Origin of the sequence: Pseudoalteromonas sp. Bsw20308 (genome assembly GCF_000310105.2) — a bacterium.
Classification (GTDB): domain Bacteria; phylum Pseudomonadota; class Gammaproteobacteria; order Enterobacterales; family Alteromonadaceae; genus Pseudoalteromonas; species Pseudoalteromonas fuliginea.
On record NZ_CP013139.1, the window covers coordinates 173,014 to 230,684 of the forward strand.

A 57,671-nucleotide genomic window follows, 5' to 3' on the forward strand; every position below is an offset into this window, starting at 1 on the left:
GTTATGGTTTAGATAATATAAAACACCAGCAATAAAAGCATCGCCTGCGCTTGTTGTATCAACAGCTGTAATAATTGGTGCCGATTCACTTAGCGTGAACTCATTATGATAAACTGTCGCAGGCTCAGGACCATCTGTTAAAAATACTACGCTAACACCAACATCTAAAAGTGATTGTAAATAATCCTCGGGTAGCTGCTTTGTTTGTTCTGCTAAAAAGTTTAGTTCATCACGAGAGAGTTTAACTATGTCGCAATACTCATAGCAAGCACGTACATTTGCTTCAATATCATCTATGCTTTGCCATAAGCTGTAGCGTAAATTTACATCAAAGCTTACTAATTTATTGTTACTTTTAGCAAGCTGCAAAGCGCTAAATGTAGTTTGCGCAATTGCGTTATTGGTAAGCGTGTTTGAACAAAAGTGTAGGGTACTTAGTTTTTCCCATTGAATTTGCGCCAAGTGATCACTCGTTAAAAGCAAATCGGCCGTATTTTGGCGATAAAAATTAAAACTGCGCTCGCCTGTATCATCAAGGCTAACTATTACCATTGCAGTTTGCGAGCCCATAACTGTAAATAAGTAGTCAGTGCTTACATTGTATTGTGTAAGTGCTTTAGCAAGTTGCTTGGCAAAGTAGTCATCGCCCATACCACCACAAAAAGCAGCTTTACCACCTAACTTTGCATAGCCTACGGCTACATTAGCAGGTGCGCCGCCTGCAATAGGTAAATAAGCACTGTTTTGAGAGTCTTGCGGCAGCATATCAATAAGTAGTTCGCCGAGGCTAAGTAGTTGGGTCATATTGTAAATCCTAAAAAACCTAGCAAGGCTAGGTTAAAGTCAGTGGGAGAATTACTAAATAACCTGAACTCTGGATAATAAATCTATCTCGAGCAGCTATTTTCAGCGCTAACTGCGTTGAATTTATTTGTAATAGGCTAGCTATTGACGCGTAAATTCGCCTTGTTTTCACAGAAAATATCTGGCTAGAGAAAATAAATTTAAATATCACCATGATTCAATACGTTAGTAAATATCTTAACCAGAGTTCAGGTTTAATAAGTTTAGTTAGTTATAAAGCGCTGAAACAAAAAATCGTTTCAGCGCTTACACACTAGAACTCTATTAGTTAAACGCGTATTTAAGCGTTAAAGATGTTGTACGGCCATTAATAGCACGAGCACGGATAATATTGTTTTCAGGTACTGAACCTTCCTCTGCTTCTGTAATACCTACTGTATCGAAGAGGTTATTTACATTAAGGGCAATGTTAAGGTTTTCAGATAAGTCATAACTTACAAAGCCATTTACTTGTGTGTAACCGTCAAGTTTAAGGTCGTTATTATCTTGTGCATATGCATCGGTAGTACCAATAAAGCTAAGGCCAGCAGAGCCTTGCTCATAGTTATAACGTGCCATTAATGAATAAATTAAATCAGCTTGACGACGCGGTGTATTACCTACTACCTCAGGAGCAAGTGCGTCTTTGGCTATTTCTGCGTCGGTCCAGGTTAAATTACCACGGAAATCCCATGCATCAATAAAGTAAGTAGATTCTATTTCGATCCCTTTTGCTTCGTATTCACGGTCAAAAAATGTTTGTGATGTTGCTTCAAAGTTTTGCTCTTCAGTTTCGGCAAAAAACGCAGTAGCAAACACTGATAATGAATCAAAGCGCTTTTTAACACCAAACTCAAATTGGTTCACTTCATCAACTGCGTCTTCTTTTGCAACAGAGCCGTCAGCGCGTACTTTACCAAATAAAAGTCGGTCGGCGTTTGCTCGCCCGCCCTTACTTATACGTGCAAACGTGGCAAGGCTTGGGTCAATTTGGTAATTAGCACCAATTGAATAAGACGAATAGTTCCAGTCATAGTTTACTGGACTTGCGTTTGCAGTATCAATTCCAGCAACATTTTGTTCCGGCACAGAGATCACACCGTCGCGGTTCATATCTACTGTTGAAGTCACTGCACCTGCGTATGTTCCGCGAGCTTCACCGCTATCGTAGCGAGCACTTGCATCAATACTGACATCACCTAGCTTAGTCGAAAATGCTACGTAAGGGGCGCGAGTATCGTATTCTGTATCGTAATCACGTTGACAACAGTTACCAAATGCACTGTAGGCGTATAAACCGTTTTCAGATAACTCAGTGCCATCGGCACCTGTTACATTTAATAATGGAGCATTGTCACCCTTGAGCTCCATTACGTAAGAGTTCCATAACCACGACATAGCAATGTTTTGCGTAGATGCATAGTAACCAAATGTAAGGCTGGTATCATCGTCGAACGATTTAGTTAATTTAAAGTCATTAACTATAGAGCCGAAGTCATTCATTGTGACATCAAATGTCACCATCTTCATTGCTAAACCATCGTTAAACGCTTCACCGGTGTTCGCGTTACTCAAGGTTGCACCTGCGCCACCAATGCTTTCAGCTATTGATGTTGCACTATCGACTTGTTCTGTGAAAGGTGAATTAAAGTTACCGCTAATTGATGACTTACGGAAACGGTTTTCAATACGCCAATCGTTATCTAGATCAAATACAGCTTCAAAACCAACAGAGTCAACCTTTGGATTCATACCATCACGGATATCGCCGCTGCTAATTTGGTTTTCACCATTTAAGCGTACTGTTTTAGTAAATAACGCTGAGTGAGGGGTGTCTGACTGCGCATCAAAGCCAGCAATAGAGTCACCATTTGAGTACATTGGCATAGGAAGGTAGCCAACACTCTTATCGTCTAAGTGTTTGTAATAAAGGCGAACGTAGCCATTTTCAAAATCTTTTGTAAGGTTAGCTTTAATTTGGCCACCTTTATTAGACGTGTAACCTGTTTCGCGCGGGCCTTCGCCTTGTCGAACAAAACCACCAACATGAAAACGCACGCTATCGGTTAAGTAAGTGCCGTATTCAAAGTCTGTACGAACGCTGTCGTAATCTAAGCCTAGTGTTGTAGACACACTGCCAGATTCGTTTTCGCCATTTTTAGAGATAAAGTTAATAATGCCACCAGGTGCATTACTTGCTGCAGTAGATGCTGAGCCACCACGAATCGATTCAATTGTTTGCACCGTATTATCTAATCGCATAAAAATATCAGAATTACCAAAAGCGATGTCACCGTATTGCATTACAGGTAACCCATCTTCTTGTAATTGTAGAAATTTAGCACCGCCTGATGCTACAGGTAAACCACGAACAGCAATATTTGCATTACCTTCACCACCGGTAGATTCTGCACGAATACCCGGAATAATTCTAAACGCTTCTGCTGTTGAGCGAGGGGTAGACACTTGAACTTGTTCAAGTGATACGCTACTAACTGATACACTAGAAGCCATGATTGTTGTTCGACGTGGTACGCCGGTTACAACAATTGTTTCAAGACCTTTGTTTTGTGACGCTTCTGGTTTTGCTTGATCTGTTTCTTGTGCGTGAACGCCTTGGCTTACGGCAAGTGCTAAAGCACTGATTAAATATAAAGGTGTATTGTGTGTTGTCATGTGAACGCCTCGTTGTGTTGAGCCCGATGGGTTTGTTATTTTTACTTAATCGATTAAGTAAAAATAACAAATATTTTACAATAAGCAAATTATTTTATTATTAATTTGTTATTTATTTACCCATCTGTTGTTTTTTATAGTGTTTTTTATTGTATTAAAATACAAATTTACTCTGTAATTGGGTTACTTTCTGTTAAAGCACTTGCTGATGGGTCACGGCTATAATTAAATAACATAGCTAAAAACAGAATAACTGCAAAGCCTGTTGCTAAGTAAAATCCATAGCGTACATGGCCAAAGTAGTCGCTGATCATACCCATAAACAATGGGGCTAAGGCAGCTGATAAAGCAGTAAAAAAGAGTATAACGCCTGCTACAGCACCGTGTTGCTGCACTGCAAAACACGATATACCTTTGGAATTTAAAGTTGGGTAAACCATTGACATAAATAAACCCGAAAGCGGTAATAACACGACAGCCCAATCAACGCCTCCAAATAACGTACCTACATAGCACAATGCAATGCCAAAGCTTAAATAAGCCATAACACCTTGCCAGCTATAACGGTTTAATAACCATACCGCGATAAAGCGACCTGCTGCACGTAGTACAAAAAATATGGTTAGTGCATAGGTTGCAAGGAGTGGCCAAGAACCAGTGTAGTCTTTTAAAAGCGTAGGCATCCATACGTATATAGCAACTTCAGTAGCTACATAAAGTGCGATAGCTAGCGAAAAACCAAGGGCATACGGGTTTTTAATCATTTTCATGGTGGTTGCCAAAGAGGCTGGCTTTTCAGTTGTTTTAACAACGCTAGGGTAGTCGGCACGCCAAGCTAAAAAAGCAAGGACTAAACACATAACTCCTGCAATAATATACAGGTATGTCCAACTTACGTTTTGCACGAGTAATATTCCAACCAGCGCAGGTCCTACAATGGCACCAATGCCAAAGAAACCCTCAACCTTATTCATTGTTTTAGTGTGGTCCTCGTTACTATGTGAAATATCACCAAGTAAGGCAAGTGCACCAGTTTTAAATAAACCAATCGCTAAGCCTATACAGCAAAGGAGTACTAAAAAGAATGCAAAGCTGGTGCTAAAGGCGAATAAAAAACAACTCGCTGAAAATATTAATAAACCTAGCATAATAGTTTTTTTACGCCCAAGGCTATCGGCTAAAAAGCCTAAAAACAATCCACTAAAGGCAATGAGTGCCATAGGCGCGTAATGAAATGCACTGGCTTGGGTCATACTCAGCCCAAACTCAGTAATGAGTTCAGGGATGATCATACCTACTGCGTCAGAGGTCATGGCAAACATAAAAAACATCATGTATGTAAGCCAACGTATTTGTTGCAACGGATCGTTGCTTACGTGTGTGTGTGATTTTGTCATGTATTTTTCCTCGTTAAATGCTCTGTTAACACCCAGTAAGTCAATCAGTTACTTATTGTAGTATCATGTGAGCCACGATTTTTGTATGTAAAATTTTTAAAAATTACTTGTAAATTCTTACTCGCTAGTTAAAGATATATCTTAATCGATTAAGTTTCAACATGGTATTCACACAATGATGAAGAATAAAGTTCAATTGATCACATACGCTGATCGAATCACTGGCCAAAATATAGGCGCGCTAACCACACTTTTAAACGGCCCTTTAAAAGGCGTATTTGGTGGTGTGCACTTATTGCCATTTTACAACCCTATTGATGGCAGCGATGCTGGCTTTGACCCTATTGATCATAGTGAAGTTGATTCTAGAATAGGCACTTGGGAAGACATACAAGTATTAGGCAAAGATCTCGACTTAATGGCAGACCTAATTGTTAACCATGTATCGGCGCAGTCTTTTCAGTTTCAAGATGTATTAGCGAAAGGTAAGCAGTCAGAATTTTGGGATTTGTTTTTAACCAAAGAAGATGTTTTTCCCGATGGTATGAGCGAAGCTGAGCAAAAAGCAATTTACCGCCCGCGTCCAGGTAGTTGCTTTACCCCAATGAAGTGTGGCGATGGTAAAACGTATGATTTTTGGACCACATTTACCGACAATCAAATCGATATAAATGTAAAAGTAGAAGCGGGTGTTGCGTATTTAAATAACGTACTTACTAAATTTTCGGCTAACAATGTAAATATTATTCGTTTAGATGCGGCGGGTTACGCGATTAAGCAAGCTGGCACTAACTGCTTTATGCTTGATGAAACGTTTGGCTACCTAGATAACTTATCTAAGCAGGCAAACGATTTAGGCATGGAAACCATTGCAGAAATACATAGCCATTATCAAACTCAGGTAGAAGTGGCAAAACGCGTCAATATGGTTTACGACTTTGCGTTACCACCGCTTATTTTACACAGCTTATTTAACAACGATGTAGATGCACTGCTCAAATGGTTACAAATTTCGCCACGTAACTGCTTAACTGTACTTGATACACACGACGGTATTGGCATTATTGACGCAGGTCCAATGGGCGACAAACCAGGGCTATTAAATGCACAGCAGATTGATAACCTAGTCGAAACAATGCACGCCAACAGCAACAATCAAAGCCGCCAAGCTACGGGCGCTGCGGCGAGTAATGTCGACTTATATCAAGTTAACTGTACGTACTACAACGCATTAGGCGCTAAAGACTTTGATTACTTATTGTCGCGTGCAATTCAATTTTTTGCTCCAGGTGTACCACAAGTGTATTACGGCGGCTTATTTGCCTGTGAAAACGACATGGAATTACTGACAAATACAAATGTTGGCCGTGATATTAACCGCCCATATTTAGATGCAAATATAATCGACAAAGCCTTAAATAAGCCTGTAGTAAAAGGTTTAATTGAATTAATTAAAATTCGCAATACACACCCCGCATTTGCAGGTGAGTTTAGTGCGCAAGGTGAAGGCCGTATGTGTTGTTTATCGTGGCAACTAGATGAGCAAACTATTTCACTCACTGTTGATTTTAAATTACGCCATGCACTTATTACACAAGTGAACGGCGATGAAGAAACAACGATTAACTTAAATTCATTTTTAGCTTAATATTATAAAAGTAATTTACAAACGTCATGTAAAGCAAAAGCCAAGCTTAAGTAGCTTGGCTTTTTAACACATAAAACTATTACAAGGTTTGTAAGCTAACTACTCGCACCAATCTCTAATTCGTAACTGACTTCCTGAGTTTTTTCTTCTTTAGAAATAAATAATTCAGCGGCTATAACGCCTTTTTCTTGGCTGTTTTGATGAATAGTGGTGAGGCGAGGTACAAACCGGGCTGCTTCATCAATACCATCAAAGCCCACAATACGCAGTTCTTCACCTATTTTTATGCCTTGTTTTATTGCTTCTCGCATTGTGGCAAGGGCAATTAAATCACTCATACAAATAATAACGTTAGGGCGAGGGGAGGCACTTAAAACCTCCTTAGCAGCAATGCTTGCAAAACGCTCGCTACTTTCAGGAATGTTCCAAATACGATCGTCAGCTACCGTAATATTTGCCTCGTTTAAAGCGCGTTGATAACCACGTAAACGTTGATGCGAAATAGATTGTCCGGTTTCAAATTCGTGATGCTCATACACGCGGCATAATACGTTTTCATCAAGTAATCTAAGCCCTAATATAGCCACTTTATCGTTTTGATTATGTAGTACGTGTTTAGCAATTTCGTAACTTGCTTGCTCGTTATTAATATTTACAGAGGCATTGCGAGCAATATCAAAATCAATAGTCACTACATGTTTAGACACTGTTTTTAACTGCTCAACTAACGCGTTATTACGAGGGCGGCCATAACAAATAAAGCCATCTACAAAGTCGACTACGTTGTTAAGGTTATCGCTATTACCTGAAAACAATAAAACATTAATGCCGTTTTTTTCAAGCACCGAGGTAACACCGCGCATAAAGCTGCTCGCAACGGGGTCAGATACCATGTATTCCACACTATCGGGTAGCACTAAAGCAACAATATTAAATGTGCCATTACGCAACGATTGCGCGGCCTTATTAGGGCCATAATAACCAAGCTCTTTACATGCATTAAGTATGGCTTCACGGCGTTTGGCAGAGAGTTGATCTGGGCGATTAAACGCGTTAGAAACCGTCGCATTAGACACGCCTAATTCTTTAGCGATACTTTTTAGGGTCCAGCGGATTGGTTTGCTCATTAATTACTCTTAGCCATTAAACAGGGTATTAATAAATTAACATATTCAGCGAGTTAGCAAAGTAAAAAATGAGATTTTAGGGCTAATGTCGGCACTCTTTAGGGGCAATGCCAAAGGTTTGTTTAAATAAACGGCTAAAATGACTCGCACTATTAAATCCAACATCAAAACAAACTTTACTAATTGCATGACCTTGTAGCAATTGAGTGCGCGCTTTTTTTAGTCTTAGCTGTTGTTGCCAAAGGGCTGGGCTAGTACCAAATGTGAGTTTAAATTGCTGATAAAACTTACTGCGGCTCATGCAGGCTATTTTGCATAAGGTATTTATGTCGAGCGTTTCATTTAAATGTTCTTCAATATAAAGCAGAGCATCACTAACGTTTGTTTTAAGGTGTGGTTTATCGCAGTTAGCCAGTAATAACTCACGGCTTTGTTGTTGTAATAAACGGGTGATCAATTCATTTAACGACAAGTCAATCAAGTAATGGCGTTGGGCACCTTGTTCGCTAAATAAATGCACCATACGCTCTAATAATTGCTGCGTTTGAATATTGTGTTGGGTGTGCACTAACTGCGGTACATATTCAAACAAGCTATCGTGTGCAAAGTTTTGCTGCATGTTTAGTGCATTAGCCACGCTCGTTATTTTGTCGGTGCTAATTTCAATGGCTAAACAGGTAGTTGGGGCGTGCATTGATGCCTGTGGAAAATCAATTAAAACACCTTGCTCTGGCGCTAATACAAACGACTCGTGTGGTAAAAATGCTTTATGGTATTGGCTGCTTTCTACGTGCATTACCTTTTTGCCGCTAAGCATGGCGCAAAACAGCAGCTCGTTTGAGTGCAGTGCCACCTTTTGCGCGCTTTGATACGTGTCGTAAATACTCAACTCACTGCTATCTGCAGCGAATGTGACTTTATTTTCTATTAATACATCAAGTTGTTGGCGTTTTTTGTTTAACTGAGATGTGTGCATATCAATCCTTTAGGTTTTTATTAGTTTGGACTCACAGACAACTTTTGTGGACAGCTAATCAAGTTTTTAGGTACTTGTTAGTTTAATGTCGATTAAATATAAAGCATTTTGTTTTATATAAATGTTCGACCTTTAGCTAACAACAATAAAGAGATCACACACATGATATATGCAAATCCAGGTAGCGACGGCGCACTCGTAAACTTTAAACAACAATACGGAAACTACATTGGCGGAGAGTGGGTAAAGCCTGTAAATGGCCAATACTTTGATAATATAAGCCCAGTAAACGGTAAGGTATTTTGCCAGATACCGCGTTCAGACAAAGACGACATAGAGCTGGCACTCGACAAAGCACATGCAGTGCGAGCGCAGTGGGGCACAACGTCGGTGAGCGACCGAAGTAACATACTGCTAAAAATAGCCGACCGAATTGAGCAAAACCTAGAGTTACTTGCCGTAGCCGAAACATGGGATAACGGTAAAGCAATTCGTGAAACACTCGCTGCTGACATTCCGCTAGCGGCTGATCACTTTCGCTACTTTGCAGGGTGCCTGCGATCGCAAGACGGCACAATAGGCGAAATAGACGAAACCACCGTTGCATATCATTTTCACGAACCACTCGGTGTTGTGGGACAAATTATTCCGTGGAACTTCCCTATTTTAATGGCTGCCTGGAAACTCGCGCCAGCACTTGCTGCAGGTAACTGCGTAATTTTAAAACCGGCTGAGCAAACCCCAGCTTCTATTTTAGTGTTAATGGAAATTATTGGCGATTTACTCCCCGCAGGCGTACTTAATATTGTAAATGGATTTGGTAAAGAAGCAGGTGAAGCACTGGCAACAAGCAAGCGTATCGCTAAAATTGCATTTACGGGTTCAACGCCTGTGGGCTCACATATTTTGAAATGCGCTGCTGAAAATATTATTCCCTCAACGGTCGAGCTCGGTGGTAAATCACCTAATATATTTTTTAATGATGTAATGGAAAAAGACGACGCGTTTTTATCCAAAGCGATTGAAGGCGCCGTGCTTGCTTACTTTAACCAAGGCGAGGTGTGTACGTGCCCATCAAGGCTGTTTATTCAAGAAGATATTTACGAGCAGTTTATTGAGCGAATACTCGAGCGTACTCAAAAAATTAAGCGCGGTAATCCGCTCGACAGTGAAACAATGGTGGGCGCGCAAGCTTCAAAAGCGCAATTTGATAAAATACTGAGCTACATTGAAATAGGCAAAAAGGAAGGCGCTGAAGTACTCACTGGCGGTAATGTAGAGCAGCTAAGTGATGACTTAAACGGTGGTTACTACATACAACCTACGCTACTTAAAGGCACAAATGACATGCGTGTGTTCCAAGAAGAAATTTTTGGCCCTGTTATTTCTATGTCGACCTTTAAAGATGAAGCCGAAGCACTCGAGCTTGCCAACAGCTCTGAGTTTGGTTTAGGCGCCGGTGTATGGAGCAGAAACATGAACCGTGCTTATCGTATGGGTCGTAAAATAGAAGCAGGGCGAGTGTGGACCAACTGCTATCACATGTACCCAGCACATGCTGCATTCGGTGGTTATAAAAAATCAGGAATAGGGCGCGAAACACACAAACTGGCACTTGATCACTACCAGCAAACTAAAAATTTATTAGTGAGCTACAGCGAAGATCCGCTTGGCTTCTTTTAAAAAATTTTAATACAACAATCACTCAGTAATAAGCGCTGCATATTTGCGGCGCTTTTTCATTTTAAGGGGTCCATTGCACCACTTACTGCTTGTTGTAATACATAAATAGGATACTAATTGAATTAAAATGTTGAAACTTCAGGGCTTTAAATAATTCATTAACTGCGTTAAAAAAGTGATTTAATAATATGAGTTTTATAAAAAGCTGATTCATAGTTAGCTAGTTGTTTACATAAGATTATTTGATGGCTAAGATAAATACATCGTAATTTATGAAACTTTACGGTCTATAAAACGATAAAGGCCTCAGAGAGAGTAACTAACTTTTTGTCAACGATATGGAGATCATTATGTACCCAAAAGAATTTTACATCCTACCCGAAGAGCTTTTCCGCCTCGGAAATGCTTCAAGTCCTCGTCTATCGAATGTTCGAGCTCGTGATGTTGCTGTTACAACCGTAAATGGAATTAAGGTTATTATCGCAAACGGAAAAGGGATCAGCGTTTTCGATATAGAAGGTATCAACAATGCACCAATGACTGGTTGGGTTTGGAGGTTTCCACCGAATACCCAGCCGCCTCATGGATTGAAGATGGTTCAGGATAAGCCACACCATTACTGTATTTCGCCCACTCGGAATATGCCGGTTGACAAGTTCAAGGGACTTCTTGAGGAAATGGCCCTAAAAGCATCTCGAGTATTTAAGAAAGAAGGAAAGATTGTATGAGTCAGTTCAAGCTTGAACTTGCAGGATCAGAGCTAAAATACGTGCTAGAGGGTCTCATAGCACTTGAACAAGAAATGGCAAAAATATGTGAAACGTCAGATGACTCAGATGAGATTGCTGATGTAGGCAATGATTTGATTGAGCTGCGCTTGTTACTAAATCCTTTGAAGGAGAGAGCCATCAGTCAGTTCGGAGATAGTATAACTGATTTTTCGCGGGATGAGTTATAAGTTAAAAAGTAAGTTTGGTGTCAATACCTAATTTTAAACCAATTTAGGGTTCCAGATGACACCATCTCCCACCATTAAATTCATGATCGCTACCAGCTTTCGTATGAACGCAATGATAAATAAATCACAAAGCACAATAAGCAACACACCCACCCTACGCAAAAAGCTGAGCAATGTAGACAAAATGAAAGTAAAAATAGACTGCCCAATAGGGCGACGACAGCTGTTTATTAAAGAATGGCAAGCGATTTTGCTGTATTGAACCGGCTTTTCTTTAGGTTAAAAGTGCAATATTACCGTCAACAAAGGCATGACACAGCCAAGCGAAAGTGAACGCCCAATGGCAACTGTATTGCCTTGTTCATAATATAGAAAAACTGCAAAATACGATGCATTAAGAAGGGAAAGCCCTTTTACTCTAAATAAAAGCCACTCAAACACCCGTAAATCCTTCCAAAACGCCAGTTAAAACAATACCAAACCAGCTTTTATATTCTATGAAAAATACAGTAATCAATTGAATCAAAATAGGAACTCAGCTATGGTTGATTCATCAATAAAAATAAATAAAAAACGAGTTAATCTACAGGCTCGTTATGTGCCAAGGAGTATCATGCTCAAATATTTAATCCTTTCACTGTTATTTATCAGTCAAATGGTTTTTGCTTGTAAGTGCCATCCTCCTTCCGCTGAAATGGTCATGGATGAAGCCGAAGAAATATTTATTGGAAAATTGCTTAAAACAAAAAGTTTTACAGAAACGATTTTTGAAGAACCAGAAGATTTTGTAAAATATACTTTTGAAGTAGAGAAATCTTGGAAATCTAGTCGAGGAAAAGAAATAGAAGTAACTTCATTATCACACTGTTCCAGACTTATTGGTGAAGCAGGTACTCGTTATTTAATCTTTGCGTATAAATATAAAGATACTCTTCAGTTGGCTTGTAGTTCAAAAAATCTAGATAGAAAACCTTTTAGAAAACTAAAAAGAGTCAGTGATAAATATGATGTTAATTTTCAAAAAGAGTTAGATCACATTAGCTCATTGTCTACTCTTCAGTTTAATAAAATTATGTCTGGCGGTATTTCTATTGAAGTTCTAGGTATTGACCAAGAAGAAACAGAAAATACTTCCGTTTACCCAACGACATTTACGTCTGTTTATATCAATCTAGGCTCTAATAATGGATTATATAACGGTATGGATTTCTGTCATGAAAAAGAATTCGAAAATAGTGGGAAATCTTTAACTGTATATAAAGTCCATGAAACATACTCTTTAGCTGTTTTTTCTAAAATCAGATCCGAGCATACTGTTGAAGTAGGCGAAAAGTATAAAAGCTGCGCCTTGATGTATTAGGCACATAACAACACGCCCGGAGGTGGACAGCAAGCACTAAAACTCACTTTCCACCGCAAATTTTAATAGTGGTGAACCCTTGCTTTTCAATACAGTTAAGTAAGTTGATTTATCGTAGGGCGTATGTGTTTTCCAGCACCTAAATAGGATTCGTATCCACTTAAATGCTAATGTTCTGATGATGCTATTATGAGGTTTTCCTTTACTTCTTGCTGCCAACTATAGTGGCCAAGTAACGATGCTTTAGCCCAAAATGAATAGCGCACAGATAATCCTGCCCATTCCACAAACGTTTGTCTTAAAATTTAGAGTTAAGCCCTTTTATCCTAAATAAAAGCCACTCAAACACCGTAATCCCTTCCAAAAAACTAATTAAAACAACACCAAACTCCCACTCTATATTCTGCATAAAATACAGTAATAGATTGAACCAAAATAGGAACTCAGTTATGGTTTGTTCATCAATAAAAACAAATAAAAAACGAGTTAATCTACAGGCTCGTTATATGCCTATAGAGGTTCTTCAAAATCATATGGAAATTCGCAATATTTCCTGGGAGCAAACAATCCCGCTTCGACAAAGTATTCTTTGGCCAAACAAGCCTCCTGAATATTGCCATGTAGATGGTGATCCTGATGCAATTCATTTTGGTACATTTATCAATGACGAACTTGTTTGTGTTGCTTCCGTATACATAAAATCACATAAAGCTCGCCTACGTAAGTTTGCTACTAAAACTGATTATCAAGGGCAAGGCATTGGCTCTCAAATGCTAAAGTTTATTCTTCAATCCCTTAACAATACGGTTGTAAATTTTTTTTGGTGTGATGCTAGGGAATCAGCTTTAAGTTTCTATCAGCGTTTCGGTATGCAGCCATACGGAGAGCGTTTTTATAAAGCTGATGTTTCTTACTTTAAAATGGAAGTTGCTTTATAGTAAGTTTAAAGCGGCATATAACAAACTGTTTAAGGGTGATTCGCAGCAATTACAGCGACACCCATCCTAAATTTCCCTATTTAAATTAAGATGGGTGTCAAGTTTACTCTCAGGCTTTTGCTCCTTCGTCGCTAATTTTGGCCAACAATTTTTTGCCTCTTAACGAGGCGTTTATGTATTTATCGAAAATCTCAAAATCAGGTGAAAAATGAACTTAGTTGAGTCTACTGCTGAAGTAATCGAAAATGCTCGAGAATTTAGTTACATAGTTAAAGGGAATAGCATTGCTTATGACCGTTTTTCCCAGTTCTTCCATTGGTATTATTTCCCAGAGCTCAGCTTATTTGCTCCAAGTAAATTCATCGGGTACAGAAATACAACAGTTTCAAACTACGTTGGTAAAGGAAATGGCGGAGAGACTCAAGCTGTCTTAAATAAGTGGTTTTCCAAGCTAGAGGAGACATCAGAAGAGTACAAATTAGCTTCTGATGAACTACAAAAATTTGCCACTAAAATTGGCAAAAAGTTATCAGCAAAAGTGTTTAATGGAACTGGTGGTATTTATTTACTTTCCAGCCACGTTAATATTTCTTTATATCCAGATGAGACTAACGAACCTGAATACAAAGAGGGTAAGGTAAAGCAAGTTACTGTAAATGCAATCGAACGTAATCCTGAAGCTCGACGAAAGTGCATTGAATATTATGGTGCCGTGTGTAACTCATGTGATTTTGACTTTTCTGAAAAGTACGGAGCTGAGCTAGGTTCAGGATTTATCCATGTTCATCACGTATTGGATATAGCTCTTGTTGGGAAAGAGTACAAAGTTGACCCTATAAATGATCTTCGTCCACTTTGCCCAAATTGCCATGCTATGGTTCATAGAACAAAGCCAGCAATGCACCCAGATCAGTTAAGAGAAATCATCAAAAAAAATACATAACAAAGCATTTAAGAGTGATTCCCAATGCTTGGCATTTTTCATTCCATCGTTGGGTTTTGTGTTTACGGTGGTAAGGTTAGGTTTTGTGCTAGCGTTGCTCACACCTTAATAATGACAAAAATAATAACAAAGACACCCATCCTAAATTTTGCACTCAAAAATAATAACAAAGACACCCATCCTAAATTTTGCACTCAGACACCAGCTATCCCTTCCAAAATACCAATTAAAACAACATTAAACTCTTTTTTATATGCTGAGTAAAAGTACAGCAATAGATTGAACCAAAATAGGAACTCAGCTATGGTTTGTTTATTAATAAAAAATAAAAAACGTGACGTGGTTTAATGGATTCGACTACCCCAGTTAAGAGATAATCAACTTAACTGGAGATCGATAATGACAAAACGTAAAAAGTATTCCAAAGAATTTAAACTTGATGCTATCGCATTAGTTGTTGAGCAAAACTACTCACAAGCAGAAGCCTCTAGAAATTTAGGGGTAAATCCCAACATGCTTGGTCGCTGGATAAAAGAAGCTGAAAATGATGATGGGCATGCTTTTAGAGGGAACGGTAATTTAACCCCTGAGCAAGAAGAGATCAGAGAGCTAAAAGCGCAAGTGAAACGCCTAGAAATGGAGCGTGAAATATTAAAAAAAGCGACGGTCTTCTTTGCCAAAGAAACGAAGTGAAATATTCGTTCATAACCCAATACAAGAAGACCTGGCCTGTGGCGAATACTGGGTGTAAAAAGTAACAATTACTATAGTTATCAAAAGCGATTCTCAACTAAATCAGAGGATCCAACACATCAAGAAATGATTGATTGTGTCAAGGACATAGCGCACTTCAGTGATAATACTTACGGTGAAAGGCGTATTCAGAAAGTCTTAAATGCACTCGGTTTTCCGGTGAGTCGTTACAAAACAGCACAGCTAATGAAAGAGGCAAATGTCTGGGTGCGTTATAAAAAGAGATACAAAGTGACAACGAATAGTGAGCATAATAAGCCTATTTATCCCAATGTACTTGAGCAAAACTTCAACGTTGAAGCAGCTGATCAAGCCTGGGTACAAGATATCACTTATGTTTGGACTGCAGAAGGTTGGTTGTATCTGGCGGTAGTGATTGATTTATATTCGCGCAAAGTCGTTGGTTGGAGCATGGGCTCACGAATGAAAGCGCAGCTTGTCTGTGACGCACTGACTATGGCGATGTGGCAACGCCAACCCAAAACAGGGTTAATTATCCATTCAGATCAAGGGGTTCAATATGCAAGCCACCAATATCGTAAATTGCTCAAGTCAAATGACTTCATTGGTAGCATGAGTAAGAAAGGCTGTTGCTGGGATAATGCTGTTGCAGAAAGCTTCTTCGGTAGTTTGAAGCAAGAGCGCGTGCATTGGAAAAACTACCCAACGCGTTATGAGGCTCAACAGGATGTAATGAATTACATCTGTATGTGGTACAACAGTCGTCGCTTACATTCGTACTGTAGTGGTACAGTGATTTTGGCCACCCATTAAGAAAGAAATGTTATGCTAATAAGCATACAAATTTGGGTGAAAAAATGACGAAATTAAAACGCGCAACATATTCAGCGGCAATTAAATTAGAAACGGCTCAGCTTGTAGTAGACCAAGGTTATACGCAAGAAGACGCAGCAAAAGCGATGGGGGTGGGTAAATCAACCGTAAGTAAATGGGTTACTCAATTAAAGCTAGAACGCAATGGTCAGTCACCATCAGCGTCACCAATGACGCCCGAACAAATTGAAATCCGCGAACTTAAAAAGCAAATCCAACGCATTGAATTAGAAAAGGATATATTAAAAAAGGCTACCGCTCTCTTGATGTCCGACTCCCTGAACAATTCTCGTTAATCGAGAAGTTAAATCAACGAGAGCGTTATCCAATTAATGTGCTATGTCGCGTATTCAATGTGCATCGCAGCAGCTATAAGTACTGGGCCATACGGGATACAACGCCGACACCTGAGCAAGTAAGGTTAGAGGCTGAAGTAAAAGCAATACATGCGATGAGTGGTGGTTCAGCAGGGGCACGGACAATCGCAGCGATAGCAACGAACAATGATTTTGAATTGAGCCGTTATCGTGCAGCTAAGCTAATGGTTAAATTAAAGCTCGAAAGCTGCCAAGTACCTCAACATTCATATAAACGTGGTGGTAATGAACACCTTGAAATCCCAAACCTGCTTGATAGACAGTTTGATGTTGTTGAGCCGGATACCGTGTGGTGCGGTGATGTGACGTATATTTGGACAGGCAATCGCTGGGCTTATTTAGCCGTGGTTATTGATTTATTTGCACGCAAAGTGGTTGGCTGGGCAATGTCGTTGTCACCAGATACTAATTTAACGCTAAAAGCGCTTGAACTCGCATATGAAAGCAGAGGGAAACCGACAGGACTCATGTTCCATTCAGACCAAGGTAGCCATTATACAAGTTTAAAATATCGCCAACGTTTATGGCGCTATAAAATCACACAAAGTATGAGTAGACGTGGAAATTGTTGGGATAATGCGCCAATGGAGCGATTTTTTAGAAGCTTTAAGACGGAATGGATGCCAAAGATTGGATATGGAAACTTTATAGACGCTAAATATAGCGTAAGTGATTACATAAATGGATATTACAACAATGTTAGGCCGCATCATTATAATGCCGGTTTAGCACCAAATGAATCTGAGGTTAGATATCAAGGTTCTAAAACTGTGGCCAAAATTAGTTGACCACTACATACTTAAATTATCAAAGCCCAAATGACTTTGAAGAACGAATCGAAACATTAGATATGGTTTCTTAACTAGGGTGACTGAATTTAGTTGACCACGTCAACGAGTTAATTTATAGGCTCGTTATGTTCACAGAGAGTATGATGAAAAATCTAACTATTGGCTGGTTAATAACAAAATAACAAAGACACCCATTCTAAATTTTTCACTCAAACACCCGTAATCCCTTCCAAAATGCCAATTAAAACAACATTAAACTCTTTTTTATATGCTGAGTAAAAGTACAGCAATAGATTGAACCAAAATAGGAACTCAGCTATGGTTTGTTTATTAATAAAAAATAAAAAACGAGTTAATTTATAGGCTCGTTATATTCACAGAGAGTATGATGAAAAATCTAACTATTGGCTGGTTAATACTACTTCTTCTAATGAGAGGAGTTAAGCTGACTCAGGAACAAATTGTAGACGGGGAGCTAAATGGTCTAACTATAGTTTCATCAGCGATTTATCTTTGTTTAGTAGCCGTTGCCATTTACGGCATAGTGTCTAGAAAGAATATTGGCTACTTTTCTACTTTGACCATACTAGGCTTTCTTAGTTTTGGTAGTGTGTTCGGCTTAATCTCATTGATACATACCCTGAACTATCCAGATTTCCTCGAGGAGTCTTTGTTCTGGATTATTTTAATTCAGGGTGTTGTTAGTTTTGTATTTTTTTGTGGTTGGGTTAAACACGGCAGGTTTCAAGTTGCCAAAACATAACAACTCGCCGTGAGGTGGGTAACTAGTAAAATTTAGCTATTGAAAACTTTAAAATGGTGCGCCTTTGAGCGGTATTAAATAAAACACGCATCTTAAATTATATATACCACAACATTTAAACGGATTTTTATGACTATAAAAACAAAAATAACCAATCATGTATTGCTCTGCGCTTTATTACTATCACCAGTTATAAATGCTGCACAAGAACCCATTCTACCTACTACACCTGAGCAGTGGCGCAGCATAACAGAGCGCGATATTAACGCGGCTTATAGTATTACTGCACAAAATCATCCTGGTATCTTTGATGTTAATAACCCAACTTTTCCTGATTTATTAAAACAAGCAAAAACTGAGGCACTTACATTGTCGGCTCAAGCAAGCGGGCCGCAGGCGCATGTTGCGGCAATTGCACGCTTTAGCACTGTGTTACAAGATGGTCATGCTGGTGCGTTTTCAAGCGTAGATAGACCCGCGCGCCGCTGGCCAGGCTTTAGTGCTGTTTGGCGAGGAGATGCGCTAAAAGTGTATTACAGCGAAGCCAGCAATATTAGCAAAGGCGACGTTGTAAGCCAATGTGATGGGCAAAGCACTGATACCTTAATGCGTGAGAGAATATTTAAGTTTCATGGTGAAGTTGCACAACCTGGGCATTGGTGGCAGCAAGGTTGGCGGTTACTAATTGACGAGGGCAATCCATTTTTAACTCCTCTAAAAGAATGCGAATTTGTTAAAGCCAATGGCGATACCTATACACACGTATTACATTGGTCTGTGAGGCCTAAGTCAGCAAGCAAGCATTTAGAAAATGCCTACAACGGTGATGAACTCCCCATTGATTTAACGTGGCCTGAAAAAAACATTGGTTGGATTGCTATGCCTAGCTTTTCATCAACCGATAAACAAACTACTGCCTACAATAAAGTGTTTGAAAAAATACAACAGCAACGTAGCAAGTTACTTACTGCAAAAGCCGTGGTATTAGATTTGCGCCATAACCAAGGTGGCTCATCTTATTGGAGCTCACAAATAGCAAAAGGATTATGGGGCCAAAAAGTAGTAGAGCAAAAAGCAAATAATACTTCTCAAAACACGCAAGTGTGGTGGAGAGCATCAAAAGATAATACTGACTATGTAGAGTCTTTATTGGACGTTGTAAAAGATCAATCCGAAGTACTGAAAACTCTCAAAACCGTCTCTACTGGCATGGCTTTATCACTTAAAAATGATGATCCATTTTATGTAGAGCAAGAAACTAATACGCTAAATAACATACCACAAAAGCCTTTAGTGAGTGACTTTAAAACCAAGGTGTTTGTTATAGTGCCGCCGCAATGTGCGAGTGCTTGTTTAGATGCGCTTGATAAGTTTAAGCTTTTTGAAAATACAACGTTATTTGGTGCACCAAGTAGCGCTGATTCTATGTATATGGAGGTACGCTTAGCCGATTTACCTTCAGGCTTAGGCAAAGTTATTGTGCCAAATAAAGTATATGTAAATAGAGCCCGTGGGGCAGGGGATTTTTACAAACCCGATGTGGCGTATAACGGCCTTGATTGGACAACCAATGTGTTGCTTGAGCAAATAAAAACGCTATAAAAAAAGCCGCTTGTTGTAACAAGCGGCTTAACCTTCTAACTAGGAAATAGTTTAGAACGTGTAACGAGCACCAATTGAGTAACGAGGACCGTATTGATTAGCAAATAAGAACTGCTCTTCGTAACGTCCGTAGCCTTCTTCGGTGGCATTGTTTAAGTTTATGCCATCAAAAAATACAGTTACGTTTTCGTTTACATCGTAGTTAACGCTCATATCCCATTGGCCATACGCTTTAGCATATTGCGGAGGCGCATCAGCTGAACCTTGTGCTTGGCCTACACCAATTAGGTATGAGTCGCGCCATGCATAAGTAATTTTAACTGATAGGCCGTCTTTTTCGTAAAAGCCTTGGAAGTTAGCTGAGTCACTTAAGCCTGTAAGCGGCGCTTGTTGATCAAGGCTTTCGCTATCAAATTCAACGTCGCCATCTACAAACGTCGCGTTAACACCAACACCGGTTTCACCAATTAAGTGCTGTACTGCAACTTTAAAATCATCTACCGATTTACTGTCGGTGTTTTGTGGCTGGCTAATATTCCATGTAATTAGCGGATCGTCGCTGTTTGGCTCAATAACGCCATTTGCATTGCCGTAACCGCTGGCAATCATTTGTGCAAAAATAGCATCGGTTGTTGCTTGCTCACCACGTAATTCAATATCGCTTACGAAATAACAAATGGAATAAGAATAACAAAGACACCCACCTTAAATTTTGCACTTAACCACCGTAATTCCTTCCAAAAAACTAATTAAAACAACACCAAACTCCCACTTTATATTCTGCATAAAATACAGTAATAGATTGAACCAAAATAGGAACTCAGTTATGGTTTGTTTATTAATAAAAACAGATAGAAAACGGGTTAATCTTCAGGCTCGTTATATTTCAATGAAAGGAATCTACGATGAAGCCGTATAAAAATTTATCTACACAAAACTTACCTTTGCTATTGCTAATCACGAGGGTTACAACTGTTTTAGCGCTCATTGCTATTGTCGTATCAATTATTGCCTTTATCACATCTTTCTTCATGAAAACGGGATTTGGGATTAATCAATTGTTTGTTTTATCAACAGCTATATTTCCATCAGCCATGTTTGTTTTATTAGGCTCTGGCGTGGTGGCTGCAATTATCGCTTTTGAAGAGAGTTATCGTAAAAAATCCGAGGCGTATATTGCATCACTTTGAAATCTAAGAACTCGCCCTGAGGTGGATAGCATGCGCTAAAGCTTACTTTCCACCGCAAATTTTAACAGCGGTGAACCCTTACTTTTCAATGAAGTTAAGGAAGTTGATTCGTCTTAAAGCGTACGTGTTTTCCAGTACCTAAATAGGATTCGTATCCACTTAAATGCCAATGACCTGATGACGGTATTATGAGGTTTTCCTTTGGCTTCTTGCTGCCAACTATAGTGGCCAAGTAACGATGCTTTAGCCCAAAATGAATAGCGCACAGATAATCCTGCCCATTCCACAAACGTTTGTCTTAAAATTTAGAGTTAAGCCCTTTCACCCTAAATAAAAGCCACTCAATCCCCCGTAATTCCTTCCAAAACGGCAATTAAAACAACACCAAACTCCCACGTTATATTCTCTATAAAATACAGTAATTAATTGAATCAAAATAGGAACTCAGCTATGGTTTGTTTATCAAAGAACAAATAAAAAACGGGTTAATCTACAGGCTCGGTATATTTTAAGGATAAAAAATTGAGTCTTGGAAGGTGGGATGACGCAATACTCAAAAGCCTCTTATTTGTGGGGTGGCCGTGTTTAGAGGATTAGGTCAATGGAAAAACTCATTGAAGCCTGCTCACCAAGTTTACTCTCAAACGGGCTAATAACAGCTGGCTATTGTTCGTGCTTCACACATTTCAGCCAACGTTCTTTAGCCGTTAAATGTAAGCATTAGACGATTATCTATTCCATCACTCATAAGGATTACTATGTTAATAGGTCGTGTTTCTGAATTGACTGGAGCAACTCGAAAAGCTATTCGGTACTATGAGTCAATTGGTTTGATAACGCTTCCAAATAGAAAAGGTAGCTACCGTATTTATAGTAATCATGATGTTATGGTTATAAGTATGATTTGTCGTGCTAAAACCCTTGGGTTTAGCCTCGGTGAAATCAAGGATATAGTGTCTCAAAAAACGGAGGAAAAGAAACTTCCTATTGATTTGATTCACCTACTTATAGATAAAAAAATATCACTTTTAAAACAAGAGATTGACGAGATTTTGCTGAAAAATGAGAATTTGAAGCAATTTAAAATAGATTTAGTTAAAGAATTCACTTGACCTTCCCCTCAAGGGAAAGGCTTACAGTTAACTGATAATTAACTCATAGGATGATTTATAGTGAAAAAGCTGAATTTAGAAAACACAAATATATTAATTACAGGCGCATCTTCAGGCATCGGGAAAGAGTTTGCTAAACAACTCGCTAGCAAAGGAGCTAATTTAATCCTAACAGCCAGAACGCATAGCGATCTAATAAGTTTAGCGCAAGAGTTAGAGCGTGAACATAGGAACATTTGGATTAAAACTATTCCCGCCGATTTAAGTGAACTAAATGGCCCTAAAAAATTATTTGAACAAATAAATGATTTAGGCTTGTCAGTTGATTATTTGATTAATAATGCTGGTTTTGGAAAATTTTGTGAGTTTTCTGGTGAGAGTTTTGAAACTTATCATAAAATGTTGATGTTAAATGTTAATGCATTAGTTGAACTTACTCATTTATGTTTGCCTGCAATGGTAAATAAAAATAGCGGCGGAATTATTAATGTAGCATCTATTGGTTCTTTTCAACCTTTACCATACCAGACTGTTTATGGTGCATCTAAAGCTTTTGTATTAAGTTTTTCAGAGGCTCTTACCGGAGAATTATTAGATAAGAATATTCGCGTCATGGCCTTGTGCCCCGGTACTACAGAGTCTCGTTTTATGGAAAATGCTAATGCTGATACATCCAATATGAACTTGGCTCCTGCAAGCAAGGTAGTTAAATCTGCGCTCGCGGCTTACGAAAAAAATAGAATGTATACAGTATCGGGTAAGATTAATTACGTAGTCTCTTTAATACCTCGATTATTTTCACGTAAAAGGACAGTCAAAATAGTTGTTAGCATGTTTAAGGACAATGTACTGGGAAAAAGCTTAGTTTAAGGTTCATATAAGGACATGCCTTGAGGTGGACAGCAAGCACTAAAACTCACTTTCCACCGCAAATTTTAATAGTGGTGAACCCTTGCTTTTCAATACAGTTAAGTAAGTTGATTTATCGTAGGGCGTATGTGTTTTTAAACACCTAAACAGTATTCGTATCCACTTAAATGCTAATGTTCTGATGATGCTATTATGGGGTTTTCCTTTACTTCTTGCTGCCAACTATCGTGGCTAAGTAACGATGCTTTAGCGCAAAATGAATAACGCACAGATTATTACTTTGTAAAGACGCTCAATTGTTCTTCAAGCCAAAGCATAAATGCACTTACGCGCTTGGGTAGATGGTTCCTATTTGGGTACAAAATATTGATTGGTAGGTCGGGCATCGCGTATTGAGGCAAAACTTGTATAAGTTCGCCAGATTCAAGGTATTTACTTATACCGTGAATAGGTGATTGAATAAGCCCGAAACCACTCAGTACTGCGCTTAAATATGCCTCTGAGGAGTTAACAGTAAGCTGGCTTTTCATCGTTATTGATTGCAATTGATTATTGCTATCTAAATATTCGAAACCCGGATCAGGGATACCAAGTGTTTGACTGTAGCGAACAATGTAATGATTTTTTAAATCGTTAAGAGTTTTAGGTAAACCATGATTTTTTACATAATAACGGCTTACGCAATTTAAAACTTTAAAGCTGCCCAAACGTCGTGCAATTAACGATGAGTCGGTAAGTTCGCCCACTCTTACTACGCAATCAAATCCTTCTTTAATGACATCTACTCGTCTATCGGAGCTGCCAAGTTCTATTTCAAGATTTGGGTGCATTTTTAAAAACGAACTTAAGTTTGGAATGATGGTATCTCGACTAACAGCTTGTGGCATATCTACACGTATTCGGCCTGTTAAACCTTTATCCTCACTTACAAATAAATTTTTTAAATCGTCAGCGTCGCTGATAATTCCTAGTGCACGTTGATAAAATAGCTCACCGTCTGAAGTCATATTTACAGTGCGTGTAGTACGGTGTAATAAACGCGTATTTAATGTACTTTCAAGCATGGTTACTGCTTGCGATACACTTGACTTAGGAAGATTTAAGCTTGTTGCTGCTTTAGAAAAACTACTGAGTTGCGCTACTTTAATAAAAATACGTATTGCGTTTAGGTCTTTCATAACACTGTTTATTGTTCGTTTATTTTGAACAGTGTAACTCTTTTCAGCCTGTTTATCTTTGTTGCTTGAAAAAATATACTGGCTTGGAAGTTATTTAACTCCCCGCTTTTATTTTCAACAGGATATAACAATGAACAAACGAATTGCAGTGATCACCGGTGGTAATCGTGGGCTTGGTAAAAGCACGGTGCTTTGCCTTGCAAAGCAAAATATCGATTGTATTTTTACTTACCGTCGTCATGAAAAAGAAGCAAAAGAGGTTGTAAAGCAAGTACAGGAGCTAGGCTCTAAAGCGGTTGCATTGCAATTAGATGTAAGTGATATGCTCGGCTTTGAGGATTTTGCACAACAACTACAAAATGTCCTGCAGACTCATTGGCAACAAAGTGAGTTTGATTACTTAATTAATAATGCAGGGGTGGGGCTTACTAGCAGTTTTGCAGACACAAGTGAATCAACTTTTGATACGTTAATAAATATTAACTTAAGGGGAGTATTTTTTGTTACCCAAACATTGTTGCCCTTTATAAAAAACGGTGGTCGTATTATTAATTTATCAAGTGGTTTAACGCGTTTTTCATTACCCGGTCATATTACTTATGCAATGACCAAAGGTGCAATAGAAGTAATGACAAGGTATTTAGCTCAAGAACTTGCACCTAAAAATATTACGGTAAATGTTGTAGCCCCTGGTGCAATTGAAACCGACTTTGGTAATGGCGTCGTTCGTGATAACGATGAAGTAAATGCGTTTATTACATCACAAACGGCAATGGGCAGAGTTGGTGTAACAGACGATATAGGGCCTATGATTGCTAACTTATTAGCGGACGAAAACCGTTGGATGACAGGCCAACGACTTGAGGTATCGGGCGGTATGTATATGTAATCATACCAACCGGCATGAATCTTTGAGCAATTTAGTGAATTAAATTTCACTATAGCGTCGTCTAAATTTTTCTTTAGAACAACTATGTACAAAAATTTTTGCCCAGCTCTAGCGTAATTTTCTTAACGTTAAATAGTCCCCATATATAAACAGATTGGTATCACTTATTAAAAAATTATGACTTTAGACAATAAAAAACCGCTCGGTGAGCGGTTTTTTGCATTTTTTACTAAAGGAAATTTAGTTAGAACGTGTAACGAGCACCAATTGAGTAACGAGGACCGTATTGATTAGCAAATAAGAATTGCTCTTCGTAACGTCCGTAACCTTCTTCGGTGGCATTATTTAAGTTTATGCCATCAAAAAATACCGTTACGTTTTCGTTTACATCGTAGTTAACGCTCATATCCCATTGGCCATACGCTTTAGCATATTGCGGAGGCGCATCAGCTGAACCTTGCGCTTGGCCTACACCAATTAGGTATGAGTCGCGCCATGCATAAGTAATTTTAACTGATAGGCCGTCTTTTTCGTAAAAACCTTGGAAGTTAGCTGAGTCACTTAAGCCTGTAAGCGGTGCTTGTTGATCAAGGCTTTCGCTATCAAATTCAACGTCGCCATCTACAAACGTTGCGTTAACACCAACACCAAAACCGGTTTCACCAATTAAGTGCTGAACAGCTACTTCAAAACCATCTACCGATTTACTGTCGGTGTTTTGTGGTTGGCTAATATTCCATGTAATTAGCGGATCGTCGCTGTTTGGTTCAATAACGCCATTTGCATTGCCGTAACCGCTGGCAATCATTTGTGCAAAAATAGCGTCGGTTGTTGCTTGCTCACCACGTGATTCAATATCGCTTACGGCTTGTAAGTAACGAGGGCCGTTTAAAATATCGTGCAAGCCATCAATAGTAGTTTGCGTAATGGTGGTTTGAATAAAGTTATCAACGTCTTTTTTAAAGTAACCAACAGATGCGTAGCTGCCTTCTGCGTAGTAATACTCAAGTGATAAATCAAGGTTTGTTGATTCAAACGGCAATAAGTTTGTATTACCTTGGCTACCTGTGCGAGAACCTGGTTTTGGGCTGCCTGTTAAGCTGCGGCCACCGGCTAAATTACCTAATGGTGCACGTGACATTGTTTTACCCCAAGATACGCGGGCTACTACGTCCTCAGTTAAATCAACACTTACGTCGATTGAAGGCAGTAAAACATCGTAATCACCTTGTTGCTCTAAGAAGTTATCATCGCCGCCAGCAGCGTATTGCATGATCCACTCAGAAGCGCTGATCCAATTAACTTGATCTTCAACGCGTTGACGTACAGTACTGGTTACGTCTGTTTGCTCATAGCGTAGGCCTGCATTTACTTTTACGTAGTAGTTACTTACGTCAAATTCCCAGCTTGATTGTACATAAAAGCTATCAGTGATTTCTTCTACGTAGCTTTCGCTATCTATTCCGTCTGCGTATGCATTAGCAGCATATGCATCGCCACCTGTTACATCTGCCGTTAAGTAAGCAATTTGGCGTGCAACAGCTTCGTCAAAATCGTAGGTATAGTAGTAACCAGGTTGTAAGTTGCTGCCGCCCCCTTCAAATTGATCTAAAAGGCCCGATGTATCGTGACGGGTAAACATGCTATCTGGGAATATTTCTGTATACGATGGGTTAAAGCCTGGACCACCTACTAAACCACTCCACGCGGTGTAACCACCGGTGTTTTGTTCTGTACGTGATGCACCAAATTTTACTTTAACTAAACCAATGTCATAACTTTCGTTATACCATGTTGTATGTAGCTGTAATTGTTCAATGTTTGATTCACCCGGTGAGTGAGTAAACTGACTAAAGTTTGAATCAATTTCGCCAGGCGTTAATTCACTTGTGCCATTTAACCAATTAACTTGTGCACTGGGTACTTCGCCCGTGCGGTAATCATAAATTTTATTAGCTAGCTGATCAGAACCTAAAATTACTTGGCCGGCACTTCCCAGCCCATTGTCGGCGCCGTTATCAGTTTCGTTTTTAGAGTCGTGGTAATCAAGCTCTACGTGCCACGTGTCGCTAATTTCCCAATCTAGGTTTAAACCAAGTGAGCGTGCTTTTACTTCTGAAGTGCCTTTATTAGCTGTGAATGACGCATCGTTACCGCTAATATCAGCATAAACAGCTGTACCATTTTCATCTAGCTCGTAGCCATTAATATTGCTACCAAAGTCGTTCCAAATACCCCAACCAATGCTTTGAGAGCCAGTTACAGCTTTACTTGCAGTGTAATCAAGTGTTGCTACAAAGCCATCTACCGGTGCGTATTGAAAAGTAACTTGTCCGTTTGTACGTTCACGTTCTACATCTTCAATAGAGTAATTCATGTCTTTAGGGAAGTAGTAGTTACCTGCAGGGTCTGTGCGGTTATCAACGACGTTGCTGCTATCTAATTCAGGTAAGTCTACGTTTGCCTGCCAGCCTTGAATATTGGCACTTTGTTTTTGAAAGTCACGCTCTTGGTGCGAAAATGAAAAACCAAAACCAAAAGTGTCATCTACAAAAGTATTGCTGTAAACAGTAGAAAACTCTGGTGTTACGTCATCGCCAGCTTCGTTTGACGAGTCGTGATTTGCTTTAACGGTAGCTGAAAAGTTTTGACCCGGCTTTTGAAAAGGGCGCGCAGTAGAAATATTAACTGTTGCACCTAAGCCACCGCTTGGCACGTCTGCACGTGCTGTTTTAAATACTTCAAGGGCACTTACGCCTTCAGAGGCGATGTTTTCAAGATTATACGAACGAGTATAACCTGTGCCCGGCATTTGGCGGCCATTTAAGGTTATTAAGTTAAACTCAGGACCAAAACCACGTACTGTAATTTGGCTACCTTCACCGTTTGCACGGCTCACCGATACGCCGGTAATACGTTGTAATGATTCTGCTAAGTTGGTATCTGGGAATTTACCCATTTCTTCAGACGAAATGGCATCTACAATACCTGAAGAGTCGCGTTTCATATCTATAGAACGAATAAGTGAACCACGAATACCTTTTACTTCAATAACTTCTACATCAGATGAAACGCTGGTTTGTGCTTCTGCCGCAATAGCTGTGTTTAATGTGCTCGCAGCAATGATGAGAGACACAGAAGCCGCAAGTTGGCTCTTTTTAAAATTGAATGTGTTCATAATAGCTCTGCTTTATAAAATGTTGTTCAAGAGTGAAGGTGCTGTGTAATACCAATTTTATTAAAAATATGATCATTCTATCGCATTAAATAACTCACTAACTGCGTTAAAAATTATTTATATAGAACAACTATATGTCACAATTTTCGCCTTGTTATTGTGCTATTTTCTTAGCGCTATAATAGGTCTCTTGTTTAATGCAATTGGTATAAACACCTAAATTTTTGTCAGTGAAATCTAAATTATGGGTTTGAAATTTTTACATTATCAACACGGTATACTGCGCCAGCGCCTTGGCCCCAATTAGGAAAAATCATTAATACATCTATCGAACTTACATCTAAACCGGCAGTCGATAAGTCAGAAAGCGTATAAGTATATGTTTGCCATTCGTTTAAAATAGGGGCAATGCCTTCAACACTTTCAGTAAGTGCAAGCTCTACAGCAGAATCACCTTCGTTTGACTCAACTTTGAAAAACCATGGAGCATCGGGTGTGCTTGGCATACTTGTTACTTTCATATCGAATGTAATTTGACCAACAGTTATGATAGCGCTTGCATCAAATGCTTCGCCGCTCCCGCCAACAGATGTACGGCTATTAAAGCCCATTACAGTAGGCGTATCGTTTATTGTAAACTCTGCAGTTATACCATGTTGTTCATCATCCATTGCTTCCACTGGCGTAGAGCCGCTACAGCAGTCCCACATTGGCCAATCAAGATTTTGGGTATCAGAGAACACATCAAGTTCTGGGAAATCTTGAGTTATTTTTACATCATCTACTCTATATACAGCGCCGTTACCAGTGCCCCAAGCAGGAAAGATCATAACCGCATCAATTGCGCTAATATCTAGGTTTGCAGCAACAAGATCGGTTAATTTAAAGGTGTATGTTTGCCATTGACCTACAACAGGGGTAATACCTTCAACGCTTTGGGTAATAGGCAATTCGGCAGCGGTAGGGACGTCACCTGCGCTTTCAAGCTTAACAACCCATGTAGAGTTTGCATCAGCAGGTGCGCTAGTTACTTTCATTTTAAATTGAAAATACCCTTGTGCTAACAGGGGGGTTGCATCGAAAGGTGATACTACGCCTGCTTCATCAGAAATGTTTGCTGCTCTTGAGATAAAACCGTTTACAGTTGGGTTTTCACCAACACTAAATTCAACTGTATTACCTTGCTGAGCGTCAGCTACTATTGCAGGAGTTGAACCTCCGCAACAATCCCATGCAGGCCAATTAATATTAAAAGAATCACTAAATATGGTTAATGGAGTAACTCCTCCAGCTATAGGAACTGGTGCCTCACCCTCAAGTAAGGCATCGTCTAGGCTATCGTAACCTGGACGCACGGTTTCACAGCCTTTACCTGTATCAGGATCTGATGCACATTGATAAACACGCACGTAATCAATAGCAAAGGTTTGACCGTTTTCAAATGCGCTAGCGTCTACACCTAAATCATTAACGTTTTCAGGCCAGTCGCCGCCTACTGCTAGGTTTAGCAATAAGTGAAAGTCTTTATCAAATGGTGCGCTATCCCAATGCGTTGTAAGTTCGCCAGAACCTTGTTCAAAGTATTCGGCAAACCAACCACGATGTTTTAAGCCCGCAGGCTCATTTTTGGAATTATATAAAACCTCAGATTGACGCTGAGTTGCATAAAGGTAGCCATCTACGTACCAGCGAATTTCACCTTCTTGCCATTCAACAGCATACGTGTGGAAATCATCTGCTGGATTAGTATCTTCAGGGAATTTGTATTCTTGCCCTGTGTAGCTGTTATCTGGCCACGCGCGTCCGTAATGAAGGGTGCCGTGGATACTAGACTCTATCCCGCCATCTTCATCCGGTGTTTTAAGGTTTACTGATTCTAAAACATCTATTTCGCCAGAACGAGGCCAAGTGCCGTAAACTTCATCTGTTGGCAGCATCCAAAATGCTGGCCAGCTACCTTGTCCTGATGGAAGTTTGGCGCGCACTTCAAAGCGACCATACGTAAAGTCAGCGTTGTAACGCGTATTTAAGCGCGCTGAAGTGTAAGGTTTTTCTGCACCTTCTTCAGCAGGTAGGGCAACAATGTTTAACACACCGTCTGCAATAAATGCATTTTGCTCGCTGTCGGTGTAACACTGTTTCTCGTTGTTACCACCGCCATTGCAGTTTAATTCATAGTTCCATTTGTTTGTATCAATGGCTGAGCCTTCAAACTCGTCGCTCCAAACCATTTGCCAATCTGATACTGGCTCAGAGGCATCTACATTTTCAAAATTTGATTTAGTGGCAGAGTCGCCACCACAGCCAGCTAACGTAACTAAAGAGATAGCGGCAAGTAAACGTGTAATGTGCGTTGTTTCAATGTTCATAACTGAACCCCGGTTTCAACAGATTATTGTCAGATTAATTGTTTTTTGAGCTTTGTTTTTCATGCTGTAAGCGCTTACATTTTAGGTTGTGTTTTGTAAGCGCTTACAAATGATATTGTGGAGTGACGAATTGGTCAACTTATTTGTCTAATTTATTTACAATTAGTTTACGGTAAGGCCTATGCAAAAAATCTAATTAACTTGAACTGAGATTAATGAATATCATTGTTGGTTAACCCAAGGCCCACTATAAACCTTGTTTTTATCGCTATAACACTGCAAAGCTTTTCTTTTTACTGTACTGGGCTCTTCCCTAGACAATACTCTTGTTATAGACAGCGCTTGCAGAGCTAAAGTTGTATTGTTCAGAGCTTGTTTGCTAGAAGCGCCAACCCACATTATTGTTTCCTCATTCCCTTGAATAAGCACTTCAATACGTTGTGGTTGGCCCTCAAAATCGGCGCGTTGAATAAGGTAGTCTTTGTTTTTAGTAATACTTCCTACACTGGTGATATTAAATAGTGGAGTTTGAGTAGGGTTTAGTATGTAAATTATGACCTGATGGTGCTGAATTTGTAAAACAACTGACTGGGAAATTTTATTTTCTAATGTTAGGTGATACCAACCTCTATTAATAAGGCCAAGATAGTGTTGGTATTTTTCAACTATATATCGTTTTCCGCCTGTAACAATATGTCGAATAGGTAGATTCGGGCTAGGAGATTCTATTGCTGTACTGAGTAAAAAACACTCTATTTGTCCACCGTTACCACTGGTAATCGACAGCGAAATTGTCGATGTATCGTTACCTGAAACTAGAATTAGTGATGCATCGCCTTGTTTGTTTTCTGAGCCTGGAATTGTCATTTTTTTTGGTGCTTGCTGATTACTCCAATTTACATCTAGGAAAACGTTTCTGTCATTTTTGGACATATTGTATATAAGTACACAGTAAATACGTTTAGGAAACAAAGAAGTACAGGTTATAGTTTGTCCTTCACAGAGCTCTACTCTTTCTCCTATACTCCAGCTATTTGAATTTTCTAGGTTACTTATTGCCTTGCTATAAAAAGAGGGAATGAGAGTAGATGTAAATAAGCTTAAGGAAAGTTTAATAAACGTTCTTCGCGCTTTAAGTTTTTGATTACTTTGTAATGGTTCAGGAGAAGATGTTTTAAATTTCATATTATTCATCGACTCCTGTTACATTAAAGCTAACTTAAATGTACTGAGCAACTATGGTTGAGTCAGACGAATTTTGCTGACTATCAGCATTCATCCATACTTTTTGCTGACCATTACCTTGGCCTTGGTAAGTGATCGTTTGTGGTTGCCCTTGTGGTTTAACAACTTCATAGCTTGAACCTTCAGCTACAGTACCTGTAGGTACGATTATATTACTTGGGTCGCCCACAGGGTTATTTATAAATACTTTTGCATGGTTCTCTGAAAACTGAACAGAGATAAATTGAGTTTGTGGACTATTGAGCGTCAACTGATACCAACGTGACTCCGGTACTGCGTAGTATCTAGCGCGTTTATTAAATTGTTGCAGCTCACCATTGAATGGTAATTGCATGTTTTCGATGCCTGATGTATTGGTTGGCATACCAACACTACCGATCCATGCATCAATTTTTGCACCACTTTGATGGCTCACAATCGACACATTAGCGGTTTGTGTATCGTTTCCTGAAATAAGGGCTAAAGCCGCTAGACCATTATTTCCTGTTGTTCCTGGGACATTGACAGTCTTAGGGGGGTGGCCGTTACCTATATTTACGGTCACTGGGATATTTTGGTCTTCCCCTGAAGCATTATATAAAAATACAGCGTAAAGCTGTCCTGCCTTTAGGTTTTCGCACTGCGCTGTATCGCCACCTGTAAGTTGAATAGAACGTCCGTCATTCCAAGTAATTGTACTCATAGCTCTTATCTCCAATATAATAAATTAAAGTTCTAAGTACCAAAGTGAGCAATCGTTGCTCAATACATCAGGTTCGATAAGAGTAGTTCTATTTAGCAATAATAATTATTACACTTTATTACGTTCGTTTTAGAAGGTTGAATTTTAATATTTTATAGCCCTAATAAAATATGAGTGTTGCCATTATTTGCCTTTTTATTCAATAATATGTTTAGTAAAGTCATTTTAATTCGATTGTAGGGTGCAATCGTTTATTTGTTGATTATTAAGTAGAGCTCACTTATTTTTAAATGGCATGATCAATAAACCCCACAATGAGGCATTTTGCTTTTGGCTTGGGTATTCTTTTAAGCCAATATTTATATCTGCGTCGGCTTTTTTTGCTTTATCTTTGTAGCTACCAAATAATTTATCCCACCAAATTACACTAAAACCATAGTTTGAGTTAGTTTCACTAACCACTTGGCTATGGTGAATTCGATGCAATATTTGCGTCATTAGTATTAAGCGCAGTGGTTTTTCAATGGCATTAGGTAGGCGTATATTTGCATGGTTAAATAATGCTAAACCATTAAGTGCTATTTCAAATATAAGTACCGCAATGGCAGGTACGCCAAGAGCAGTTACTGCAATGAGTTTTATAAGTATGCTCAGTACAATTTCGATAGGGTGAAAGCGCAAGCCCGTACTTGTATCAACATGCGCATCGGCGTGGTGTACACGGTGCAAGCGCCATAAAATAGGCACTTGATGAAATAATCTATGCTGCCAATAAATTAATATATCGAGTAAAAGTATGCTCAATATAATAATTAAACTGCTTGGTAGGGCTATTTGATTAAATAAGCCAATGCCGTGCTCTTGATTGTAAAGTGCAACAGCGGTTAACCCAATGGGTACAACTAAGCGCGCAATAACTGATGAAGCAAACACTAACCCAAAATTAGCAAACCAACGTGTACTGCTTTTAATAGGTGCTTGGCGTGCTGGTTTTTGCGATTCAAGCAGCATCATTATAATTAAAATACTAAAAAAGCAGCCGAGTCGCCACCATACTTCATTAGTCATTTATTACCTCAGAATTTGCACTGCTAGGCACGTTTTCAGCTGCTTTGTTAGCATCGGCTTCTTGTTGCTTAAGCGTGTGATAACCGCCATGTATACGGGTAAAAATAGTTATGCCACACGCAATAGCAAAAATGCTCGCCATAACTGCAAAGTGCTGCGGCCAAATACAAAATGCAATAAATAGCGCTATTGTTTCAGTGCCTTCGGTTAAGCCGTTTAAGTAGTAAAAGCTTTTGTATTTAAATTGCGGTTTTTCGAGTTTAAATTTTTCGGCGGCAATCGCAAAAGCTAAAAAGCTTGAGCCCGTACCAATAAAAGTGGCAAGTAATAACGATCCCGCTATTGCGTTTTGCTCAGGGTTTGCCAAAATAAAGCCAAGCGGAATAGCCGCGTAAAATAAAAAGTCGAGTGTGATATCTAAAAAGCCACCTGCGCTTGAACTTTGGTTTGCATAGCGTGCTAATGCGCCATCAAGTCCATCTAAAATGCGATTTAAAGCAATAGCAACTAATGCGCCGTACCACATTTCAAACGCCAGTAATGGCACGGCTAATAAGCCTACTAAAAAGCCTACCACAGTGAGCTGATCGGCGGTTATGCCGCGTTTATGCATAAGCATAACCACAGGTGTTAAAAGTGGCTTAATTACAGGGGTGATAAATTTGTCTAGCATGTTTGTTGCCTTATGCGTATTAAAGCCACGAATTAAAGTGCGCTATTTAAAGTAATGAGTTTGCCATTTGCAGCGTCGGCGTCGCTATGGTCATGAGTTACCATAATTGCAGGTAGCTTATGATCGCGTATTTGGCTAAACACGAGTTCGCGTGTATCAATACGCAGTTGGGTGTCGAGTTTGCTAAAGGGTTCGTCGAGTAAAATGGCTTTAGGCTCGCTCAGCAGCATACGTAATAATGCAACACGGGCTTGTTGCCCGCCCGATAAGTTATCGGGGTGTCGATTACCCATGTCTTTAAGACCGACTTGCTCAAGTGCGTGTGCTATTTTTTCAAGGCGTTGTTTTTTATTACCTTTAGGCATTGCAAAGGCAATGTTACCAGCAACAGTTAAATGCGAAAACAATAAAGCGTCTTGATAAAGCACTCCAATATGGCGTAAGTGTGGAGGGGTGTTATCGATATTTTGACCATTAAGCCATACCTCTCCATTGGCCTTAAAGCTACTTGGTAAAGTACCCGTAAGCCAATTTAATAAGCTTGATTTACCACTGCCTGATGGGCCCATAATAGTCAGAATTTCACCGCCATTAACTTGCTCGTTTAAGCTAAGTAGCAGCTCATTTTGGCGATAAAGCTGACAATTTTTAATCTGTAACGATGACTGCATTAAAAAACCTTAACCCTGATTGATAGTGTTAAACATGGGGCTTTAAATATGTGCACTTTTAAACTTGCGTACTTTAAACACGTGCACTTTTGAAAAAATATTTAGGTAAACCCCATGCCAGTATAAATCCAATAAGTGGCAACGCCATTTGCATAATAGCGTACACGGCACTGGTGCGTCTGCTTGCGCCATTGGCAAGCGTAACAGCTTCGGTTGTTATTGTGGCTATGCGCCCGCCGCCAGCTAAAAGCGTGGGGAGGTATTGTCCAAAACTAATTGCTAAGCCCAGTGCGGCTGCAATTAAAATAGGGGCAAACAACTGAGGTAGTTTTACTTTAAAAAACACCTTGCATGGCGCTGCGCCTAGGCTTGCTGCAACATGAGCAAAACGAGGATCTAAGCGCCTATAACTGCTCGCAAGTGACAAAAACACATAAGGCAACACAAACAGTAAATGCGTAAGTACCACATTAAAAAATGCGGCTTGGTTATTTACCAATTGTTGTATCCATACTAGCCCAAACAAAAAGGCAATACTGGGTACTAATAACGGTAAGTAAATAATTAAACTGGTAAAACGAGAAATAGGTTTGTCACTCAACTGCTCTGATTCTAAACACAATAGAGTAAGAATAATGGCAAATAGTGTGGTTACTAAACCGATTGCTAGCGTATTAAAAAGCGGGCTGCCCATTTGCATTAGCGCACTTTTAAAATGCAGTAGCGTAAATTGCTCAGGCATTGCATCTGGAAAACGCCAAAAACCTGCAACCGACCACATAACTAGACCAATAAGTGACAACAGTATAAAGCTAATTACTAATGTGGTGAGTACGACCGTTATTTTTTGCCAATAAAATCCGCCGTATTCGCGCACTCCATTAGTGAGGGAGTCGCTAAATAGCACTTTTACGGCCTTTTCTGCGCCAAGCCAAAGGGCTAATAACCCACCTGTAACAGCCAGTTGTAATAAAGCGCCCGCTGAGGCTTTAATACGCAGGTTTAAATCAACATCGTTAAACCAATGCATTATTGCAACGGCCAACGTAGGTGGTGTATTTGGGCCTAAAATGAGTGGCATTTCTACACTTGCGCTTGCATAGGCAAGCACTGCTAAAAGCGGCAAACGCAGTAGCGGATAAAGGCTTGGCAGTATTACTTTAAAAAAGGCGGTCATTGGGCAATAACCCAAGTTAAGCGCAACCTTATGTTGTTGGCGTAATTTTTTGCCAAGCTCAGGTTGAGCAAGTACGCCCAGTGCCATTAGTAATAAAAAGGGAAGCTCTTTTAGTGTTAAGCCTAAAATAATACTAATACCGAACGAATCATGCGGAAACATGCCGTTTGGCGCAAGTTCCCAGCCGCTTAACCAAGGCGACGCTAAGCGTGAAATCATACCTGAAGGGGCAATTAAAAACCCTACTGCAATAGCCGCGGCGGCATGAGGTATCACTAATATAGGGCTCAATAAACGCTGAATTCGGTTAAGCCACGGGCTATTAAAAAACGCAGCTAAAATCATTAAGGTAATGATAAATGCAAGCAGAGTACTTATTAAGCCCGTTGCAACGCTTAAGGTAACCATTTGAGTAAGGCCAGGTGTTTGCCAAAGGGCATTAAAACCTTGCAAGCTAAACGTTGTTTGCTCAAGTACGGGCGCATAACCAAAGGCAGGCAGCAATACGCTAATTAAGCCACCAAGTACGGGTAGTATAAGTAAAGCGAGTAAAAATCGCGGGCTAAATTTTACAATGCGCGTAAACATATCGGTGCTGCACTGCGTTGTTGCTTTGGTATTAATCGGTACACTTTTTGAAATAACGCTCATTGGCTTACTCCATAACGGGTTTGCCAACCTTGCATAATGGCGTTTACCCAGCTTGGATGAGGTTCGCTCAATGTGCGTTTAATACTGTTTAAAGGCAGTGCACTTGGATGCGGTTTAGCTGTTTTAAATAAGGCTTGTTGTTCAGGCGTTAACGTTGATTGAATAAGTACGCTTTTATCGCCCCATATATGCGCTTTTTGCTTTTCAGCTTGCGCTTCAGGGCTGAGTAAAAAATTAGCCACTAATTGCGCACTTTGCTGGTGGCTTGCATTGTAAGGTATTGCCACAAAATGGGTATTACTTAAACTGCCATCACTCATTGCATAGCTGCGAATGCTGTTTGGTAAATCATAGCGTTTTACAGCTGCGGGTACTTCAGGTGCTGAAAAAGTAAAGGCTAAACTCAGCTCTGTATCGTCCACAAGGCGGCGCATTTGAGCACCACTTTGCATAAAATGAGTGCCACCACGCCAAAGCGTTGGGTGTAGTTTATCTAAAAAGTCCCACAGTGGGTTTAACACTTGTGTTGTATTTTTAGTTGTAGCTGGTTGGTTTAGCTGCGCTTTAATATTTTCGCTGCTTTGCTGATGCAGTACAACTAAGGCGTATTTTAAAAAGCTCATACCTAAAAAGTCAGGTGGCTTTGGGTAACTAAAGCGACCAGGGTTTTGTGCGCTCCAGTTTAATAATTCGTTTAATGTCGTCGGCAATTTATTGTTTGCCTTACCATTTATTGCAATGCTGTCGTAATAAAACGTAAGTGACGCTTGCCCCCATGGCGCTTCCATCCCATTGGTAGGTAAACCAAAATCAAAGGTTACAGCAGGGTTATTAGCAGCATCGGTTAATGCAAAGTAGGGGAGTTTACTCGCCCATTGCTTTAAAAGCAGAGAGTGCTCACTCATGGTGGCAAAGTTAGCCCCGTTGATCCACATTAAATCTACGCTGCCTTGGCTGTTGTTGTTTGCTGATTTTTCGGCGAGTACACGGCTTACCGCTTCGCTGGTGTCGCTTAGTTTTACATGCACTAAGTTAATGTTGTACTTAGTTTTAACTTGCTGGGCTGCCCATTGAATATAAGCATTTATTTGTGCGTCGCCGCCCCATGCATAAAAGTATACATCTTGATTACTACTAAGTGCTTGAACTTGTTGCCATCGAGATTGCTGCTGTGTGTGTATTACCAAATCACTTTTATTATTTGCAGTAATAACGGTATTAGCAAACACAGTGCTCGAAAAAACAGCTGAATTTGCGATTGTACAAACGTAAAACGCGACACAGCAAAAGCTGTATCGCGCCTGTGTTTGCCAAAACTTAATGGCGAACATTTAAATCCCAGTTGTAGTCTAAAAATTTAACTTCCATGTCATCATTTTTAAGTGCTTTTTGCTGAGCTGGTATCAGTTTAAGTGCATCGCTGTATTGCAAGAAAAACTGCTGTAGCGTGTTTGCACCTCGAAAGCCTTTTTCAAAGTCATCGCCGTACCACTTAAATATTGAAGAGAGGCTTAGCGTATTTTCTTGGGCCATATTACGTGTCATATCTGATAAAAAGCGCACCGTTTGCTCTTGCAATTGGCTCTCTAAATCAGTGGCTGTATACGCTTCTTCTCGAAGTGCAGGGCAACCAATACTCGCGCAATTTACTGCAAAGTGAATGCGTGGGTCGTTGTATTTCCCGCTGCCACGTATTAAACCGTGCTCTATATCATCAAGGCTGCGAGTTTTGCCAAGTAAAGGAATGAACTCTTTACTCCACGGTGAGCTAAAAAAACTCCCTAACTCTTTGATTGATTTAAGATCTGGATACTTAGTCAATATAAGTTCAACAGTCCATGCGTTATATGCATTGATTAAAAAAGCGAGTTGCTTAGGTTTTTCCCATGCGTCAAATTCGCTTTGCGTTACAGCCGTTAACGAATCTAAATACATTTTTAGCTGTGCATGCTCACGTTTTATGGCAGCGTAATCAACCTCAGTACTGTGATTATGGTTAATAGCGACAACATGCTTATTTAACAATGTATTCCAGCTATCGTGCATGTTTTGGGCTTGAGCCGAAAATGACGTTGCAAACGATGTTACAACTAAAGCCGAACCAAGTAGCAATGCTTTTAGAGGTGTTTTAAACATAATTAACCTCGACGCCAAGTGTGGTATTTTTCAAGCAAGTTAAGCACTTTTTCAGGTGCATGAGCGCGTTTCCACTCACCTGCTGCGTATTTATTACCTTCAGCCCAAGTAGGGTAGCTGTGTATAGTACCGAGTATTTTGTTAAGACCTAAGCCGTGTTTCATTGCCAGTACAAACTCAGCAATTAAATCGCCAGCGTGTTCAGATACTACAGTAACACCCAATATTTTATCTTTGCCTTTGGGTGTAATTACTTTAATAAAGCCTTTAGTGGCGCTATCGGTAATTGCACGGTCTAGCTCTTCAAATTCAAAACGAGTGATTTCGTAATCTATGCCTTTGTCTATTGCGTCTTGCTCGTTTAAGCCAACACGTGCTACTTCTGGGTCAATAAACGTAGTCCACGGAATAACACGGTAATCTACTTTAAACTTTTTAAGGTGACCAAATAAGCCATTTACCGCAGCGTACCAACCCTGATGGGCTGCCACATGTGTAAATTGGTATGGACCTACAATATCGCCTGCTGCAAAAATATTAGGGTACAGTGTTTCTAGGTATTCGTTAGTTACTACTGTACGGTTTGTTTCAATGCCTAGCTCTTCAAGGCCATAACCTTTAAGGCGTGCACTTCTACCAACGGCACATAATAGCTCGTCGTATTCAATATCTATTTCTTTGTCGTTATGTTTAACAACAATATACTTTTTACCATCGCGAGCTTCACAGCGAAGTGCTTGGTGCGATGTTAAAATATTAACGCCACTTTCGGTTAACGCTTCGTGAGCAAAAGTAGACACTTCAAGATCTTCTTTGATCATGATGCGCTCCGCCATTTCAATTTGCGTAACGCTTGAACCTAAACGTGCAAAGCTTTGTGCTAATTCGCTACCAATTGGACCACCACCAAGTACTACAAGTTTTTTAGGTGCTTCGTCTAGCTCTGCAAATTTATTCCACAATGTATCGCTTGTTACATAGCCTGTTTCTTCAATACCAGGTAGTGGCGGTACAAACGGGCGTGCGCCAGTGGCAATAACAATAGTACGAGCGGTGAGTGTTTGCGTGCCGCCATCGTTAAGTTTAATTTCTACAGTCCATGGGTCGATTAATTTACCGTAACCTTTTACTACATCTACGCCTAGATTGGTGTAGCGCTCAACACTGTCGTGTGGTGCTACATCTGCAATTACTTTATGTACACGTGCCATTACTTTTTTGAACGAAAACTGTGGAGTTATGTTTTCTAAGCCATAGTTTTCACCGTGGCGAATTTGCTCTGCAATTTTAGCGCTTTTAATGACTGCTTTACTTGGAACACAACCGTAGTTTAAACAATCGCCGCCCATTTCGCCCGCTTCAATAAGGGTTACTTTTGCTTTAACCGCAGCAGCAATATAACTTGTTACTAAACCACCAGCGCCTGCACCAATAACAATCATGTTACGGTCGAATTTTTTAGGTTTAGTGTAGTTTTTGTATACGCGACGTTTTTTAAACACGTTTAAGATTCCTTTAGCAATGAATGGAAAAATACCCAATAAAGCGAATGATAAGATTAAGTTGAATGATAAAATTCCAGATAAGCTCTCTATTTGCGCCAGTTGCGTACCTGCATTAACAAATACAAACGTACCGGCTAGCATACCTGCTTGGCTTACCCAGTAATAAGTCCATGACTTTATTGAGGTAACACCCATTAGTAGGTTTATTAAAAAGAACGGAAACACCGGCACTAAACGAAGAGTAAATAAGTAAAATCCACCTTCTTTTTCAACGCCTGCATCAATTGCGGCTAAGCGCTCAGGAAAACGTTGTTTAATAGTGTCGCGTAGTAAGTAACGCGATACTAAAAAGGCAAGTGTTGCGCCAATAGTTGAGGCAAAAGATGCAACTAATAAACCCTCTACCAAGCCAAACAATGCACCTGCGGCAAGTGTTAAAATAGCGGCGCCCGGTAACGAGAGAGCTGTTACAACTACGTATAGTAAAAAGAACCCACCAATAACCAACAACGGTGACTGCTCTTTGTAATCGCTAAACTGATCCATTGACCCTTTTAAGCCATCAAGCGTAAGTAATTGGTGTAAGTCAAAATGAAAGAACAGGCCGACGGCGGCCGCTGCAATCAATAATAGAAATATTTTTTTAATCATGTTCTCTCTCTTAAAAACTATGCGTAAGGGTTAACTTGGCGTTTATTGGCAACTCAGGAAAAGCTAAAGTTGCACCAAAGTAACCGCCTTCAAATACTGGGCGCCAGTTTTTTTGATTAGTGACGTTGTTCACATCTAATCGTAACTTGGTACTAGGCGTAAAAGCATAGCTAGTATTTACGTTTAATGTGTACTGATCACGAATTTTTACCGTCGCTAAAAAGTCCAATGGGTAACTCTTTGTATATAGACCTGAAAAACCCGTTTGCCATTTCGAATTAATTGAATAATTTCCGTTAAAACTGAACGATTGCTCAGGAATACCTTGAACTTGGCGATTAGAGCGTGCAAATGGTGTAAAGCTTGGCGCACCAACACCGGTGCCTGCGATAATATCTGGACGAGAGTTGTCAAATGCATCTGCTACTTGTGCTGAATCTTGACTGCTTGCAGAATTGTCGTAACGTGCATCAATATAACTGTAGCCGGCACTTAACCAATAAGGGTAGGCATCGTAAAACACTTGGCCTTCAAACCCTTGTGTACGAATACCGGTATTGCTTCCATCGCGGTTACGTAAACTACGACGTTGGCTAAACAAAGCACCATCGGCGTACCAATCGCTGTCGGTTGGTGCGTATTTTAAACCAAACTCAACAAGGGTGTTTTCGGTAGCAAAATTTTGTGCACTGATTGTGTTGTCGCCACCCAGTGATGTACCGCCAGCCATGCTGTTTGATGTAGCTTCGTTATAACTTGCTGCACCGTAAGTGGTGTAATCACCATTTAATCGGTAGTTAAAGCTAACTTGACCCGATTGCAGCGTGTCATTAATGCTATCACTTGCTGCAACTTGACCTTGTGGTGCGATTGGGTCGTGCGCATCTACATCATAATAATCAACACGATAACCTACGCTTGTATGAAACTTATCTGTCCAATCAGAATCTTGCTGAATAGCAAAACCCGTTTGCCATGAGCGCGAATCGGTAGTGTCTGATAAGTTAAAGTCGCCGCTGCCATCGTTATTAATATCGTACTGACCACCAGGGGATACAAATACACCTGGGCTAATTTCAATTAAACGCGCTTGCTGTGCATCAGTTAAAGGAATGCGGCGATTTGAAATTGGGCCAGTTAAATCAATAGGCAAGTCGGCTTCGGTAGTAAATTGGCTATAGCCTAATACGCGATTATAGCGCACATCAAATGCAAAAATTGTTTGCTGTTCATTGCTCCATTGGTAAGTCAATTCGGTACGATTTTGCGCGGTATCGGCACCGTCTATAATTTCAACAAAGCTGTTTTGTGCAATTTCTTCGCGTTGTAAGTGCTGAAAATACGTAATATTTTTTATTGATGCATTACTGGAAAGTTCACGCTTATAAATGCTGTGTAATAAGTAAGTAGTGGCTTCGTTTTGATTATCAGGATCGGTAAGTACCGTACTACGGTCTATTTTTACTTGCCCAGTAGGTGAAACAATAGAACCAGCCGCTGGTATTGTACTGCCATTTGCTTGTACGCCTTGGCCAGTAATGTATAAGCCATGATCTATGAGTGCTTGTGTTGGGCGGTTAATACCTGCGTTATCGGTAAATTCAACTTGGTACAACTCAAAGTTAAGATCCCAGCTGCTCTTGTCATCAGGTAATACCCGAAGGGCAGCAAATAGGCTGTCACTTTTAGTACCTGAAAAATCATAGTAACTGCCGTTATCTATGTGCTCAGCGCTTACTCTAAAGCCAACTTTGTCTTTTACAATCGGTGCGCTGTAATCGACCAAAACGCGGTATTGATCCCACCGGCCTGCGGATAAACTTGCTTTGCCTTTGCTTTCATCGGTAGATGCTTTTTTAGAATGTAGATTCACAAAGCCGCCGTTACGTTGACTTGAGCCAAATAGAACCGGCGGTGCGCCTTTTACAACATCAATTTGTTCTACTGCGTTGAACGATAACGGCACCCCAAAACCATTATTGCCAGCTTGGCGGCGTGTACCATCTTGAAAAAGCTCACCCAATTGTCCGCGAATTGTTGGCAAACTTGGTGCACCAAAGCCACTCGCTGAATAGGTATTAGGGCTTACTGCTAATACATCTTGTAGCGTAGTAATATTAAGTTGCTCTATTAACTCACTTGAAATTGGTGTTACCGAGCGGGCTATATCTTGTAGTGCTAAGTTATCACCAAACGGGCCATCTACAGTGGTATCTTTAACTGAAAGGCCTAGAGATTTAGTAATTTGGCCCGCCACTTCAATGTGCTCTATTACATCATTTTTTGTTATTTTTAATTCTTCAGCTGCAAATGAGTTAAGTGGTGTATTTAATATGGCGGCTAAGGATAAAGCCAAGTATGCGTGTTTCAAACGTTTTCTCTCTACGGTTATATGTTGATGTCGATAAAGACCGAAAGGTTTAAAAATAACTTTCAGTAAAACTTCGATTCTTTTTGTTTATAGAACATTATAAAAACAGTTGCTTTTTAGGGGCTGTAATTAAGTAATGTTGTTTCATTAGTGGATGAAACATCAATAGAGCAATTGTATGATATTCCCTGTAAATTATTGCTTTTAATCGGCTTTTTTATTGTAGTCTACTTTTGGGTAGTTAACCTTTTATTATGTATTAACTTCCATATAATAAATCTGCATATTTCAAATAATCCACGCTTTATTTTCTAAAAGTAAAATAAGCAAAAATAATTACGCTGTGTTGAAATAAAAACTAACTAATACGGTCTTGATTACTTCAAGGTTTATTTATACATTTTTGAGGGAATTTTATGACAGGTTCAATGAGTTCAGACGTACAAAATCGTCTGCAGTGGTCTCTTTTATCGCTTCGTTTGGGCGTTTTTATTGTAATGATCATGTGGACATTCGATAAATTCGTAAATCCAGGCCATAGCGCACGTATTTTCGAGCACTTTTATGGGATCAGCGGTTCATCAGACATGGTTGCTTATGTTATCGGTGCTCTGCAACTTGTATTAGTATTGGCATTTTTAGCGGGTATTAAAAAACGCATTACTTATGGTGTGATTTTTGTGATGCATGGTTTGTCTACGCTTTCATCTTATAACCAATACATTGATGGCTTCAACAACTTATTATTCTTCACTGCATGGCCAATGTGGGCTGCGTGTTTTGCACTTTACTTATTACGCGACCAAGACGTGAAATTTACTGTGAAGTAGTAAAAGAAAAAATGGTTATAAGCCATATGGCTTATAACCAATAAGTACACAGGGAGTGTGTGGAAGTCGATTTATATGTTATGCAACTAGTACATAGCATCGTTATATTGCTCAGCAAGGCTCTCTTTTTGCCCTTCGTTAAGTGCTTTCCCCGCTAATTGAAACACTTCGTGTTCTTCTTCACTTAAATGATGATGTACCAAATGGTGCAGCTTTTTAGCTGTAACTAACCATGCAGACGAGCTCATTTCTGTATCTTCGAGTTGTTCAATTAATTCATCAATTTCGTGATGTTCAGCTACGCTGTGGCGTGCTTTTTCATGAGTTAAGTCATCAAACATAAGTGGGTTATAAAAGTAACGTTCTTCAAATTTTGCGTGATCTTCTAATTCTGTTTTTAGCTCATCCATTAACTTGTGGCGCTGCTCTGTGTCGCCGTGTGTTTGAATAAGCGCATCTACCAATTTTCGTTGTTTGTCGTGATCGTGACGTAGTGCTTCAAAAATATTCATAATTAGTCCTTTTACAATTTATTTGCTTATAACACTAACTAGCAAACGAAATGCCAAATATTAAGTTATTGTATTTTAATGAATATATTTTAATTTTTTTATTATTAGGCTGCTATCACTGTAAATTTTACATTTGCATGAATGCAATAATTTCAGGTTTTTGCGTAGTTCAATTATAAAAGTGAGTATAAATCCCTACAGAACCTTACAAATATTTACTGGTTGTTTATTTTATTGCAGTGATAAAGTAGCAGCGTTATTTAGGTACAACCTATATGTTACTCCCACATATAACATCAATCGGTATAAATGCAGGTAGCACGTTAACTTAATAGGATAGTTTAAGGATGAACATAAAAACCCCCATCGCCGCATTATTGCTGTGCGCTCTACTGAGTGCATGTAGTACTGCCTCGCGTTCTGACCCTAACTTATGCATTGAAAAAGCTGAAACGTTTGATCGGAATGGTGCTCAAACAAGCTCACAGGTTTATAATCAATGCATTAGCGCACAAATTAAAAAGGATGAAAAAAACGACACTTTTTTTGATGCCATCGGTACGTTCTTTTTTGAATTTTTTGTAATGTTGGTAAAAAAGTAAATAGGCTAACTTGCAGCTGTGATTTAAAGTAAATAAGTTGCGTAAAAATAGGATTGGTTATGAAGCAATTGTTGATAGCAATTTCACTTTTATTATTACTAAGCGCTTGTACGGCGAAGCCTTACGCAGGCTCGGCAAAATGTATGGAACAAGCAGATATTGCATACGAAACCGATACACGTAAAAATGAGACATTAGATAATGAATGCAAAGCTGCAAAAGTAAATACGCCTAATAAAGAGCTTGAGAATCATGGCTTGGTTGATAGAAGCCTTTTACAGCTAATCGTTAGCGTTTTAAATGGCGTATTTTAATAGTAAAAATATAATTAAATAAGGTATGTATGAGAGAAGAACTAAGAGCAAAAATAATTACCGTATGCGATAAAAAAATAGCAGCTAAAGGCGAAAATGTGGGGCTTTCTTTTTATGCATTTTTTGCCAATAAAAACGACGACCCAGAGCTACTTATGGAGGCCGCTACTTGGTGGATACACACCCATAAATTAGATCATTTTGTAAAAGCACATAAAATTAAACAGATGGTTTTAGATGGACTTTAGTCAATAAACTGAGCAAGTACTTCTAGCTGTGTTTATTTAATCAACAACGACTTGGTTTCTTCCGTTTTCTTTTGCTTTATAAAGTAATTTATCTGCATGCTTAATAAGAACATCCAGTGTGCTTTTTAAAGGGCTACTTACAGAGGCTCCCACACTAAAAGTGATTTTTGTATCACTAGGAAGGTCTTTTATATTACTACAATGCTCGGTAAACCTAGTGGCGAGCTGGTCAAATATATTTCGAATAGCTAGTTCGTCAACTGAATTTAGTGCAAACAACCATTCTTCGCCGCCGTAGCGGCCAAACTGATGATCACCACTTAGTGTTTCTTTTACAGCTTTTGCAAAGGCAATAAGAACTAAATCTCCAGCATCGTGACCAAATTGGTCGTTAACTTTTTTAAAGTAGTCTAAGTCAACAATTGCTATCGTCATTTTACCTTCATCAAGCTTTGCTTCTGCTGCGCGCATTATTCCTCTACGATTAGGGCTATTTGTTAGATAATCTGTTAATGAAATATCGTGATATTTTTGACGTTGTCGAGACTGTTTGTAAAATAAAAAGAATGAAACAATAACTAAAATAAACGCAATAGCAGCGCTAAGTCGCCAAATTATTTTTTTTTGGTACTCTTCTTTTGCTTGCAGTTCACTAATGTCTTTTGCGTATTCTAGTTGTTGTATTTTTTCTTCTTGTTCTTTTACTTCAAACTTGACCTGCAGTGTTTTTATATTATTTTCACTGGTTGCTTCGTAGTGTTTTTTTGTATAAAGGAGCTTTTGTTCAATTGCTTCAAAAGCCTCGTCAGTATAGTTAAGGTGTCGCTTTAACTCATAGCGTTTACTTAGAAACTCGGCTTTATAAATGCTGCGGCTGAATTTATCTAATTTTAAAAATACCTCATCGTTTGCTTCATTTGCTTGATCAAGTAAATCTAGTTTTATATATATGTCAGCTAACAAAATGAGCGATGCAAGTTGCATGTCGTAAATACCTGCAGAACGAGCGAGCTCAATGTTTTCTTTAGTTAAAGTTAAGGCTCTGTCGTAGTTTGCTTGTAAGTACTCAATACTGGCAATTGAGTATTGGGCAAAGGTTAGGCCTTTTTGCGCATTAACTTTTTTAAAATAAAATAATGCTTTGTTTAGATATATTAAGGCATCTTTAGGTTTTTCTATCTCAAGCAATACATTACTTAAACTCCAATATGCTTTTGCAGTAAAAAGCCCATCTTGCGTTTTTTCATATGCTTCAACCGCTTTCTTTGCATAATATACGGCTTTGTCTTTTTCATTTAGATAATTGTATGCATCGGCTATTTTTCTAAAAAAGTATCCTTGAGATGCTGAGTCGTCATCTTTTAATGCTAATTCTAGCCCCTCCAGTGCAACATTTAGGGTTTTTTTCAGTGCATCTGTATCGGTGTAATAGTAAGCAAGTGCTCGTAAAATAATGATTTTTTCTTTAGCCGAATACTGTTGCAAGCTCTCTTCTAATTTCGTGGCTAGTATTAGTGCTGGAGCTGGGTTTGGCTTTCTCGCTAAAGACTTCAGTTGTGATTCGAGAAATAATAAATGAACACTTTTTTGATTTGGTAACTCTTTGTTCTTTAAGTAATAAGACAAGTGTGTGTTTAACGCCTCGTATTTTTCTTGTCTAAAAAGTAGCTCCGCATACAAAGCGGCCGCTTCTAGATGAAGTTTTTCCCAATTTTGCTCTTTGCTTATTTTAAACGCCTGAGCGAGTTTGTCTTCATTTTGAAGATAGTCTATTTCATTTAGTTTTATGTTATTAATGAGAGCTTGAGCCGCTTGGTAATTTTGCGGATATGGCTCATCGTTAGCTGAGGCAAAATTACACAAAAGTAAAAACGAGACTAGAGCAATACACTTTGCCCATAAAGTATTATCTAAAATGTTTATTTGTATATTGCTAGTCATTTTAACCCTTTGATGACTTATTTTTATCAGTGAAATAATTTTGTTTACATTGTTTGTTAAGCTATTTCTTGAATCTATTTTTATATTTTTTTTTGAAAAAACTTAATCATAAACGATTTCAATTTAACTAATAAAAACCATAATTTGTATAATATAGCAGTTGTGGCCATATGCATTTATTAAAAATCAGCAGCTACTTCAAACTCTAATCGTTTAAGCGTAATTGGGTGAGTAAATGCTAAGTATTCTGCATGTAAATGTAATCTATCGGCTTTTTGTCCGTAATGTGTGTCGCCTATAATTGGCATGTTTAAACCTAAGCTGTGCGCACAATGCACTCTTAATTGATGAGTTCGCCCTGTTTTAGGGTATAACTGTAATCGGGTAATATTGTTATTACGCTCTAAAACCTGCCAGGTAGTAAGTGATGGCTTACCGTGTGTGTAACACACCATTTGGCGCGGTTTATCATCAAAGTCGAGCACTAAGGGTAAATCAATTACTCCGCTATCCTCAGCCACGTTACCATTAACTAATGCGACATAACGTTTATCTATGGTGCGTTCAATAAACTGCTTTTGCAGTGCTTTGTGCACGCGTTTATTAAGTGCAATCATCAATAACCCAGAAGTCGACATATCTAATCTGTGTACAATTAGTGGGCCTGATGCCTCTGGAAACTGCGTTTTGATTCGCATATAAACTGAGTCATCAATATTAACGCCAGGTACCGATAAAAACTCAGCGGGCTTATTTACCACAAGTAAGTCGTCATCTTTATAAACAATACTTAAATCTTTACCCTTGGCTGGGTTGATAAGTAGCGGGTTATCTTCAACATCTAAACCCTTTAACATATGCCCAAGTATTGGTTGGCATTTACTGTAACAAGAAGGGTAGTAATTTTTATGCTGCCTAATTGCTGATTTAGGCGTTGCTCCCCACCAAAATTCAGCCATAGCAAGTGGCTTTAAGTCATGTTTATAGGCGTATTGTAATAATTTAGGCGCAGCACAATCGCCAGCACCCGAAGGAGGAGTGTGCTCAGGTAATGCTGCAAAAATAGCATTTAAATCTGTAGTTTCACCATTTGCATTTAAAAATTGGTACTGTGCAAATAGCTTTTTTTGTAAGCTTTTAGAAAGCGTTTTACGGCGTTTTTTTAAATGAGCAATTTCATCAGAAATATTGATGTGTGTTTGCTGCAGTGACTCGATTATATTTTGCCAATAGGCTTTAAGTGCCAGTAGTTGCTTTTTTTCTACGATGCTTTGCCCTGCAAGCTTATTTTTTAACTGCTCAAAATCACTTTCGCTAAGTTCTAATTCACCTTCGGTACGTTGTATTTTTCGTTGCTGACGACCGGCTTGCATTACCGCCTGTTGAGCTAATAGCGCTTGCTGGTAGCTCTGTGTTGCATCATCAAGTTTGCTATTAACTTCAAGCAGTTGTTCGCTATTTTCTAACTGCTCAATTTGAGCATTAATATCGTTAATTATTTTACTTTGAGCCAAATAGGTATCGTCTTGAAGTTGCATGCTAGAAACAGGCGGCACAAAGCTAATATTACCTTTATCACCTTCAATTTGTCCCGAATAAGCACTTAAAAAGCCTAATTGTTGCTTAGCATTTTGCACCACTAAAACTCCAAACATTTTACCTGCATTTTCTGCTTTTAAATGCGTTAACGTTTCAAGTTGTTGCTGTAATTGTTTAGTGGCTGCTACAGCTAATGCTTGCGGCTCGTAATAAAAAGGGAAAGTAAACTTTTCAGGAAGCGCGAGAGCATCAATATTTTGAGAAAATAATGTAAAGCACGAAGCAGAATTTGACATAGAAGTAAGAGAAAAGCATTCAGTAAAATAATTGAGCGCATAATAACATATTCATAGTTAAGCAACTAAAAATCTCGCACCCGCATATTCATAAACACTTTAAAGCGGACATTCATGTTTTATGTATCAGTATGGGGGCGCAGCAAACCTAGGCGTTTGTTAGTAAAGTATCAGTAGTAATATATCTATCATTATCAAAATATTTAAGCTTATCGATTCTCAATAATTGAGCGCATTTCGAAACGATGACTTACCTGATAGATCAGAGACGAAAAATCAATTTACAGAATAACTGAATATTTAGGAGTTCTATATTATGAGTCAAAATATCGCAAGTTTTATCACTAAAACTCTTGATCAAGCTGGCGTAAAACGTATTTGGGGAGTAACTGGCGATTCACTTAATGGCATTAGTGAAAGTCTGCGAAGAATGGGCACAATTGAATGGCTAGGAACGCGACATGAAGAAGTTGCCGCATTTGCAGCAGGTGGCGAAGCGCATTTATCAGGGGATCTTGCGGTGTGTGCGGGTTCTTGCGGGCCAGGTAATCTTCATTTAATTAACGGCTTATTTGATTGTCAGCGTAATAATGTACCGGTATTAGCTATTGCCGCACACATTCCTTCATCTGAAATTGGCAGTAGTTATTTTCAAGAAACCCATCCGCAAGAATTATTTAAAGAATGCAGTGTGTATTGTGAAATGGTGTCGAGCCCTGAGCAAATGACGTACCTGCTAGAAACCGCAATGCGACAAGCAATACTAAACAAAGGCGTGAGTGTACTTGTGCTACCTGGCGACATTGCATTAAAAGATATGCCTAAAGCTATTAAGCCAAAATGGAACGTGCCAAAACCAGCAACGTATACCCCCGCTTTATCTGATATTGAAGCAATGGCGACTCATCTTAATAAAAGTAAAAAAGTAACCTTATTGTGTGGTGCTGGCTGTAAGGATGCCCACGACGAAATTGTTGCGCTAGCCGGCAAATTACAAGCGCCAATTGTGCATGCTATGCGTGGTAAAGAGTTTATTGAATACGATAATCCTTACAATGTTGGTATGACCGGATTTATTGGCTTTGCATCGGGCTATCATGCAATGCAAGAAGCCGATACGTTACTTATGATTGGTACTAGTTTTCCTTATCGTGCTTTTTATCCCGAAAATACCACCATATTACAAATTGATAATCAGGCTGCGTCACTCGGGCGACACGTACAAATTGACTGTGGCGTGCTAGGGGATACAAAAAATTCAGTGGCCACATTACTTGATTATATTAAAGGTGAACGGACAAGTTCGCACTTACAAAAATGTGTTAAAAATTACAAAGAGTCTCGACAAGATCTTGATGAACTTGCCAGTGGCAAAACCTCGCAAAATTTAATTCACCCGCAATACCTAACACGTTTACTCAACGAGCAAGCGGCTGACGATGCTGTTTTTACTTGCGATGTAGGTACGCCAACAGTGTGGGCTGCGCGTTATTTATCAATGAATGGAAAACGCCGCTTAATAGGATCGTTTAATCATGGCTCTATGGCAAATGCTATGTCGCAGGCAATGGGGGTTCAATCTGTAGATAGAGATCGCCAAGTCATTGCAATGTGTGGTGATGGTGGCTTTTCGATGTTAATGGGGGATTTAATCTCACTTAAGCAGCTTAATTTACCAATAAAGATTGTTGTTTATAATAATCGCTCACTTAGTTTTGTGGCTATGGAAATGAAAGCCAGTGGGTTTTTATCAAGCGATACCGATTTAGAAAACCCAAGCTTTGCTAACATTGCACAAGCCTGTGGCTTAAAAGGGATTCATGTGGACGACCCTGAAAAATTATCATCGGCAATGAACGAAATGATGGACCACTCAGGGCCTGTTGTTTTAGAAGTCGATACTGCAAAACAAGAGCTTTCAATGCCGCCGCAAATCAAATTAGAGCAAGCAAAAGGCTTTAGTGTTTACATGATGAAGGCGTTAATAAATGGAAAAGGCGATGAAGTTGTCGAACTGGGTAAAACTAATTGGTTACGTTAGTTAAGTTACTTCCCTATTGAGTATTTTGGCTCAATAGGGAAGTATGAAGCAATAATGTCCTCTATTATGTGCTTATTGCAAAGGTATGCCTTTCACGTAATGTAAAAAACGTCGGACATACTTTCTTAAATATTAATAAACCATAGTGCTTTCTTTTAACTTGTTGAACTAAAAGTAAAATAGCATGAGGTTTGTATAGAGTAGGTAATAGTAATAACCTATGAGGTCAATTACGTGTTTATAAAAGTAGGTATAGAGCGTTGATTAAAATTGAAGACTTTTCTTTAGCATGGCGCTGGATTAGCTCATCCCATGGTGATTTTTCTAAAGCTACATTAAATAAACTCAATCCATTGAGTGAAGATCAAGCAAGAGCATTAATTGCCGCCACACCCATTAACTTTCCGGTTGGAGCAAAAAGATTCGACTCCACACAAGGGAGTGAGTTAACACGCCAATGGTTAAAGGGCTTAGTAAATGATTCGCAAACAGTAACAATTTGCTGGGATCAAGAAACAGCATTAGCCCTACCTTGGATAGTTTTTTGTGATCACTGGGATGATTTTTGCTATCCATCAAGTGATGACATAAATCTGTATTTAACCTGAACTCTGGTTAAGAGATTTACTAAAATATTGAATCATAGTGATATTTAAATTTATTTTCTCTAGCCAGAGATTTTTAGTGAAAACAAGGCGAATTTACGCGTCAATAGCTGGCCTATTGCAAGTAAATTCAACGCAGTTAGCGCTGAAAATAGCTGCTTGAGATAGATTTATTATCCAGAGTTCAGGTTATTTAGAAAGCGGTGAACTGTTTTTACGTTGGAATCACTATGAGGTTTTTGAGTTTGACTCAAGTGCAATGTAATGAGCTAAAACACTTAGTATTGGCCTCAATTGCTACTTGGCGGTTGTTTTTAGCTTAACGTTTCACTCGCTTTACTCAATTAAAGTAAAGCGAGTGCTCAGTATCACTTACAAACTCTTTTTAGGCGGTAGGGCGACGTTTGCAAATATTAGTCCTGCAACAAGCGACATAAATATTAAAAACGTTTGCTGGCCTATATGCTCTGCATATATAAAGTCTTGGCCTTCAATGAGTGAGTTTAAGCCAATATAGGTTTTGCTACCTGGTACTAATACAATTAAGCCTTGCATGGCTACAATAGAGGCCGGCGCATTAGCAACACGGTTAAACAAGTTACTAAATATACCCACCGATAAAGCACCCACAAACGTACCTAACGTGTAATCAAGATACATAGCTGAGCCAATACTTGTGCCGTACGCTATAAATCCTGATGCAATAGACCAAACTGCGTGTTTAAGTTTGGTTCTAAAAATAACGATTAGGCTGCTACAAAGTAAAAATATAGCCAGCCATGCTGTCCACTTTGGTAGAGGATCAGGTTGTACAAAGTCAGCTTGCCCAAAGAGTGCAAAGCCAATACCTATACCAATAAAACCGCCAAAATAGAGTTTAAATAACAGCATAAACGAGTCCATGACTCTTGCTGTACCCGACACTAAATGCCGTGCTGCAAGCTCTGCTAAGCCAAGCGCAAGTGCTAAACCGGGTATAAACACAATAATGGCCGAAAGTACCACCAAGCGTATGTTTATTTCGGGCGTTATGTACACGCTTACTGCACATGCAAGTATTGCCGATATTATGGCTACCAATGGCTCAAGCATATGAGCTACGCGTTTTGAGCGTCCAGACCAAAGTACAAACACATAAACAACCAAAGTAAGTAGCGATGACCAAATAACATCAGTCCAGCTAGTACCCATTAACATGGCAAACGCACCACCAGAAGTTGCAAAGGCAACGCCCGTAACAAGTTTATTGTATGGGTTTGGCATGTCGTAAATAGCATCTAACTGGGCGTCAACTTCTTGTAAAGTTAACTTGTCGTCAAGCATTTGGTTTACAAGGTCGTCGGTATCGGCAAGTGAGCCTAAATCGTGATCGCCAGGGTCTACACGAGCAACATGGGTGTACTCGTCTTCGTGGCCATCAGTCCAAATAACAAACGTTACCGAAGTTGGCGACATAACAAACGACGATTTAAGTCCTAAATAGGTAGCCACTTCCATTAGGTGGGCTTCTAGGCGGTAAGCAGGCGTACCATACTTGTGAAGCATTTTACCCAATTTAACGATAAATTTGCGTTTTTCTGTAAAGGTTGCAGTTTTCAAATCTTTTTGGACCAAATATTGCGATAACTAAGCTAAAAATATAGACAATACAGCTAAAACTGCCCACGTTTGATGGGCGCGATTTTAAACACTAATTGGTGTGTGTCTAGTCATTTTTAATCTAATTTTTTATTTTTTTCAGCTATCCATTGCGACATGTATTGAGTGCTGCGCATTGTATGATGTTTGAGCATTTGGCCTGTAAAGTTTTTTTCGCGATGAGCCTTTAAATCGCTACTTATTGAATCGATTTTTTTAATTAACACCGTGCTCAATTGTGCTTTATCGTAGAGCGTATTAAGGAGTGTATTGCCATCTTGCTGCGCTTGTTCAAAGTCACTTTGATTGGTGTACATTTCAACAGCTGCATTGGCAAAATCGTCGGCGGTGTTGGCTATTTTACCAGGCCATGGTAAATCATTATGCATGCCCTCAGCACCAATATTGGTGGTAACGCTGGGTGTTTGCATAATCATGGCTTCAAGCAATTTACCTTTAATGCCAGCACCAAAACGAAGTGGCGCTAAACATACACGTGCGCTTTGCATTACATCAAACGCATTATCGGCCCAGCCTTTTATTAAAAACCCTGTTTTAGGGTTATTTAGCGCCGTGGCTTTTGGTGGTGGGTAAGAGCCATAAATATGAAGTTCTGCTTTTGGTAGTTGCTTGCGAATAAGTGGCCATATCTTTTGTAAGTGCAACACGGCATCCCAGTTTGGCGCGTGCCTAAAATTGCCTATGGTCATAAAATGTTGGCGCTGCTCAAACGTTTTTGTACTTGCAGGTAATGAGCTTAAATCGACCATAAATGGTAAATGGTGCAATAAGCTTGGCTCTATTTTAAATACGCTGCTTAGTAAACGCATTTCATAACTTGAAATAATTAAGTTTAAATCGCAGCGTAAAATAGCGGCAATTTCGCGTTTTGCTATGTCTGAGTGTAAATCGCTGATTGTAAACTCACGCTCACCTTTAAACGCTTCGTGACGAGCGTTACGCAGACATTGTAAATCTTCGGTATCTAAAATTTTAATCGCATGAGGGCAATGTTTATCGACGCGCCAGCCAAATTGTTCTTCCATCATAAAGCGGTCAAACATGACTATATCTGGGTTATAGGCTTTAACGTATTCGTCAAAGCTATCGCAGTTTAGTGCAATGCTTTGGCTGGTTATGCCAAAAGCGTCAAGGTTTACCATGTGCTCTGTGCGCTGCGCGGGCGTTGCAAATTCAACGTCCCAGTTTTGCGCTCTAAAAGTATTTAATAACGACATCATGTGCGTTCCCGCAGCAGATGAATTTGGTTCTGGCCATACGAAACCAATTACCAGCACTTTTTTCATTGGCTAGAATCTCTAATTAGTGAGTTTACATTTACCAGTGTTTTTACTGGCGGAGCTGTGTTTTGTAGCAATTCTTTGAGTACTAGGTGACAACGTTTAGCAATGTCATGTGTGTTAATTACAACGGTGCTTAAGCTGTAAGGCATAACGCTATAATAAGGTAAGTGGTAGCAGCTCGCTATTTTTATATTGTTATTGGTTGGTATGTTAAGCGTCTGTATTGCAGTAAAAACACCTTGTGCAATTATATCATTTTCGCATACAAGGGCGCTTAACTGAGGGTGTTTTGCGTAAGCTTCAATAAATGCATTTTTAGCACTAAGCGCTTGGTTTTGACTGCATGATATGGCTACCAAAGGCGTAACGCCGTGCTGTGAGCAAGCAGTATTAAAGCCACTTTGAAGTGCTTGAGAGTCGCTTAGCGATAGCTCGCTTCCTATAAATGCAATATGTGTAACGCCTTGTGCAAGCAAATGCATGCTGGCTACGTGGCTGGCTTTTTTATAATCGGGAAGTACGCATGGCGCTGCGCTAAAGGGAACTTCTCGCATTAAGGTCATTACTTTTTGCTGTGCGCTGAGAGTATCGAGCCATTTGGCACAAGTATTAGCAACAGGGCAAATAATAAATGCGGCGGCGTTGTATTCTTTTAAGTTTTTAACCGCGTTTGTTTGCAGCTCAAGATTATTATTACTACTTACTATCATGGCTTGTAAGTTATTTTCGTTTAAAATACGCTCAAGGTTAGTCGCGAGTTGCGCCATATACGGATTAGTTAAATCGTTTATTACAATAGCGACTAAGTTAGAGCGCCTTGAGCGCATAGCTGCTGCATCGCGATTGTAAATGTAGCCTAGTTCGTCAATGGCTTTTAGTACTTTTTGTTTACTTTTTTTGCCGACTTTATCGCTTTGAGTAAGCACCAAGGATACGGTTGACTTTGATACACCAGCAAGATCTGCAACATCAAAAATAGTGACTGATTTAGCTCTGTTCTGCATTGTACTTAAAGTGCCGAAATAGTGAATAAATAGCGCAATAGTGTAGCTTAAATAACACTATTAAGTCATCTATTGGAATACTTTAAACGAGCTTAATGCTTTATGAACAAAGCAAAACGTGTTTATATACGTTTATAAAAGTAAAAAATAACAAAAGGATAAAAACATGAACGCTTTTAGGCTGTTAGTTGCCTTTATTTGTTGTGTTGCATTATTGCCAGCAAGTTATGCAGAACAAGGGTATAAAATGCCCTCACCAGAGCTTGCAGCTTTGGTTGATGCTAAATTAGCCCCCACTAGTTACTTGTCGAGCGATGGTCAGTGGCTTGCATTATTTGAACGCAAACGAGTGGTAACACTTGATGAGCTTGCAAAAGAAGAGCTTAAGCTTGCAGGGATTAAATTGAACCCAGCTAATTTTTCGCGTTCTCGTGTGAGCGCTAAGTTTAGCGCTGTTGAACTTAAACATGTTCGCACTGGTACAGTGATTAGTATTAATAATTTACCACGCGGTATTATTCGCTCTCCTCAGTGGTCGTCTAACAGCAAGTATTTAGCGTTTATAGTTGAGCAACCTAGCCAAGCAAATTTATGGCTTTACAATGTTGAAACAAAACAAGCAAAAGAGCTTTCAAGTGCAGCACTCAATTCAGTAATAACAGCAACTCCCTACGAATGGTTACCTGACAGTAGCGCCATAGTGGCAAACTTGGCGGTAAATGTTGGTAAACCTGCTTTGCAAAACGACAGTCAAAATGTAGTGCCTGTTATTCAACAAAGCACTGGTGAAAAAGCGCCCGCCCGCACTTATCAAAATCTATTAACAAGCCCATTTGATGAAGCGCAGTTTAAATTTTATGGCTTAGGTCAGCTGGCTTACATAACACTTGATGGTAATGCCCAAGCAATTGGACGTCCTTCTTTATTTAAAGCGTTTTCGATATCACCTGATTCGACAAATATATTGGTTGCAGGTATTAGCCAGCCATTTTCGTATCAAGTACCGTACAGCCGTTTTGCAAGCACTTGGCAAATATGGGGCATGCGCGGTTATGTTTTAGCCGAACTTGCAAAGCAACCTCTTGCCGATAATATTCCGCAAGGTTACGACAGTGTTCGCACTGGCCGCCGTGATTTTGAATGGCGAGCCGATCAAGGCGCTGAAGTTATTTGGGCGCAGGCGCAAGATGGCGGCGACATGAAAACCGACGTTGAGCACCACGATTATCTTTACAGCTTACGTGCACCATTTAAACGCGAGCCTAAATTGTTTGCCAAAGTAGAGCGCCGTTACGGGGGAATGGAGTGGAGCAACGAGAACATTGCAATGCTGACAGATTGGCGCTTTAGTGATCGCCAAGTACGTACTTACATCGTACAACCACGAAATGCCGACAGAAACCGCGTTTTATTTTCAGAGCGTAGTTATAACGATGCGTATAAAGATCCAGGTAATGCAATTTACGAGCACAACGATTTAGGTGCTAACGTTATTAAGATTGTAGGCGGGCG

The 57,671-nt window shown here is 39.4% G+C and carries 45 protein-coding genes and 3 pseudogenes (2 of these 48 only partly in view); 22 read left to right on the forward strand and 26 right to left on the reverse strand.

What is annotated here, in order from left to right; translation table 11 throughout:
- From D172_RS18055 to D172_RS18065, 3 genes are all read right to left on the reverse strand, one after another.
- A protein-coding gene (locus D172_RS18055) for a carbohydrate kinase family protein (RefSeq protein WP_007378860.1) crosses the window boundary here: on the reverse strand, positions 1–804 show its 5' portion. It extends 144 nt beyond the left edge of the window; the window shows 804 of its 948 coding nt (coding positions 1–804); the start codon lies at positions 802–804; the stop codon falls past the left edge of the window.
- Positions 805–1,128: 324 nt separating this feature from the next.
- A complete protein-coding gene (locus D172_RS18060) occupies positions 1,129–3,519 on the reverse strand; it encodes a TonB-dependent siderophore receptor (protein ID WP_007378861.1) in 2,391 nt (796 codons plus the stop codon).
- A 167-nt stretch (positions 3,520–3,686) separates the two neighbouring features.
- Entirely contained in the window at positions 3,687–4,916 is a 1,230-nt protein-coding gene (locus tag D172_RS18065) for an MFS transporter (RefSeq protein WP_007378862.1), read from the reverse strand.
- Positions 4,917–5,091: 175 nt separating this feature from the next.
- Here D172_RS18065 and gtfA point away from each other — a divergent pair, with 175 nt between their 5' ends.
- Positions 5,092–6,564, forward strand: a complete 1,473-nt coding sequence (gene gtfA, locus D172_RS18070) for a sucrose phosphorylase (protein WP_007378863.1) — start codon at positions 5,092–5,094, stop codon at positions 6,562–6,564.
- Between the two features lie 95 nt (positions 6,565–6,659).
- On the opposite strand, the gene D172_RS18075 is transcribed toward gtfA, so the two are convergent.
- Together D172_RS18075 and D172_RS18080 are read right to left on the reverse strand one after the other, a co-directional pair.
- A complete protein-coding gene (locus D172_RS18075; RefSeq protein ID WP_007378864.1) occupies positions 6,660–7,691 on the reverse strand; it encodes a LacI family DNA-binding transcriptional regulator in 1,032 nt (343 codons plus the stop codon).
- A gap of 82 nt (positions 7,692–7,773) precedes the next feature.
- Entirely contained in the window at positions 7,774–8,667 is an 894-nt protein-coding gene (locus D172_RS18080; RefSeq protein ID WP_058230575.1) for an AraC family transcriptional regulator, read from the reverse strand.
- A 162-nt stretch (positions 8,668–8,829) separates the two neighbouring features.
- Here D172_RS18080 and D172_RS18085 point away from each other — a divergent pair, with 162 nt between their 5' ends.
- The 10 genes and pseudogenes from D172_RS18085 to D172_RS18145 all read left to right on the forward strand — a co-directional run bounded on the left by D172_RS18085 (position 8,830) and on the right by D172_RS18145 (position 19,669).
- Entirely contained in the window at positions 8,830–10,350 is a 1,521-nt protein-coding gene (locus tag D172_RS18085) for an aldehyde dehydrogenase family protein (protein ID WP_007379018.1), read from the forward strand.
- A gap of 350 nt (positions 10,351–10,700) precedes the next feature.
- Positions 10,701–11,078, forward strand: a complete 378-nt coding sequence (locus D172_RS18090; protein ID WP_033023891.1) for a hypothetical protein — start codon at positions 10,701–10,703, stop codon at positions 11,076–11,078.
- A complete protein-coding gene (locus D172_RS18095) occupies positions 11,075–11,308 on the forward strand; it encodes a hypothetical protein (RefSeq protein ID WP_007379016.1) in 234 nt (77 codons plus the stop codon). The genes D172_RS18090 and D172_RS18095 overlap by 4 nt, the downstream gene beginning before the upstream one ends.
- 541 nt (positions 11,309–11,849) lie before the next feature.
- A complete protein-coding gene (locus tag D172_RS18105; RefSeq protein WP_007379014.1) occupies positions 11,850–12,668 on the forward strand; it encodes a hypothetical protein in 819 nt (272 codons plus the stop codon).
- A gap of 449 nt (positions 12,669–13,117) precedes the next feature.
- Complete coding sequence (locus D172_RS18110; protein WP_007379012.1) at positions 13,118–13,606, forward strand: GNAT family N-acetyltransferase; 489 nt, start codon at positions 13,118–13,120, stop codon at positions 13,604–13,606.
- A gap of 208 nt (positions 13,607–13,814) precedes the next feature.
- Positions 13,815–14,549, forward strand: a complete 735-nt coding sequence (locus D172_RS18115) for an HNH endonuclease (RefSeq protein ID WP_007379011.1) — start codon at positions 13,815–13,817, stop codon at positions 14,547–14,549.
- A gap of 399 nt (positions 14,550–14,948) precedes the next feature.
- Positions 14,949–16,076: pseudogene (locus tag D172_RS18125) on the forward strand (IS3 family transposase).
- A gap of 44 nt (positions 16,077–16,120) precedes the next feature.
- Positions 16,121–17,301, forward strand: a protein-coding gene (locus D172_RS18135; RefSeq protein WP_150115549.1) for an IS3 family transposase whose coding sequence is annotated in 2 segments (ribosomal slippage) — positions 16,121–16,379 and positions 16,379–17,301 — 1,182 coding nt in all. Because the reading frame shifts where the segments join, the coding sequence is not laid out codon by codon here.
- Positions 17,302–17,689: 388 nt separating this feature from the next.
- Positions 17,690–18,067, forward strand: coding sequence for a hypothetical protein (locus D172_RS18140; RefSeq protein WP_033023702.1), 378 nt, complete (start codon positions 17,690–17,692; stop codon positions 18,065–18,067).
- A 129-nt stretch (positions 18,068–18,196) separates the two neighbouring features.
- A complete protein-coding gene (locus D172_RS18145; protein WP_007377187.1) occupies positions 18,197–19,669 on the forward strand; it encodes a S41 family peptidase in 1,473 nt (490 codons plus the stop codon).
- Positions 19,670–19,720: 51 nt separating this feature from the next.
- On the opposite strand, the pseudogene D172_RS18150 reads toward D172_RS18145, so the two are convergent.
- Positions 19,721–20,335 (reverse strand): annotated as a pseudogene (locus tag D172_RS18150) (TonB-dependent receptor); the annotation flags it as partial.
- A 239-nt stretch (positions 20,336–20,574) separates the two neighbouring features.
- Between D172_RS18150 and D172_RS18155 the strand changes: the two are divergent.
- The 3 genes from D172_RS18155 (at position 20,575) to D172_RS18165 (ending at position 22,841) form a co-directional block, all read left to right on the forward strand.
- On the forward strand, positions 20,575–20,859 hold the full coding sequence (locus D172_RS18155) for a hypothetical protein (protein WP_007377189.1): 285 nt from the start codon (positions 20,575–20,577) through the stop codon (positions 20,857–20,859).
- Between the two features lie 758 nt (positions 20,860–21,617).
- Positions 21,618–21,971, forward strand: a complete 354-nt coding sequence (locus tag D172_RS21370) for a MerR family transcriptional regulator (RefSeq protein ID WP_083503357.1) — start codon at positions 21,618–21,620, stop codon at positions 21,969–21,971.
- 60 nt (positions 21,972–22,031) lie between these two features.
- Entirely contained in the window at positions 22,032–22,841 is an 810-nt protein-coding gene (locus D172_RS18165) for an SDR family NAD(P)-dependent oxidoreductase (RefSeq protein ID WP_007377192.1), read from the forward strand.
- Positions 22,842–22,880: 39 nt separating this feature from the next.
- Here the strand turns inward: D172_RS18165 and D172_RS21800 are convergent.
- Together D172_RS21800 and D172_RS18170 are read right to left on the reverse strand one after the other, a co-directional pair.
- Positions 22,881–23,054: pseudogene (locus D172_RS21800) on the reverse strand (IS110 family transposase); the annotation flags it as partial.
- 62 nt (positions 23,055–23,116) lie between these two features.
- Complete coding sequence (locus D172_RS18170) at positions 23,117–24,019, reverse strand: LysR family transcriptional regulator (protein ID WP_007377194.1); 903 nt, start codon at positions 24,017–24,019, stop codon at positions 23,117–23,119.
- A gap of 130 nt (positions 24,020–24,149) precedes the next feature.
- Here D172_RS18170 and D172_RS18175 point away from each other — a divergent pair, with 130 nt between their 5' ends.
- On the forward strand, positions 24,150–24,908 hold the full coding sequence (locus D172_RS18175) for an SDR family NAD(P)-dependent oxidoreductase (protein WP_007377195.1): 759 nt from the start codon (positions 24,150–24,152) through the stop codon (positions 24,906–24,908).
- A 244-nt stretch (positions 24,909–25,152) separates the two neighbouring features.
- Here the strand turns inward: D172_RS18175 and D172_RS18180 are convergent, their stop codons facing one another.
- The 12 genes from D172_RS18180 to D172_RS18235 form a co-directional block, all read right to left on the reverse strand.
- Entirely contained in the window at positions 25,153–28,086 is a 2,934-nt protein-coding gene (locus tag D172_RS18180) for a TonB-dependent receptor (protein WP_007377196.1), read from the reverse strand.
- 242 nt (positions 28,087–28,328) lie between these two features.
- Entirely contained in the window at positions 28,329–30,455 is a 2,127-nt protein-coding gene (locus tag D172_RS18185) for a glycoside hydrolase family 16 protein (protein WP_007377197.1), read from the reverse strand.
- A gap of 222 nt (positions 30,456–30,677) precedes the next feature.
- The gene (locus D172_RS18190) at positions 30,678–31,640 is read right to left on the reverse strand and encodes a hypothetical protein (protein WP_237113709.1); all 963 of its coding nucleotides are present in this window, start codon (positions 31,638–31,640) and stop codon (positions 30,678–30,680) included.
- A 34-nt stretch (positions 31,641–31,674) separates the two neighbouring features.
- Positions 31,675–32,382, reverse strand: coding sequence for a hypothetical protein (locus D172_RS18195; protein ID WP_007377199.1), 708 nt, complete (start codon positions 32,380–32,382; stop codon positions 31,675–31,677).
- A 276-nt stretch (positions 32,383–32,658) separates the two neighbouring features.
- A complete protein-coding gene (locus D172_RS18200) occupies positions 32,659–33,450 on the reverse strand; it encodes a sterol desaturase family protein (protein WP_007377200.1) in 792 nt (263 codons plus the stop codon).
- On the reverse strand, positions 33,443–34,123 hold the full coding sequence (locus D172_RS18205; protein ID WP_007377201.1) for a CDP-alcohol phosphatidyltransferase family protein: 681 nt from the start codon (positions 34,121–34,123) through the stop codon (positions 33,443–33,445). The genes D172_RS18200 and D172_RS18205 overlap by 8 nt, the downstream gene beginning before the upstream one ends.
- A gap of 32 nt (positions 34,124–34,155) precedes the next feature.
- Positions 34,156–34,794, reverse strand: coding sequence for an ATP-binding cassette domain-containing protein (locus D172_RS18210; RefSeq protein WP_007377202.1), 639 nt, complete (start codon positions 34,792–34,794; stop codon positions 34,156–34,158).
- A 73-nt stretch (positions 34,795–34,867) separates the two neighbouring features.
- The gene (locus tag D172_RS18215; RefSeq protein WP_007377203.1) at positions 34,868–36,622 is read right to left on the reverse strand and encodes an ABC transporter permease; all 1,755 of its coding nucleotides are present in this window, start codon (positions 36,620–36,622) and stop codon (positions 34,868–34,870) included.
- On the reverse strand, positions 36,619–37,953 hold the full coding sequence (locus D172_RS18220) for an ABC transporter substrate-binding protein (protein ID WP_007377204.1): 1,335 nt from the start codon (positions 37,951–37,953) through the stop codon (positions 36,619–36,621). The genes D172_RS18215 and D172_RS18220 overlap by 4 nt, the downstream gene beginning before the upstream one ends.
- Positions 37,940–38,758 (reverse strand): DUF547 domain-containing protein, encoded by an 819-nt coding sequence (locus D172_RS18225; RefSeq protein ID WP_007377205.1) that lies wholly within the window; start codon positions 38,756–38,758, stop codon positions 37,940–37,942. The genes D172_RS18220 and D172_RS18225 overlap by 14 nt, the downstream gene beginning before the upstream one ends.
- A 2-nt stretch (positions 38,759–38,760) precedes the next feature.
- Positions 38,761–40,914 carry an FAD-dependent oxidoreductase gene (locus tag D172_RS18230; RefSeq protein ID WP_007377206.1) on the reverse strand — a complete coding sequence of 718 codons (2,154 nt, stop codon included), beginning with the start codon at positions 40,912–40,914 and terminating at the stop codon, positions 38,761–38,763.
- Between the two features lie 10 nt (positions 40,915–40,924).
- Positions 40,925–43,285: a TonB-dependent receptor gene (locus tag D172_RS18235; RefSeq protein ID WP_007377207.1), complete on the reverse strand. Its 2,361-nt coding sequence runs from the start codon at positions 43,283–43,285 to the stop codon at positions 40,925–40,927.
- 416 nt (positions 43,286–43,701) lie between these two features.
- Between D172_RS18235 and D172_RS18240 the strand changes: the two genes are divergently transcribed.
- Positions 43,702–44,115: a hypothetical protein gene (locus D172_RS18240; protein WP_007377208.1), complete on the forward strand. Its 414-nt coding sequence runs from the start codon at positions 43,702–43,704 to the stop codon at positions 44,113–44,115.
- Between the two features lie 86 nt (positions 44,116–44,201).
- Here D172_RS18240 and D172_RS18245 read toward each other — a convergent pair whose 3' ends face one another.
- Entirely contained in the window at positions 44,202–44,627 is a 426-nt protein-coding gene (locus tag D172_RS18245; protein ID WP_007377209.1) for a hemerythrin domain-containing protein, read from the reverse strand.
- A 347-nt stretch (positions 44,628–44,974) separates the two neighbouring features.
- Here D172_RS18245 and D172_RS18250 point away from each other — a divergent pair, with 347 nt between their 5' ends.
- Genes D172_RS18250 through D172_RS18260 form a run of 3 tightly spaced genes read left to right on the forward strand, consistent with a single transcriptional unit; the run spans position 44,975 to position 45,791 of the window.
- The gene (locus tag D172_RS18250; protein ID WP_007377210.1) at positions 44,975–45,229 is read left to right on the forward strand and encodes a hypothetical protein; all 255 of its coding nucleotides are present in this window, start codon (positions 44,975–44,977) and stop codon (positions 45,227–45,229) included.
- A 59-nt stretch (positions 45,230–45,288) separates the two neighbouring features.
- Positions 45,289–45,543, forward strand: a complete 255-nt coding sequence (locus D172_RS18255; protein ID WP_007377211.1) for a hypothetical protein — start codon at positions 45,289–45,291, stop codon at positions 45,541–45,543.
- 29 nt (positions 45,544–45,572) lie between these two features.
- The gene (locus D172_RS18260) at positions 45,573–45,791 is read left to right on the forward strand and encodes a DUF6500 family protein (RefSeq protein WP_007377212.1); all 219 of its coding nucleotides are present in this window, start codon (positions 45,573–45,575) and stop codon (positions 45,789–45,791) included.
- Between the two features lie 36 nt (positions 45,792–45,827).
- Here the strand turns inward: D172_RS18260 and D172_RS18265 are convergent, their stop codons facing one another.
- Positions 45,828–47,732 carry a tetratricopeptide repeat-containing diguanylate cyclase gene (locus D172_RS18265; RefSeq protein WP_007377213.1) on the reverse strand — a complete coding sequence of 635 codons (1,905 nt, stop codon included), beginning with the start codon at positions 47,730–47,732 and terminating at the stop codon, positions 45,828–45,830.
- 179 nt (positions 47,733–47,911) lie between these two features.
- Entirely contained in the window at positions 47,912–49,567 is a 1,656-nt protein-coding gene (locus D172_RS18270) for an RluA family pseudouridine synthase (protein WP_007377214.1), read from the reverse strand.
- 316 nt (positions 49,568–49,883) lie between these two features.
- On the opposite strand from D172_RS18270, the gene poxB reads away from it, so the two are divergent.
- Both poxB and D172_RS18280 read left to right on the forward strand, forming a co-directional pair.
- Positions 49,884–51,608, forward strand: a complete 1,725-nt coding sequence (gene poxB / locus D172_RS18275) for a ubiquinone-dependent pyruvate dehydrogenase (RefSeq protein ID WP_007377215.1) — start codon at positions 49,884–49,886, stop codon at positions 51,606–51,608.
- A 260-nt stretch (positions 51,609–51,868) separates the two neighbouring features.
- Positions 51,869–52,216, forward strand: a complete 348-nt coding sequence (locus D172_RS18280) for a hypothetical protein (protein WP_007377216.1) — start codon at positions 51,869–51,871, stop codon at positions 52,214–52,216.
- Between the two features lie 369 nt (positions 52,217–52,585).
- Here D172_RS18280 and D172_RS18285 read toward each other — a convergent pair whose 3' ends face one another.
- From D172_RS18285 to D172_RS18295, 3 genes are all read right to left on the reverse strand, one after another.
- Positions 52,586–53,812: a threonine/serine ThrE exporter family protein gene (locus tag D172_RS18285; protein WP_008134486.1), complete on the reverse strand. Its 1,227-nt coding sequence runs from the start codon at positions 53,810–53,812 to the stop codon at positions 52,586–52,588.
- A 116-nt stretch (positions 53,813–53,928) separates the two neighbouring features.
- Entirely contained in the window at positions 53,929–55,158 is a 1,230-nt protein-coding gene (locus D172_RS18290) for a glycosyltransferase (RefSeq protein WP_007377218.1), read from the reverse strand.
- Positions 55,155–56,159: a LacI family DNA-binding transcriptional regulator gene (locus D172_RS18295; RefSeq protein WP_007377219.1), complete on the reverse strand. Its 1,005-nt coding sequence runs from the start codon at positions 56,157–56,159 to the stop codon at positions 55,155–55,157. The genes D172_RS18290 and D172_RS18295 overlap by 4 nt, the downstream gene beginning before the upstream one ends.
- Before the next feature lie 166 nt (positions 56,160–56,325).
- On the opposite strand from D172_RS18295, the gene D172_RS18300 reads away from it, so the two are divergent.
- Positions 56,326–57,671, forward strand: the 5' portion of a protein-coding gene (locus D172_RS18300) for a S9 family peptidase (protein WP_007377220.1). The gene runs 1,117 nt beyond the window's last position; 1,346 of the gene's 2,463 nt are visible here — the first part of the coding sequence; its start codon is at positions 56,326–56,328; its stop codon lies off the right edge, out of view.

Bases quoted from the DNA above. Each gene is read 5' to 3' on its own strand.
- D172_RS18195 (WP_007377199.1), bottom strand. From the start codon at position 32,382: ATGAGTACAATTACTTGGAATGACGGACGTTCTATTCAACTTACAGGT.
- D172_RS18170 (WP_007377194.1), bottom strand. From the start codon at position 24,019: ATGAAAGACCTAAACGCAATACGTATTTTTATTAAAGTAGCGCAACTC.
- D172_RS18175 (WP_007377195.1), top strand. From the start codon at position 24,150: ATGAACAAACGAATTGCAGTGATCACCGGTGGTAATCGTGGGCTTGGT.
- D172_RS18145 (WP_007377187.1), top strand. From the start codon at position 18,197: ATGACTATAAAAACAAAAATAACCAATCATGTATTGCTCTGCGCTTTA.
- D172_RS21370 (WP_083503357.1), top strand. From the start codon at position 21,618: ATGTTAATAGGTCGTGTTTCTGAATTGACTGGAGCAACTCGAAAAGCT.
- D172_RS18080 (WP_058230575.1), bottom strand. From the start codon at position 8,667: ATGCACACATCTCAGTTAAACAAAAAACGCCAACAACTTGATGTATTA.
- D172_RS18245 (WP_007377209.1), bottom strand. From the start codon at position 44,627: ATGAATATTTTTGAAGCACTACGTCACGATCACGACAAACAACGAAAA.
- D172_RS18210 (WP_007377202.1), bottom strand. From the start codon at position 34,794: ATGCAGTCATCGTTACAGATTAAAAATTGTCAGCTTTATCGCCAAAAT.
- D172_RS18110 (WP_007379012.1), top strand. From the start codon at position 13,118: ATGGTTTGTTCATCAATAAAAACAAATAAAAAACGAGTTAATCTACAG.
- poxB (WP_007377215.1), top strand. From the start codon at position 49,884: ATGAGTCAAAATATCGCAAGTTTTATCACTAAAACTCTTGATCAAGCT.
- D172_RS18200 (WP_007377200.1), bottom strand. From the start codon at position 33,450: ATGACTAATGAAGTATGGTGGCGACTCGGCTGCTTTTTTAGTATTTTA.
- D172_RS18065 (WP_007378862.1), bottom strand. From the start codon at position 4,916: ATGACAAAATCACACACACACGTAAGCAACGATCCGTTGCAACAAATA.
- D172_RS18105 (WP_007379014.1), top strand. From the start codon at position 11,850: ATGGTTGATTCATCAATAAAAATAAATAAAAAACGAGTTAATCTACAG.
- D172_RS18095 (WP_007379016.1), top strand. From the start codon at position 11,075: ATGAGTCAGTTCAAGCTTGAACTTGCAGGATCAGAGCTAAAATACGTG.
- D172_RS18060 (WP_007378861.1), bottom strand. From the start codon at position 3,519: ATGACAACACACAATACACCTTTATATTTAATCAGTGCTTTAGCACTT.
- D172_RS18140 (WP_033023702.1), top strand. From the start codon at position 17,690: ATGATGAAAAATCTAACTATTGGCTGGTTAATACTACTTCTTCTAATG.
- D172_RS18255 (WP_007377211.1), top strand. From the start codon at position 45,289: ATGAAGCAATTGTTGATAGCAATTTCACTTTTATTATTACTAAGCGCT.
- D172_RS18155 (WP_007377189.1), top strand. From the start codon at position 20,575: ATGAAGCCGTATAAAAATTTATCTACACAAAACTTACCTTTGCTATTG.
- D172_RS18180 (WP_007377196.1), bottom strand. From the start codon at position 28,086: ATGAACACATTCAATTTTAAAAAGAGCCAACTTGCGGCTTCTGTGTCT.
- D172_RS18250 (WP_007377210.1), top strand. From the start codon at position 44,975: ATGAACATAAAAACCCCCATCGCCGCATTATTGCTGTGCGCTCTACTG.
- D172_RS18225 (WP_007377205.1), bottom strand. From the start codon at position 38,758: ATGTTTAAAACACCTCTAAAAGCATTGCTACTTGGTTCGGCTTTAGTT.
- D172_RS18270 (WP_007377214.1), bottom strand. From the start codon at position 49,567: ATGTCAAATTCTGCTTCGTGCTTTACATTATTTTCTCAAAATATTGAT.
- D172_RS18190 (WP_237113709.1), bottom strand. From the start codon at position 31,640: ATGAAATTTAAAACATCTTCTCCTGAACCATTACAAAGTAATCAAAAA.
- D172_RS18115 (WP_007379011.1), top strand. From the start codon at position 13,815: ATGAACTTAGTTGAGTCTACTGCTGAAGTAATCGAAAATGCTCGAGAA.
- D172_RS18230 (WP_007377206.1), bottom strand. From the start codon at position 40,914: ATGATTAAAAAAATATTTCTATTATTGATTGCAGCGGCCGCCGTCGGC.
- D172_RS18205 (WP_007377201.1), bottom strand. From the start codon at position 34,123: ATGCTAGACAAATTTATCACCCCTGTAATTAAGCCACTTTTAACACCT.
- D172_RS18265 (WP_007377213.1), bottom strand. From the start codon at position 47,732: ATGACTAGCAATATACAAATAAACATTTTAGATAATACTTTATGGGCA.
- D172_RS18185 (WP_007377197.1), bottom strand. From the start codon at position 30,455: ATGAACATTGAAACAACGCACATTACACGTTTACTTGCCGCTATCTCT.
- D172_RS18085 (WP_007379018.1), top strand. From the start codon at position 8,830: ATGATATATGCAAATCCAGGTAGCGACGGCGCACTCGTAAACTTTAAA.
- D172_RS18215 (WP_007377203.1), bottom strand. From the start codon at position 36,622: ATGAGCGTTATTTCAAAAAGTGTACCGATTAATACCAAAGCAACAACG.
- D172_RS18240 (WP_007377208.1), top strand. From the start codon at position 43,702: ATGACAGGTTCAATGAGTTCAGACGTACAAAATCGTCTGCAGTGGTCT.
- D172_RS18260 (WP_007377212.1), top strand. From the start codon at position 45,573: ATGAGAGAAGAACTAAGAGCAAAAATAATTACCGTATGCGATAAAAAA.
- D172_RS18075 (WP_007378864.1), bottom strand. From the start codon at position 7,691: ATGAGCAAACCAATCCGCTGGACCCTAAAAAGTATCGCTAAAGAATTA.
- D172_RS18290 (WP_007377218.1), bottom strand. From the start codon at position 55,158: ATGAAAAAAGTGCTGGTAATTGGTTTCGTATGGCCAGAACCAAATTCA.
- D172_RS18220 (WP_007377204.1), bottom strand. From the start codon at position 37,953: ATGTTCGCCATTAAGTTTTGGCAAACACAGGCGCGATACAGCTTTTGC.
- D172_RS18090 (WP_033023891.1), top strand. From the start codon at position 10,701: ATGTACCCAAAAGAATTTTACATCCTACCCGAAGAGCTTTTCCGCCTC.
- D172_RS18295 (WP_007377219.1), bottom strand. From the start codon at position 56,159: ATGCAGAACAGAGCTAAATCAGTCACTATTTTTGATGTTGCAGATCTT.
- gtfA (WP_007378863.1), top strand. From the start codon at position 5,092: ATGATGAAGAATAAAGTTCAATTGATCACATACGCTGATCGAATCACT.